Origin of the sequence: Olsenella sp. Marseille-P4559, assembly GCF_900605015.1 — a bacterium.
Classification (GTDB): domain Bacteria; phylum Actinomycetota; class Coriobacteriia; order Coriobacteriales; family Atopobiaceae; genus Tractidigestivibacter.
The window spans coordinates 718858-775645 of the sequence record NZ_LR027573.1 but is presented as its reverse complement, the minus strand read 5'-3'; the positions used below and the strand labels follow the sequence as shown (position 1 = coordinate 775645).

Annotated in this window: 49 protein-coding genes and 3 pseudogenes (1 of these 52 cut by a window edge); 28 read left to right on the top strand and 24 right to left on the bottom strand. The window is 61.4% G+C overall.

Going from position 1 to position 56788, the window contains the following annotated elements; translation table 11 throughout:
* Positions 1-1187: the 3' portion of an ATP-binding protein gene (locus E0E00_RS03535; protein WP_130811200.1), read on the top strand. Its footprint begins 346 nt before the window's first position; the window shows 1187 of its 1533 coding nt (coding positions 347-1533); the start codon falls outside the window, past its left edge; its stop codon occupies positions 1185-1187.
* Positions 1188-1401: 214 nt separating this feature from the next.
* Here E0E00_RS03535 and E0E00_RS03530 read toward each other — a convergent pair whose 3' ends face one another.
* The 4 genes and pseudogenes from E0E00_RS03530 to E0E00_RS03515 all read right to left on the bottom strand — a co-directional run bounded on the left by E0E00_RS03530 (position 1402) and on the right by E0E00_RS03515 (position 10319).
* Positions 1402-2259 (bottom strand): DNA adenine methylase, encoded by an 858-nt coding sequence (locus E0E00_RS03530; protein WP_165443535.1) that lies wholly within the window; start codon positions 2257-2259, stop codon positions 1402-1404.
* Between the two features lie 10 nt (positions 2260-2269).
* On the bottom strand, positions 2270-3967 hold the full coding sequence (locus E0E00_RS03525; protein ID WP_130811198.1) for an ATP-dependent endonuclease: 1698 nt from the start codon (positions 3965-3967) through the stop codon (positions 2270-2272).
* Between the two features lie 65 nt (positions 3968-4032).
* Positions 4033-5355: a hypothetical protein gene (locus tag E0E00_RS03520; protein ID WP_130811197.1), complete on the bottom strand. Its 1323-nt coding sequence runs from the start codon at positions 5353-5355 to the stop codon at positions 4033-4035.
* A gap of 20 nt (positions 5356-5375) precedes the next feature.
* Positions 5376-10319: pseudogene (locus E0E00_RS03515) on the bottom strand (type ISP restriction/modification enzyme).
* A 250-nt stretch (positions 10320-10569) separates the two neighbouring features.
* Between E0E00_RS03515 and E0E00_RS03510 the strand changes: the two are divergent.
* Positions 10570-11187, top strand: a complete 618-nt coding sequence (locus E0E00_RS03510; protein ID WP_130811196.1) for a DUF3267 domain-containing protein — start codon at positions 10570-10572, stop codon at positions 11185-11187.
* Positions 11188-11300: 113 nt separating this feature from the next.
* Here E0E00_RS03510 and E0E00_RS03505 read toward each other — a convergent pair whose 3' ends face one another.
* Complete coding sequence (locus tag E0E00_RS03505; protein ID WP_130811195.1) at positions 11301-11813, bottom strand: nitroreductase family protein; 513 nt, start codon at positions 11811-11813, stop codon at positions 11301-11303.
* 27 nt (positions 11814-11840) lie between these two features.
* Entirely contained in the window at positions 11841-12386 is a 546-nt protein-coding gene (locus E0E00_RS03500) for a flavin reductase family protein (protein ID WP_130811194.1), read from the bottom strand.
* A gap of 561 nt (positions 12387-12947) precedes the next feature.
* On the opposite strand from E0E00_RS03500, the gene E0E00_RS03495 reads away from it, so the two are divergent.
* The 11 genes from E0E00_RS03495 to E0E00_RS03455 all read left to right on the top strand — a co-directional run bounded on the left by E0E00_RS03495 (position 12948) and on the right by E0E00_RS03455 (position 21943).
* Positions 12948-14441 carry an ATP-binding cassette domain-containing protein gene (locus E0E00_RS03495; protein ID WP_130811193.1) on the top strand — a complete coding sequence of 498 codons (1494 nt, stop codon included), beginning with the start codon at positions 12948-12950 and terminating at the stop codon, positions 14439-14441.
* Between the two features lie 160 nt (positions 14442-14601).
* Entirely contained in the window at positions 14602-15336 is a 735-nt protein-coding gene (locus tag E0E00_RS03490; protein ID WP_165443534.1) for a PrsW family intramembrane metalloprotease, read from the top strand.
* Positions 15337-15408: 72 nt separating this feature from the next.
* Positions 15409-15879: a hypothetical protein gene (locus tag E0E00_RS03485; RefSeq protein ID WP_207302638.1), complete on the top strand. Its 471-nt coding sequence runs from the start codon at positions 15409-15411 to the stop codon at positions 15877-15879.
* Positions 15880-15972: 93 nt separating this feature from the next.
* The gene (locus tag E0E00_RS15145; protein WP_207302637.1) at positions 15973-16326 is read left to right on the top strand and encodes an AAA family ATPase; all 354 of its coding nucleotides are present in this window, start codon (positions 15973-15975) and stop codon (positions 16324-16326) included.
* Positions 16302-16862 (top strand): ATP-binding protein, encoded by a 561-nt coding sequence (locus tag E0E00_RS14625; protein ID WP_207302636.1) that lies wholly within the window; start codon positions 16302-16304, stop codon positions 16860-16862. Before E0E00_RS15145 ends, E0E00_RS14625 begins: the two co-directional genes overlap by 25 nt.
* A gap of 29 nt (positions 16863-16891) precedes the next feature.
* Positions 16892-17236, top strand: a complete 345-nt coding sequence (locus E0E00_RS14620) for an ATP-binding protein (protein ID WP_207302635.1) — start codon at positions 16892-16894, stop codon at positions 17234-17236.
* Positions 17237-17315: 79 nt separating this feature from the next.
* Entirely contained in the window at positions 17316-18071 is a 756-nt protein-coding gene (locus E0E00_RS03475; protein WP_130811191.1) for an ABC transporter ATP-binding protein, read from the top strand.
* Positions 18064-19680, top strand: a complete 1617-nt coding sequence (locus tag E0E00_RS03470; protein ID WP_130811190.1) for a hypothetical protein — start codon at positions 18064-18066, stop codon at positions 19678-19680. Before E0E00_RS03475 ends, E0E00_RS03470 begins: the two co-directional genes overlap by 8 nt.
* 69 nt (positions 19681-19749) lie before the next feature.
* Entirely contained in the window at positions 19750-20172 is a 423-nt protein-coding gene (locus tag E0E00_RS03465) for a GntR family transcriptional regulator (RefSeq protein ID WP_130811189.1), read from the top strand.
* Entirely contained in the window at positions 20169-21299 is a 1131-nt protein-coding gene (locus E0E00_RS03460) for a DUF1648 domain-containing protein (RefSeq protein WP_165443533.1), read from the top strand. The genes E0E00_RS03465 and E0E00_RS03460 overlap by 4 nt, the downstream gene beginning before the upstream one ends.
* 47 nt (positions 21300-21346) lie before the next feature.
* Positions 21347-21943, top strand: coding sequence for a hypothetical protein (locus E0E00_RS03455; protein ID WP_130811188.1), 597 nt, complete (start codon positions 21347-21349; stop codon positions 21941-21943).
* Positions 21944-22066: 123 nt separating this feature from the next.
* Here E0E00_RS03455 and E0E00_RS03450 read toward each other — a convergent pair whose 3' ends face one another.
* Positions 22067-23185: a glycosyltransferase gene (locus E0E00_RS03450; RefSeq protein WP_130811187.1), complete on the bottom strand. Its 1119-nt coding sequence runs from the start codon at positions 23183-23185 to the stop codon at positions 22067-22069.
* 788 nt (positions 23186-23973) lie between these two features.
* Between E0E00_RS03450 and E0E00_RS03445 the strand changes: the two genes are divergently transcribed.
* Together E0E00_RS03445 and E0E00_RS03440 are read left to right on the top strand one after the other, a co-directional pair.
* Complete coding sequence (locus E0E00_RS03445; RefSeq protein WP_242622114.1) at positions 23974-24234, top strand: RpiB/LacA/LacB family sugar-phosphate isomerase; 261 nt, start codon at positions 23974-23976, stop codon at positions 24232-24234.
* Between the two features lie 10 nt (positions 24235-24244).
* On the top strand, positions 24245-25072 hold the full coding sequence (locus tag E0E00_RS03440) for a fructosamine kinase family protein (RefSeq protein WP_130811186.1): 828 nt from the start codon (positions 24245-24247) through the stop codon (positions 25070-25072).
* A 7-nt stretch (positions 25073-25079) separates the two neighbouring features.
* On the opposite strand, the gene E0E00_RS03435 is transcribed toward E0E00_RS03440, so the two are convergent.
* On the bottom strand, positions 25080-25379 hold the full coding sequence (locus tag E0E00_RS03435; protein WP_130811185.1) for a YhbY family RNA-binding protein: 300 nt from the start codon (positions 25377-25379) through the stop codon (positions 25080-25082).
* 261 nt (positions 25380-25640) lie between these two features.
* On the opposite strand from E0E00_RS03435, the gene map reads away from it, so the two are divergent.
* On the top strand, positions 25641-26525 hold the full coding sequence (gene map, locus E0E00_RS03430; RefSeq protein ID WP_130811184.1) for a type I methionyl aminopeptidase: 885 nt from the start codon (positions 25641-25643) through the stop codon (positions 26523-26525).
* 30 nt (positions 26526-26555) lie between these two features.
* Here map and E0E00_RS03425 read toward each other — a convergent pair whose 3' ends face one another.
* Together E0E00_RS03425 and E0E00_RS03420 are read right to left on the bottom strand one after the other, a co-directional pair.
* Positions 26556-27551 carry an SGNH/GDSL hydrolase family protein gene (locus E0E00_RS03425; RefSeq protein WP_207302634.1) on the bottom strand — a complete coding sequence of 332 codons (996 nt, stop codon included), beginning with the start codon at positions 27549-27551 and terminating at the stop codon, positions 26556-26558.
* Positions 27552-27655: 104 nt separating this feature from the next.
* Positions 27656-29794, bottom strand: coding sequence for a Cna B-type domain-containing protein (locus E0E00_RS03420; protein WP_130811182.1), 2139 nt, complete (start codon positions 29792-29794; stop codon positions 27656-27658).
* A 1456-nt stretch (positions 29795-31250) separates the two neighbouring features.
* Here E0E00_RS03420 and E0E00_RS03410 point away from each other — a divergent pair.
* Complete coding sequence (locus E0E00_RS03410) at positions 31251-32075, top strand: methylated-DNA--[protein]-cysteine S-methyltransferase (RefSeq protein WP_130811181.1); 825 nt, start codon at positions 31251-31253, stop codon at positions 32073-32075.
* Entirely contained in the window at positions 32072-32746 is a 675-nt protein-coding gene (locus E0E00_RS03405; RefSeq protein ID WP_130811180.1) for a DNA-3-methyladenine glycosylase, read from the top strand. Before E0E00_RS03410 ends, E0E00_RS03405 begins: the two co-directional genes overlap by 4 nt.
* A gap of 174 nt (positions 32747-32920) precedes the next feature.
* Here E0E00_RS03405 and E0E00_RS03400 read toward each other — a convergent pair whose 3' ends face one another.
* The 3 genes from E0E00_RS03400 to E0E00_RS03390 all read right to left on the bottom strand — a co-directional run bounded on the left by E0E00_RS03400 (position 32921) and on the right by E0E00_RS03390 (position 34887).
* Positions 32921-33589, bottom strand: a complete 669-nt coding sequence (locus E0E00_RS03400) for a cyclase family protein (RefSeq protein ID WP_207302633.1) — start codon at positions 33587-33589, stop codon at positions 32921-32923.
* Position 33590: 1 nt separating this feature from the next.
* The gene (locus tag E0E00_RS03395; RefSeq protein ID WP_130811179.1) at positions 33591-34040 is read right to left on the bottom strand and encodes a MarR family transcriptional regulator; all 450 of its coding nucleotides are present in this window, start codon (positions 34038-34040) and stop codon (positions 33591-33593) included.
* A gap of 94 nt (positions 34041-34134) precedes the next feature.
* Positions 34135-34887, bottom strand: a complete 753-nt coding sequence (locus tag E0E00_RS03390; RefSeq protein WP_130811178.1) for a DAPG hydrolase family protein — start codon at positions 34885-34887, stop codon at positions 34135-34137.
* Between the two features lie 123 nt (positions 34888-35010).
* Between E0E00_RS03390 and E0E00_RS03385 the strand changes: the two genes are divergently transcribed.
* The gene (locus E0E00_RS03385) at positions 35011-35562 is read left to right on the top strand and encodes a TetR/AcrR family transcriptional regulator (protein ID WP_130811177.1); all 552 of its coding nucleotides are present in this window, start codon (positions 35011-35013) and stop codon (positions 35560-35562) included.
* A gap of 12 nt (positions 35563-35574) precedes the next feature.
* Here the strand turns inward: E0E00_RS03385 and E0E00_RS03380 are convergent, their stop codons facing one another.
* The 4 genes and pseudogenes from E0E00_RS03380 to E0E00_RS15135 form a co-directional block, all read right to left on the bottom strand.
* Positions 35575-36087 carry a DUF188 domain-containing protein gene (locus tag E0E00_RS03380; RefSeq protein WP_130811176.1) on the bottom strand — a complete coding sequence of 171 codons (513 nt, stop codon included), beginning with the start codon at positions 36085-36087 and terminating at the stop codon, positions 35575-35577.
* A 43-nt stretch (positions 36088-36130) separates the two neighbouring features.
* The gene (locus E0E00_RS03375; RefSeq protein ID WP_130811175.1) at positions 36131-37561 is read right to left on the bottom strand and encodes an ATP-binding protein; all 1431 of its coding nucleotides are present in this window, start codon (positions 37559-37561) and stop codon (positions 36131-36133) included.
* 175 nt (positions 37562-37736) lie between these two features.
* A complete protein-coding gene (locus E0E00_RS15140) occupies positions 37737-38012 on the bottom strand; it encodes an aldo/keto reductase (RefSeq protein WP_256386397.1) in 276 nt (91 codons plus the stop codon).
* 110 nt (positions 38013-38122) lie between these two features.
* Positions 38123-38692: pseudogene (locus tag E0E00_RS15135) on the bottom strand (aldo/keto reductase); the annotation flags it as partial.
* A 1137-nt stretch (positions 38693-39829) separates the two neighbouring features.
* On the opposite strand from E0E00_RS15135, the gene E0E00_RS03365 reads away from it, so the two are divergent.
* Entirely contained in the window at positions 39830-40564 is a 735-nt protein-coding gene (locus E0E00_RS03365; protein WP_130811174.1) for an acyl-CoA thioester hydrolase/BAAT C-terminal domain-containing protein, read from the top strand.
* A 485-nt stretch (positions 40565-41049) separates the two neighbouring features.
* Here E0E00_RS03365 and E0E00_RS14915 read toward each other — a convergent pair whose 3' ends face one another.
* From E0E00_RS14915 to E0E00_RS03345, 4 genes are all read right to left on the bottom strand, one after another.
* A complete protein-coding gene (locus E0E00_RS14915) occupies positions 41050-41232 on the bottom strand; it encodes a DUF188 domain-containing protein (RefSeq protein ID WP_242622113.1) in 183 nt (60 codons plus the stop codon).
* Between the two features lie 429 nt (positions 41233-41661).
* The gene (locus E0E00_RS03355) at positions 41662-42765 is read right to left on the bottom strand and encodes an AAA family ATPase (RefSeq protein WP_130811173.1); all 1104 of its coding nucleotides are present in this window, start codon (positions 42763-42765) and stop codon (positions 41662-41664) included.
* A 163-nt stretch (positions 42766-42928) separates the two neighbouring features.
* Positions 42929-43195 carry a hypothetical protein gene (locus tag E0E00_RS03350; RefSeq protein ID WP_130811172.1) on the bottom strand — a complete coding sequence of 89 codons (267 nt, stop codon included), beginning with the start codon at positions 43193-43195 and terminating at the stop codon, positions 42929-42931.
* 95 nt (positions 43196-43290) lie between these two features.
* Positions 43291-43965, bottom strand: coding sequence for a hypothetical protein (locus E0E00_RS03345; RefSeq protein WP_130811171.1), 675 nt, complete (start codon positions 43963-43965; stop codon positions 43291-43293).
* A 1199-nt stretch (positions 43966-45164) separates the two neighbouring features.
* Here E0E00_RS03345 and E0E00_RS03340 point away from each other — a divergent pair.
* From E0E00_RS03340 to trpA, 7 genes are all read left to right on the top strand, one after another.
* On the top strand, positions 45165-46670 hold the full coding sequence (locus E0E00_RS03340) for an anthranilate synthase component I family protein (RefSeq protein ID WP_130811170.1): 1506 nt from the start codon (positions 45165-45167) through the stop codon (positions 46668-46670).
* Positions 46670-47263 (top strand): aminodeoxychorismate/anthranilate synthase component II, encoded by a 594-nt coding sequence (locus E0E00_RS03335; RefSeq protein ID WP_130811169.1) that lies wholly within the window; start codon positions 46670-46672, stop codon positions 47261-47263. Before E0E00_RS03340 ends, E0E00_RS03335 begins: the two co-directional genes overlap by 1 nt.
* A 69-nt stretch (positions 47264-47332) precedes the next feature.
* On the top strand, positions 47333-48355 hold the full coding sequence (gene trpD / locus E0E00_RS03330; protein WP_130811168.1) for an anthranilate phosphoribosyltransferase: 1023 nt from the start codon (positions 47333-47335) through the stop codon (positions 48353-48355).
* Positions 48355-49257, top strand: a complete 903-nt coding sequence (gene trpC, locus E0E00_RS03325) for an indole-3-glycerol phosphate synthase TrpC (protein WP_130811167.1) — start codon at positions 48355-48357, stop codon at positions 49255-49257. Before trpD ends, trpC begins: the two co-directional genes overlap by 1 nt.
* Complete coding sequence (locus E0E00_RS03320; protein ID WP_207302632.1) at positions 49206-49814, top strand: phosphoribosylanthranilate isomerase; 609 nt, start codon at positions 49206-49208, stop codon at positions 49812-49814. The genes trpC and E0E00_RS03320 overlap by 52 nt, the downstream gene beginning before the upstream one ends.
* A gap of 31 nt (positions 49815-49845) precedes the next feature.
* Positions 49846-51045, top strand: a complete 1200-nt coding sequence (gene trpB, locus E0E00_RS03315; RefSeq protein ID WP_130811166.1) for a tryptophan synthase subunit beta — start codon at positions 49846-49848, stop codon at positions 51043-51045.
* Positions 51038-51832 (top strand): tryptophan synthase subunit alpha, encoded by a 795-nt coding sequence (gene trpA, locus E0E00_RS03310; RefSeq protein WP_130811165.1) that lies wholly within the window; start codon positions 51038-51040, stop codon positions 51830-51832. Before trpB ends, trpA begins: the two co-directional genes overlap by 8 nt.
* 654 nt (positions 51833-52486) lie before the next feature.
* On the opposite strand, the gene E0E00_RS03305 is transcribed toward trpA, so the two are convergent.
* Positions 52487-52678 (bottom strand): hypothetical protein, encoded by a 192-nt coding sequence (locus E0E00_RS03305; RefSeq protein ID WP_130811164.1) that lies wholly within the window; start codon positions 52676-52678, stop codon positions 52487-52489.
* 944 nt (positions 52679-53622) lie between these two features.
* Between E0E00_RS03305 and E0E00_RS14910 the strand changes: the two genes are divergently transcribed.
* Complete coding sequence (locus E0E00_RS14910; RefSeq protein WP_242622112.1) at positions 53623-54909, top strand: hypothetical protein; 1287 nt, start codon at positions 53623-53625, stop codon at positions 54907-54909.
* Between the two features lie 488 nt (positions 54910-55397).
* Here E0E00_RS14910 and E0E00_RS15310 read toward each other — a convergent pair.
* Positions 55398-55706 (bottom strand): annotated as a pseudogene (locus E0E00_RS15310) (WG repeat-containing protein); the annotation flags it as partial.
* A complete protein-coding gene (locus tag E0E00_RS03290; RefSeq protein ID WP_130811162.1) occupies positions 55703-56587 on the bottom strand; it encodes a WG repeat-containing protein in 885 nt (294 codons plus the stop codon). The pseudogene E0E00_RS15310 and the gene E0E00_RS03290, both read right to left, overlap by 4 nt.
* Positions 56588-56788: the final 201 nt, after the last annotated feature.

Genomic DNA, 56788 nt, shown 5'->3' with positions numbered 1-56788 from the left:
CTAGGCAGAAGCCCTGTTATGTGAGGAAGCAAGGACAGCGCAACGGCTCTTACATTCGCACGGGCGACGGTGACCACAAGATGACGCCCTACGAGATTGACCGCTTCATCGAGAATCAGCTTCGGAGCGCGAGAAACGACACCGTCGTCGTGCCGGACGCCACCATGGACGACCTCGACAAGGACTTGCTGGCGGCCTGGATTGCCGCGGAGCGCAACTCCTCCTTCGGTAGGGCTGACGCCGTGGACGACGAGACGCTGCTGGCCAACCGCAGGGTGATAGTCGACGACGGTGACGGGATGATGCGCCCCACGCTCGCGGGTATCCTCGCCCTCGGCAAGTATCCTCAGAAGTTCTTTCCGCGGCTCAACGTCGTGTTCTCAAGCTACCCCGCAAGCGAAAAGGGGACGCTCTCACCGCAGGGGAAGCGCTTCGAGGACATCGCCAACCTCGACGGGTCAATTCCGCAGATGATAGTTGACACGCTGCGCGCCGTGTCCCGCAACATCAAGCACGGGGCGATAGTGAAGGGCGCACTCAGGGAGGACGTGCCGGACTATCCCCTCGATGCCGTGCGCGAGGCGGTGGCCAACGCGCTCATGCACCGTGATTACTCTCCCGAGGGACAGGGCGAGCCCGTGATGGTTGACCTGTATCCCGACAGGCTTGAGATCAGCAATCCTGGCGGACTCTATGGATCGCTCACAGTTGATCAGCTCGGCCAGCGAGGAGGAACCACGTCGCGAAACCAGGCCCTCTCGCGTATCTTGGAGCAGGTACCATACACCGACATAGACGGCAAGCAGGGCAAGGTGGTCGAGAACCGCGGCACCGGGTACCGTATAATCCGCAACGCGCTCGCTGAGGCCCTCATGGAGAAGCCAATCATTGACAACGACCTCGACGGCTTCCGCATCATCTTCAGGCATCGCAGCATGACGGAGCAGGAGGGCATGGAATACTCGCGCAGAAATGTGCTCGAAGCGGTGCTCGACTTCGCCTCCATGCGGGAGAGCGTCTCGGCGACAGAGATCGCTGACGCAGCGGGCGTGTCCAAGAAGACGGCACGCGGGTACATCAACGTCCTCATCGACGAAGGCATCCTTGAGGGGATCGGGTCGCTCAACAGCCCGAGGAGGCGCTACCGCTTGACGGGGAAAAGGTTCGACGACAGCAGCAATAGCTGACTCTGGAACTGAGTACTGGGGAAATCTGGCTTCCACAGTAACTTCCACAGTAGCGAGCTGTTGAACTATCCGGCAGTCAGGTACCCAGCCGTCCTCTCGACGTCGATGCGCCCGGCTACAACCACTGCGGCTACCAGTGCGCCCGTCCCGACGAGTACGCTGAACTGCTGGACGAGAGGATCCGGGGGAGCCGCTGACGCGCGGGGTGGGATTGTTATGCAGCTTCCCTTATGGGAAGTAGTCCACTTGGTACCGTTACACTTGGCCCTGCGACAAGAATCTCGTTCCCAACCCTTGTCCGGGCTGCACTGTAGCCGATGGAGAGATCGTATCGTTCAAAGTTTGCGTATGCATGGTCGATTAGCGGCACCGCGTCATACGTAACAATCCATGGGAAGTTGCAGGAGGCTATCTTCTTGGCCAGGGAAAGATGATCTTCCACCAAGAACGAGTTGGTATAGAGTTCCGGGCCCTTTTCGACGTAGGGCGGATCGAAGTTGACGAGGAGTGGGCTCTTCTCCAACGTGAGCACACTCTCTATAAAGTCAGTCACATCCTCGTTGTACAGGAGAATGTCATCAGCTCTGGCCGCAATTGCCTGTACCTTGCGGCAAAGCCCCACTCTATTGAAGCGAGCGCCGATGTTGTACTTTCCGGTCTGCTCTAGGCCTCCGATGGGCCTTGCTCCCAGGATGCCCGATCGGTTTGTGCGGTTGAGGTAGAGAGCCGCTTTGCCGAGCGCCAATGATGGAGCGTCGGCAGTAAGAAGCCTCTCGCGCTGTCTTGACCACTCGTCAACGGAGAGTTTGACCTCCATGAGGAACCGACAAAGTTCGCTAGAATGGTGGATGATGGCGTCCCACATGCTATAGACAGCAGGGTCGAGGTCGTTGAGGAGAATGTGGGAGACACGGTTCTTCAGTAGGAGCTTGACGGCCAACCCTGCACCACCGCAGAAGGCCTCGGCGTACGTGCAGCTGCTAAGATCATTCGCCTCGATGATGGCATCAACGATGGGGTAGATTTTGGACTTACCACCGGGATAGCGAATAGGCGTGTACGTGATCGGCATGGGCACCTCCTCAACTAACATCAAGTATTTTTAACACAGCCACTGATATCTCTCGGGCCGATGTCCTCTTTGCTACTGTGTTATATGCTCTAGTAAAGCTAGCAATGAACTCATCCGTCTCTTTAGGATTGTCCTCTACCCAATAGTGAACGATATCAATTCCATCAAATACAGCCTTGTTAGCCCTAAACCACTCTTTGTATTTATTGCGAGGGGAATTTTCATTGTCATATTTAGATGACAGAGGACCATTGTCTTTAACAATATTTCGTAACGTCAAATCATACTGTCTCTCAAGGATGCTTATTACTGGACTGTCAGATTTAATAAGCGACTCGAGATAGTCACAAATCACGCTTTCAGGACGCTCGCCTTTGCCAACCTCACTATCGGTACCTTTCCCGGGAAGGAGCACAATATTCGCCCCACGTTGAATGTCATCTAGAGGTATATACTCCTCCAACTTACTTTTGGAAACATCACCATCAAAGACCACTATTCTGTCTCTTAGGTAGGGATAGTCCTGACTATAAAGCTGCATCAACTGCCCGCAACCAATAGATGCATCAATGAAGTTGACATTGTCAAGAATATCCGGACGCTTCTCCTTAAGAAGCCTTGATGCCAGCCATCTTGCCTCTGCATCCTCTGTAAAGACGCCAACCTTCGGTATGTGCTGATTGGCAGAGCGAATGAGTAGATCATTATTGATGAAGCTCCAGCTTGGGTTGCGCTTCACCTCAAGTCTGCCGTTGCCGTTTGTCAAATAGGCAACCTCAATATCCCCCGGGCCATCATTTGGATTTCTTTGATTCATATCGCTTAGCTGCTTTAGAAGAACAGTGCTGTGTGTGGTAAAGATAACTTGAAACCCATTAGACTTGCATTCTTTCAAAAGGAGCTTGATCAGTCGTTCCTGTGCCGCCGGATGAAGAGTGGCATCGAGTTCATCGATAATTAGTTGTCCGCCATCCCAATCATCTCCTAGCTCTCGTTTAAGGCTTTTAAACGACAGAATTGCCATGAGAATCTGGCCAAGGTTATCTTGTCCCGAGGAATTCGTAGTTGGCCCATACAAATCAGTTCCTACGCCCATTCCTCGTTTGCGTGCAAGCCCTTTTATGCCAAGACTACTTACTGAATCGATAGAATCATTCATGCTCAAAATACTTGTGTAATTATTTTTAAACCAGTTTTCGTCTGCAGAATCTTTCCACTTCTGCGTGCGTGACGATACGGCTTTGTCGTCAGCTTCGCCAAGCGGGTAAAGACGCGACAGTCCGAGGTAAATGATGGGCGAAGGCATCTTTGACGATACCATTCTTCCTTGTTCATTTTTCCTACGTGGTATAATCCGAAAACGCGTTTTCTTGCCTTGCCATGCTGTTCTAAACGACACTTCCTCTGTAGTAATGCTATTTTTTGATTCTCCAGATCCATGCCTTTCAAAGGTAATGCGCGCTCTGTCACTCCCGGACAGATCATACTTGGGCGATGCGGCAAACAGCTCTGAGAACTCACTTCTATAGCGCTTCCCTAGGTATGTTTTGTAAACAGCGGGCAGCTCTGATGAATTCGCAAGTAAACCAAGTATTGTTGACTTGCCAGTACCATTGTTTCCAGCAATAGCAGTAATCCGCCTGCCAAGCTTAATCTCAACATTGGAGAATTGTCTGAAGTCATTAATATGAATGCTGCGTATTATCATCGACTTTAGCTCCACTTCCAATGCAATGGTACGTCCTGCTAACAGTATAAATAACCTCACACTAGCTATCTTGACCAAACCTGACGTATGACATACCCAGCAATCTTTGAGCAATTAATGATGTTCATCTCGGCGGCATCCATAGTTCCATGTGCCCATTTACCTACTATTGCTTCTAAGTTCATGTCCCCATCAACCCAAGACTGATCCAGACTGAAGTCGTTCAGAAGCTTAGAATCGCCTGCCTTTCTTAGCAAAGGCTTCACGACTTCCTTCGCAAAGTCCTTCCAAGCATTATCCCCGTGATTCGAAGGTGGATTTTGAGCTGCATAGTACTCTTGGGCTATGGTTTCCAGGAGCAGGCGCATAGAGAACCCGATGAATGGGAGCAGGTGCGAGTTCTTTATCGTATCCCTTAAGTACATCGCATAGACCTGCTCTATGGCGCGGTACATTTCATTCGAGCGGTTGCCCTTTGGGCGAAGTGACCCACCGAATATCTTCTCGTGTCTATGTGCTTGCACGGGAAGGCGTCTTGTTTTTGCGCGGGAGTTGGCATTGCCGGTATCGTGTGGCGCTGCTTCGGTCGGTGGTGTCACCTGATGCGATGACTCGGGATTGTATGAGATGGCATTGATATATCGGTCATGGTCTAACTCGACGAGGGCGCCCTTGAGGTCTCCTGGGTTCTTGCGAGCCTTGCTTAGGCCTTCCTCCATGACTCTGGCTATGTCCTCGATGATGTGACGGCTCTCTTCTTCGCTGAGACTCGAAAATAATTTACCATTCTTGATAGATAGGCCGACCGGATTAAGACTTGACTCTGAGAGTAGCCTTTGCTGAACGTACTCCCCGTTTAGTTTTGGTGTCCTTGATACGATGCCACCCCCTGCTTCATCTAGGGCCATGAGCCTTCCCTTTGGAGCATTCCTATGTACGTGGAGAAATTGCTCGTATTGGAGTTTCCCCCATCTGCCTGAACTCGCATGGGTTCTCTCCACGATGGTGAGGGCGGTTTCGAGGTCGCACACATTGCATGGGAGGGAGTCGAGCGATGCGAGCGCGAGAGGGGCGTTGAATATAGGTAGACGGTTTGTGGCGATGGAGTACAGCTCCGAATTCTTGAGACACTTGATTACCGCAAGGCGCCTGTTTCCGTCGTACACAATATAGCGATTGTTTATCTCAACGACTGTGGGAATCTCGTTGTAGTAGTACTCATCGCCAATTTCCGAGAGCATCTTGTCGAGTTCCCAGTTTCCACTCTCGTTGTCTATGGCCCGCAGAATGATGTCCCTATCGGTTGCGGACGCATCGACAGGATCCCTGGGGTTCTCCGTCCACATGTGCAGCTGATCTATCGGTATGTTACGAACTTCTTGGCTCATCAACGTGTCCCTTTGCTTTTCTAATCTAACTCATGCTGTGTCTGTCCCCACGCCGTTGGCCAACAGGCCGGATGCTCAACTTCATTGATATCCGGAAGCCCAGCTACGACCTCCTGTGTGCGCATCGACACCGTGACCAGACGCCCGATGAGGTCGAGGATATAGCGCGGATCATCACTGTAGTTGTTGGGATCGTTGGTGATGCCCGTCGCCTTGTCGGTCTTCACTTGGTAGCGGTCAACCATCCACTCCAGCGGACTACGGCCATTCACCTTGTAGTCATTGGCGGCCTCTGGGATGTTCGAGACGGTGACGTTCTTGTTGTAGACGAGCCGCGTGTAGTCGTTGACCTTCTTGCCAGTCTCGGGATCGCGCCTCTTGCCCCATGCGAGCTTCACCACGCGCCCTGGATCCATGCCAGGGAGCACGCCTTCCACAACAAGATTGGGCCACGGATCAATGCTCTCATAGTTCAGGTGCAGTTTGGCCAGGGCACGCCCCGCGCGCGAGAACGCTTCAAGCTCACGGGCAAGTGGAATCCTCGGTAGCTCCTTCGCAAGGTTCGCAGCAAAACGTCTACGATAATCGGGTGAGTGGAGCACGCCATAGATGTAGTAGAAAATATCCTCCTTGGAGATCTGCGTACCACCATCCTTCTTCGTACGCGTCGCGAACGCTAAGGGATATGCATGGCGGAACACGTCGAGCGTCTGGTCGGTAATGCCGTCATGGCGCACGTAGCGCCCACCCCATGCATCGCGTACGACCTTCTCGCCTTCAGCGGCGAAGAGCTTGTTATCCTCGTCCCTCTCGTACCAGAAAAGTGGGAAGCATTGTCCATGATGGTTCAGCTCGAGGTCGGGCAGGATATTACTTATGAACGTGCCACGTTCACCCGTATCAATAACCACATTCGGCGCAGTCTCGTGCGGTGCTATGAGCGGGAAGAGTTTCGGTTGGAGATAAGGGCGGTGTACGAGCGGGTAGTCGGCAACATATATTTGTTCTTTGACGAATGGACGATACTGTATTGCTCTTGTCTCTGATGAAGAGGTCAACTCGTTCCCTTTTTGCAGCATAGACTCAAGGCCATCTGTCTATGAAATTCTGTCCTTAGACCTATCGATTTCAAATGAAGGGCCGTTGAGAATATACTGTCGGACTTGGTGATTATAATTAGCAATCATTTTGTTCATGTTATCGATGACAGTTTGATTAGAAAAACCAATCATCCATGAGTCACGACTTGTGGTCAGTCCCCTCGACCAAATTGAGAAAAGCCCTTTATCAGTCTTCTTTGAACAATCCCAAACTCCCATCGGGGCCATTTCATAGAAACTGTCATCGCGCTTGTCTAACCAGTCGCCATGCTTGTCCATCGTGAGTGTCTGCCATACAGGTTCCTTGTCGATATAGCTCGCAACAACCTGGAGCTTCTCCGCCTGGGTTTTGTACTCGCCCACGGAGACGTAGTGGATGGCTCCTTGCTCGCTCGACTTTGGGTTCTTCACGAGCATGGTGATGGCGATGGGCGCACGTGAGCCCGAACCGAATACCTTGCCACCCTGGCGTCTCGATTCCTCGCCCTGTGTTCTCTGGTTTCCCAGCAGGTCGAATACGTAGATGGAGTTGAACTCTTCCACAAAACAACGACGTACGCCCGCTCCTGCGTCGGAGCGCAGCCATCCCGCATTCGAGACATAGCAGACGATGCCCTCCTCACCGATGCGGTCGGATGCCCAACGGAACGCCTCGATGTAGGAGTCATAGAGGGAATTCTTTAAGTTTGCCTCACTCTGCGAAGCATAGGTCTTCCTGATCCGCTGCTCCAGCATCGGGTAGTGCTCGTTGGCGTTGTCGTCGTTGGCGTTGCTCTGGCCTGCGGAGTAGGGCGGGTTGCCGATTGCCAGGAAGATGTCCTGCTCCTGCTGAGCGAGTACGCGCTCCGAGTTCTCGACGAACAGGCCCAGGTCGAGCTCGTCGTCACTTTCGTACATCTGGAAGGTGTCAGTGAGTACCGCTCCCGGGAAGGGTTCGTAGCTTCCTCCCATGCGCTCGTGATAGGCGTACTCGATGTTTACGACCATGATGTAGTAGGCCAGAAGGAGAATCTCGTTGGAGTGCAGTTCGCGTGTGTACTTGTCTTTGAGCCGGTCTACCGGAATAAGCTTGGGGTCGCTGATGAGCTCGGCCATGTAGGAGCCCGTCCCTGCGAACGGGTCGAGTATGTGCACGCCTGCATCGGCGATGCCTCGTCCAAATTCCCTCCTCATCGTACGGTCGGCTATGTGGAGCATGTAGTCCACTATCTCGACAGGCGTGTAGACGATGCCGAGCTTCTCGGAGGTCGCCTTGAATGCCTTCGAGAAGAAGTCGTTGTAGAGATCCTTGATGAGCTCCTGACGGTTGGCGTCGGTGCGTGCCACGCGGGTGCGGCGACGCACGGAGTCGTAGAGGTCATCGAGCTCGCGACGGTCATCGCGGCCCATCTCACCCACGCCCTCGCCTTCGAGCGTGGCGAGGAAGTCGGTGATTGCCACCGAGACGGGGTTCGAGCCTGCGAACTTGTAGTCGCCGAAGAGGGCATCAAAGACGGGTAGCGTGATCATGTGCTGGGCGACCATTTGCACGGCATCATCCGACTTGATGCCGGGATTGAGCGATGCGCGCAGGCTACGCAAGAACTTGTCGAAGCCCGCACGGGCACCGGCACTCTTCTTGAGCGCTGTCCCAATCTGCGCTACATAGTGTTCCGCGATGTGCGCCACGTCGTCTGCCCAGGCATCCCAGTAGACCTTGGTGCCACACCTGTCCACCATCTTGGCGTAGACGGCACGCTCGAGGTCGGTGGAGCCGAAGTCGAGGTCGAGAGTGCCCTGGCCCGGTTGCATGCCTTCCTGCGCAGGCCTTCCAATGGCATTGCGACCGTTTGCCCCGGTACCGCTGCCCTTCTTGGCAGTTCTGAACGGGATGGAATTCACATAAGCGTCCATGCGCTCATCGTGTGAGCGCAGGGCCTGGAGTACCTTCCACACAACGTCGAAGGTCCGCGAGTTGTTGAGAGCCTGTTCGGGTGTCATATGCGCAGGAATCACCACGGGAAGGATGATGTAGCCCAGCTCCTTTTCCGCACCCGTGGCGTTGTCTTTGAAGGTGCGCATGACACGGCCAACCGCTTGGACGACGTCCACCTCGCTCTTGCGTGGGGCGAAGAAGATGACGGCATCAAGCGAGGGCACATCCACGCCTTCGGCAAGGCAGCGCGCGTTAGTGAGGATGCGACACTCGTCTGCGGCGTCACCAGATGCAAGCCACTCGAGCTTGGAGGCCCGCTCTCTCGAGTCCATGCTGCCGTCCACGTGGTCGAGCATGCACGTGAGCCCCTGGTCGTCACCGGTTTCGTTGACGTAGTGCTCGACAACCTGCTTGAATGCCCTGTCGATGCGCTTGGAGTCGGAGATGCGTCCGCAGAACCCCACGGCGCGATGGAGCGGCTTGACGCCTTCAGTGAGGCTGTCATCAGGCTCATCGATGTCAAGCAGATCATCGATGAGGAGGAAGTCCGGGGTGATATCCGCCTCGTCGCCCTCAGCAAGATTCAGGCGCTCCTGTGCCGCGACACCATGGTTGGCGAGACCCTTGTACGTACCGATGATCTTAGCCGCGTCATCCACCCTCAGTTCCGACCCATCGGAAATGAGGCGCTGGATGTTCTCTGGGACATCCTCCTCGCTCACGGCGAGCACGACAACGCGATAGTCGCAGAGCAGACGCTTTTCCACCGCCTCGGCAAACGGCAGGTTGTAGGCAACAGGACCGTAGGTCTCCTCGTCATCCATAGAGCAGAGCGTAGAGGCGGTCTCCTTGGCCTTTTGCTTGACTTTGTCTCCGTAAATGCGCGGGGTCGCCGTCATGTAGACGCGTTTGGCTGCTCGGATGCGGGCGCCGTCGTTCACGATCTGGAAGGCTGATACTTCGTCATCCGTCATATCGGGCGTGCGCACGCCCGTCGTCCTGTGTGCCTCGTCGCAGATGGCGAGGTCGAACGCCGGCAGACCTATGCCTTGCGCATCTTGGATGACCTGCATGGACTGGTAGGTACAAAAGACAGCGACCATAGCCCTGGGGTCGTCCGCGTGTATCTGCCGGTAGCGCGCGACGAGCGACGACGGGTCGGTGTTGGCGGGATAGGAAAGGTCGGCGACGCTGTCTAGGATGGTGTCTTCCCTCACCTTGGATGCCTTGGCGTCGGAGCACACCACGAGCGTGCGCAGGCTCTCGCGCGACTGGTTCGTCCATTCGCGCATCGCCTGCGATACGAGCGCGATGGAGGGCGCACCGAAGAGCACGAGGCCGTGCGGACAACGATCCTCGGCAAGCCTGAGCGACATGAGCGTCTTGCCCGTGCCGCAGGCCATGATGGCCTTGCAGCGGTCGTGCATCTCGAGCGAGACGTTGATTTGGCGGATGGCACGAGCCTGGTGCGGCCTAGGGTCGAAAGTCACGCGATCGAACGTGGAGTTCGTGAGGCAGTGCGACCAGTCGACGTTGGACTTGGCCATCTCGGTTGGAGTGAGTAGCTCGGTCGTGATGCCCGTGTTCTGCTGCAGCTGCAGGATGTGACTTTCGACATTGGAAGAGAGTGCGTCAGAGGCGCTTGCCACGACGTAGCCACTGTATTTTGGGTTGGCCTCCACCTTTGCGAAGAAGGTGGAGAGCTCCTTGTAGGTGAGCTCGTGTGTGGGGTCGTAGTTCTTGCACTGGACGGCCCAAAAGCGGCCTTTGCTGTCCCTGTCCTCGCAGACGATGTCGATGCCTGTATCCTGTCCGTTATGGAGTGGGTTGGCCGGGTCGGACCACAGCCACACGCGTCCCATCGTCTGTTGGGACTGCGGATCGTTGCGTAGGTACCATGCGGTGACGCGTTCCCACAGGTCGCCTCTCTCCTTGGTAGACTTTGACATACGTTCTATGTAGCTAAGTACATCGAAGATTCCGGTTATCTTTTGTTGCTCTGCTGTGGACATGCGAACTCCCTCACCTATGTGTGCCTCACCCGTTGGCGCACCCTTTCAATTGTAGGTGAGGGAGGGGACATGAGAGAGCACATAAAGGATAGTAGCGAGGGTGCCACCGTCGCGGCTTGGATGATGGTAAGCATGTAAAGTATGAGACAGGGCAATCACTCTGAGCACATGATAAGCGAGCAAGGAAATGATTCGATTTGATTGGAGTATAGAAGACGTCTCATCACTGCAGAGGGAAAGTGTGCCTGAGGGGGCAGTTAGGATCGAAAGCCCCTCTTCCGACGACACAATGATGAGGGCCGCGGCCCCAATTGCCGTTGCGCTCTGCCTCCTGATGACTGGAATCGTTTTTGCGAAGACACGTGCGTGCCATGAGGCGGTCGTATCGCCTTGGGGGATTTTTGCTGGCTGTGCTACGGGATGTCTCCTGCTGGTTGTCCACGAGCTGCTCCACGCGATTGTCTATCCCAAAGAGGCGAGCGTTACGGTGGGAAAGATGAGGGGGAAGCTCGTATTCGTGGCACTTGCGTCATACCCGATGAAGAGACGTCGTTTCATACAGATGTGCCTGCTGCCTTATATGCTTGGGCTTGTCCCCCTGGCGGCATTTCTCTTTTCGCCGCCTGCGAACCATCTTCTCAACGGAATGATGTTTGGGATGGCCTGTATGGGTATGATCTCGCCTTATCCAGACGTATATAACGTCCTGCTTGTGCTTAAAGGCAGCAGCAAAAAGGACTGCATCATGTTCTATGAGGACGACCTCTATAGGATAAGCGCCCTTGCTGGAGGTGGCCTCACATAAGCTCGAACGAGCTGTGTCGCGTCCGTCATTCGTGACGGGCCATCCTTGTAGCACGAGCAGTCCCTATAGCTTCTGCGCCGCGATGGAGTAACGCGGCTGGGGCTATCTGCGGCCTACCTGTGGATGACGGTCTCGGAAAGCGGCTTCCTGCTGGCGTGATTGGGTAGGGGCCCTGTCCCTTCGGCGGCATGGCCCAGGTCGAGGGCCATCAGGACGACCTCGTTGCTCGGAAGCCCCAACGCCTCGGCCATCCTCTGGGGGTCAAAACGATTGATCCAGCAACTGTCCACACCCAGGCTCTGCGCGGCAAGCAGCATGTGCGTGGCCACGATGCTCGCGTCCTCTATGCCGGAATCGCGCACGCCGCCCGGATAGGTGAAGACGTTGGTGCTGTCGAACGCCACGAGCAGGACGGTGGGGGCACCGTAGCGGCAGGGGCAGACCTCGTCGAACCGCGCCAACGCCCCGTCGGACTCGAGCACGTAGACCCTCTGCTCCTGGAGGTTCTTGGCGGTCGGCGCGAGGCGTCCGGCCTCCAGGATCGCGTCCAGCTCCTCTTCGCTAATCGCCTTGTCGCCAAACTTCTTGCAGGAATAGCGATCTCTGATGACTTCCGCAAACTCCATGAGGGCCTCCTCGTCTTGGTGCCTTTCCTACCGCACGATGTAGCTGTCCACGATCTCGCCGTAATAGATGACGTGGTAGTAGCAGTTGCCGCCCTTATCGATGTCGGTGACGTCGGCGGGGTAGAAGCGCTCCTGTATGTCCTCGGGGACGGAGCCCTTGTCCATCAGCTGCTGGTACATGACCCTGCACTCCAGCGTCAGCGGCACCTCGGCGATCGCGGGGACGTCCACCGTGCTGCCGTCCACCAGGGTCAGGCCCAGCTCGTCCACCTTGTCCACGCTGCGACCGCTCTTGGTGCCGGCGACGGCGAGGACATCTCTGTCCAGACGCTCCCCCTCAAGGGGAACGTTGACGGTGAACTCCGGGTTCTCCTCGAGCAGCGCATGCGTGTGGCGGCTCGTGCGGACGAAGGCGGTGAAGGTGGGCTTGCCCCAGAGCGTGCCGATGAGACCCCACCCGATCACCATGGTGTCAACCTCGCCGCCTGCCTTGGTGGTGAGCAGGATGCCCCCGGGGTTCGCCCGCGTGATCGTGCCTGCGTGCTCGAACGGATCGATGTGCTGACGCTCCATGGTGGTTCCCCTCGGTCGCGACTCCCTACGCGACCAGCCTACCCCGTTGCGCGCTGTGTGGAGCTGGGGTGTCCACCCTTCCACCTGGTCACCATGTCGAAGGCTGGCTGAAATCGCAGCATGTCCCTCTGGCCGAGCGAGCCCGTGGTGGCTCGGAACGTATGGGGCAGGTTCAAGGACGGGATGGTCTGCCTCAGAGTTCCCATCGGTCTGTAAGGCGGCAGTTGTTCGGAGCCTTGCGTACTGACGGAGTCTAAAAGGAAGAATACTTTGTGTACTGCACAGGTTCCATCCCTCTGTGCCCCACGTGCCCCAACGGTCTACAATGGGTACATCGAGAGCAAGCCGGGGCCTTTGGCAAGCGCCGGTGCGAGAAGGGCCCAGGTGCATGAGGAACTAGCGATGCCCACAAGACACCCACGACCAGACCCACGCGCTGGCGGCCATGCCCACGGGTGCAGCATCGCGATTGCATGCCCATTTCGAGCCGGGCGCCCCCGATAGGTTCCATCAAGACGCCTTGCCACGCTCGCATGGCCTCCCGCCGAGACCGGAGGCCCCATGCAGCTCAACCTGTCGAACGTCACATACACATACCCCGCGTCGCCCGAGCCGGCCCTGTGTGGGGTGACGGCCACGTTCCCGCAGGGATGGACCGGCATCGTCGGCGACAACGGGTGTGGCAAGACCACGCTCGCGCTCGTGGCCTGTAACGTCATGCGCCCGGATGCCGGAAGTGTTGCCCCTGCGCTCGTGGCCCGCTACTGCGCCCAGGACGCCACCCGCCCGCCGGACGACCTTGAGGACTTCGCGCTGGCCTACGATGGGACCGCCGTGCGGCTCCGGGACGAGCTGCGCATAGACGACGGATGGGCGTGGCGCTACGACACGCTCTCCGGCGGCCAGCAGAAGCGCCTGCAGGTGGCCTGCGCCCTGTGGGCGCGGCCCGACGTCCTGGCCGTGGACGAGCCGACCAACCACGTTGACGCGACGACCCGTCATGCCATATCCGAGGCCCTCTCGCGCTTTGGGGGAATCGGCCTTCTCGTCTCGCATGACAGGGAGCTGCTGGACGCGCTCTGCACGCAGTGCCTGTTCGTCTCGAGGGGGTCGGCCACCATGCGGCCGGGTGGCTACACGCAGGGGTCGGGCCAGGCCGAGCTCGAGCGCGACAGCGCGACGCGCGCCCGCGAGTCGGCGCGTAGGGAGAGGGAGCGTCTCGAGCGCGAGGCCCAGCGCCGGCGCGAGGAGGCGTCGCGGGTCGTGTCGCGCAGGAGCGGGAAGCATGCTGCCAAGAACGACAGCGATGCCCGCGAGAAGCGGCGGCGCTTCATCGTCTCTGGGCAGGACGGGAAGGCCGGAAGGCTCTCATCGCGCATGGAGGCCCGGCTCTCCGACGCGGCGGGCAGGCTCGATGCCGTGCGGGTCGAGAGGCGCTACGAGTCCGACGTCTGGCTCGACACAACTCCGAGTGAGCGCAAGGTGCTGCTGCGCATGGAGGAGGCCGTCATCCCCCTCGGCGGTGGGGCAGCGCTGGCGGTGCCCACCCTCTACATCGGCAGCACCGACCACATCGGGCTGGTCGGCGACAACGGCAGCGGAAAGACGACGCTCGTCAGGCGCATCGTGGAGAGCCTGCCCGATGCGATGAGGGTCCTCTACGTCCCCCAGGAGCCCACGCGGCCCCAGCGGCGGTCGGCGATGGACGCCCTGGCCGACCTGGGCAGCACCGACCGTGGTCGCGTGCTCTCCGTTGTGGCGCGGCTCAACTCAGAGCCGGAGCGCATCCTGGAGGGCGGCGACGTCAGCCCCGGCGAGATGCGCAAGCTCATGCTCGCCCTTGGGATCCTGGGTGCACCGGAGCTCGTCGTGATGGACGAGCCTACGAACCACCTCGACCTCGGGTCCATCGAGGCCCTGGAGCGCCTGCTCGCGGCCTTCCCCGGGGCGCTGCTGCTCGTCTCCCACGACGCCGCGCTCATCCGGGCCGCAACACGCATCGCATGGACGATATCGGAGGGCCCCATGGGCTACGCGCTTACGGTAGTAGGCTAGGCTCCCGACCCGCAAGGCGCATCTCCGGCCTGCGCGCCTTCTCGACGTCATCGGACACCACGGAACCATCGGGATGACTCTGGTGCAATGGGGTAGTAAGAGATAAATGCCCTGCGGACGTCTGCTGCACGGGGTTCTGGAGAAAACCGGAGGCAAGCCGATGCTCTTCCTCATGTCTGGCCTGAGTGCATACGTCTACCTGTTCATGCTGCTTGCGCTGGGTCCTGCCATTGTGCTGATGGTCTATGTGTATCGGCTTGATACCCTTGACCGGGAGCCGATTGGGCTGCTGTGGTCGCTCGTCATGAGGGGTGTCGCTGCGGCACTCGCTGCAAGCCTCCTTGAGGCCATCGGCATGCGGGCCTTCGGGCTCCTCTCGGGTCTTGACCCCTCTGGCATGCAGTTTGAGGTTATGGGCGACCTCATGGTGGTCGGCGTGATCGAGGAGGGCGCCAAGTATGCGCTCATGGCTCGAAGGACCTGGAACAGCCCTGCATTCAACTGTCGCTTCGACGGGGTCGTCTACGCCGTGTTCACGTCGCTGGGCTTTGCGGGCATGGAGAACATCACGTATGGCCTGGCATATGGGCCAGGCGTGCTGTTCTCGCGCGCTATCATGGCCATCCCGGCCCACATGGGGTTTGCCGTGCTCTTTGGCCTGTTCTACGGGCAGGCCAAGCTCTGCGGCGTACGCGGGTACAGGCTTGCGTCTGCCCTCTGCGCCGTGGGCGGCTATGTGCTTTCGGTTGTGGCGCATGGCCTGTACGACTCGGCTGCCGCCATGGCGACGGATGCGTCGGGCGGACTCTTCCTGCTTGTCGTGGTGGCCGTGTACCTGATCGTCTTCAAGGTCGCACGCTCGGCGGCGCGCCACGACCGCCGCTTTGCCTCATAGCCGGCGCCTGGGGCCCATGTCAACCCTACCTGTGCCATGTAATGTCGAGGAGGCCTCTTGCGGCGGTTTGGGGTGAAGATGCAACTCGGCTTCTCGGCGGTGGGTATGGCGTTCCTCGCGTTGCTGTTCATCCCCAACGTCCTCTGGACAAGAAGCCGACCCTCGGGCTACGACGAGGTGTCAAGGCACGAGAGCCGCGTGTTGCTTGCGTTTGAGAGGGTCGTCCAGGCCGCCACCACCTGCGCCGCCATCGTGTTCGTCTGTCCGCAGGGTCTCTCCCTGCCTTGGTTGCTCTGGCTCGTTGCCGCTACCGCCCTCATGCTCCTGTACGGGCTTGCCTGGGTCCGCTACTTCAGGGGAGGGGAGGAGCTCGCCGGTATGTACGCGCCTCTCGGCCCCATCCCCGTGCCCCTGGCGTCTCTGCCTGTGGCCGCGTTTGGCCTCCTGGGTGTCTGGTGCCAATCACCGGCAGTGGTCATCTCTGCCGTCGTCCTTGGCATCGGCCACATCGGCATCCACCTCGGGCACCTGCTGGCACACTAGTCCGTGCCTACGTGCGCCGTGGACATGCAGGGAGTCTTCGTCTTCAATCTGAAATTTCCGCAACAGTGCCCATGAATTTCAGATGGAGTTGCCATGATCATACATCGTCCCAGCTACATGCAGGGGCTCATCTCTGGAATGGGGTCGGATCAGGTCAAGGCCGTTACGGGCCTCAGGCGCTGCGGCAAGTCGTTCCTAGTGTTCAACCTGTTCAAGGATTACCTGGTCAAGCTGGGTATCCCCAAGACCAACATCATCGAGATGGCATTCGATCGGTTCAGCAACAGAAGATATCGAAACCCCGAGATCTTCTATTCCTATGTGATGGAGGAACTCGGCAAGACAAGCGGGAGACGCTACGTGCTTCTGGATGAGGTGCAGCTGCTTGACAGCTTCCCTGAGGTTCTTATAGACCTCATTGCATGCCCGACGTCGACATGTGCGTGACGGGTAGCAACGCGCGGCTGCTGTCCAAGGACGTGGTGACCGAGCTTAGGGGACGCGGCCAGGAGATGGCGATGGCACCATTGGCACCATTGAGCTTCTCGGAATTCATGAGTGCATACGGTGGCGACAAACGCGACGGCTACGCCGAATACGCCACGTATGGCGAGCTTCCTGCGGTGCTTTCCAAGAAGATGACCCAAGAGAAGGCCGATTATCTGTCCTCTCTCTATGATGAGCTCTACATCCGCGATATTGTCGAGCGCAATGGCATTCGCGACACGGGAAACCTTGAGGAGCTTATAGACGTACTGTCCTCGGCAATCGGATCGCTCGTGAATCCCTCCAAGATTTCGGCGACTTTCAGGAGCGAAAAGGACACGACGATTGCCCCCGAGACCGTTGATCGCTACCTATCGCATTTAGAGGACGCGTTTCTTGTGAGTCGTGCGAAGCGCTACGATCTGAAGGGCCGGAGGTATATCGGCACCCCATTCAAACTCTACTTCTCGGACCTGGGGTGCGCAACGCGCGCATGAACTTCCGACGGATGGAGGGCTCCCATATCATGGAGAACGTCATCTACGACGAGTTGAGGGGTCGAGGCCTTGGTGTTGATGTCGGAGTTGTGCCCACGGGCGTCAGGGGCAAGGATGGCAAGGTGTGCCGTACCCAGCTTGAGGTTGACTTCGTATGCGACAAGGGGAGCAAGCGCTACTACGTTCAGTCCGTCCTTGCCATGCCCACTCCCGAGAAGCGCGAGCAGGAGGAGCGGTCTCTCCTCAGGATCGATGATGGGTTCAAAAAGGCCATCATCACCAAGGAGGGGTTTGAGCCTCACTATGACGAGCATGGGGTGCTGACGATGAACGTCTACGACTTCCTGCTCGATGCGAATAGCCTTGACTTCTAGGTTTTTGTTCTATCTATACTAGTATAGATATGATAGAATCAGGCCGTCCGGCGGGGACAACTCCAGAGGAGGCCATGCAATGGTCGCAGGCAGCATGCGCCAGCCGATCAGCCCGATTCTCGCCGTCGAGGGCTACTCCAAGAGTTACGGGAAAAAGAGGGTCGTGGAAGATGTAGCGCTCTCGGTCCTCCCGGGAAGCATCTTCGGCTTTGTGGGGCACAACGGCGCGGGCAAGACGACGCTCATCCGCTCCATCGTGGGTGCCCTCTCCTTCGATGAGGGCGACATCCGGATCTGCGGGAAATCGGTCCGCACGGATCCCGTCGCCTGCAAGCGGGTGTGCGCCTACGTGCCCGACAACCCGGACGTCTATGGCTTTCTCACCGGCATGCAATACCTCGACTACGTGGCGGACCTGTTTTGCGTTGGTTCCGATGAGCGGGTACGGCGCATAGACGGCTTCGCCAAGCGCTTGGGGATGGAAGACAGGCTTGGCGAGATGGTCTCCGCGTATTCGCACGGCATGAGGCAGAAGCTCGTTTTGATCGGAGCCTTCCTTCACGAGCCACGGCTGCTCGTGCTCGACGAGCCCTTCGTCGGGCTCGACCCCGAGGCGGCATACGAGCTGCGCGCCATGATGCACGAGCTCACGTCGCGCGGCAGCGCCATCTTCCTCTCGAGCCACGTGCTCGACACCGTGGAGAGGCTCTGCGACAGGGTCGCGATCATCCGCCGGGGCGGCATCGTCCGCGCGGGGACGACCGAGGAGGTCCGAGGGGACGAGAGCCTCGAGCAGGTGTTCCTCGAACTCGCGAGGGAGGCGCGCAATGGCTAGCCTCGCGCCCCTGCTCAGGGTCCAGGCGCTCGGCGCGTTCAGTGTGGGCCGTCTGATGAACGAGCGCGATCCCAAGGCACGGAGGAGGGTCGTGCTCGCCGCCGTGGGCATTAGCCTGCTCGTCGCGTATGCCGTAGGGTATATGTGGATGGTCGGGCAGATGCTTGTTGCGCTCGGTGCTGTGGAGGCGCTGCCCTGCCTCGCCGTTACGACGGCGGGCGTGGGCTGCGTGTTCTCCACGTTCATCAAGGCGAACGGGCTTCTGTTCAGGTTCAGGGACTTCGACCTCGTCGTCTCGATGCCCACGCCCCTGTGGGCCGTGGTCGTCTCGCGTGTCGCCCCGCTCTATGGCATGGGACTTGTGTGCTCCCTGGTCCTCGGTGCACCGCTCATGGCTTCCTACCTGCTCGCGATCGGTGTTACGCCCGCAGGCGTCATCGTCTCCGTTTTGGTTCTGCTGCTGGCTCCGGCAATCCCTTTGGCGCTCGCCCTTGTCGTCTCGTTCTGCGTGGCCTGGGCGGCGTCACGCACGCCCTTCGCCGACCGCGCACTCGGCATCGTCGGCGTGCTTGCCACGGTCGCGCTCGTGGTGGGGGTCATGCTCGCAACGGGAGGCACGGGCACGTCTGGCCAAGGGGGCCTCGATGCCCTTGCCGTGATGGGCGAGCAGATGAGAGGGGCCGTGTCGGCGCTGTGGCCACCCTCCGCATGGGCGGCGGACGCGATAGGGGGGAGCACGTCCGCGCTTGCGTTGTACGCGGGCGTCTCGACGGCGTCTGGCGTTGCCGCAGTCGCGGTGCTTTCGCGCTTTCTGGTACCCATGAACTCCCTGCTCTGTGCCGGGGGCCTGCGTAGGGCGGGGAGTGAGCCCACGAGGGCGGGCGCCCCTCGAAGCCCTCTGGTCGCGCTGGTCCGCAAGGAGTTCAGGCTGTGGCTTGGGACTCCGATATACCTCATGAACACCGCACCCGGTCCCATTCTCGCCCTTGTCATCGCTATCGCGACAGCCGCGGTCGGGCCCGATGCCATCGCGTCTGCGATGAACATTCCGGGGGCAGGCCGAGACGCGATCGCCACCCTTATGGCGGAGGTGCTTCCCTGGGCCCTGGGGCTCTGCATGGCGATGACGTCGCCTGCCGCCTCGTCGACCTCGCTCGAGGGGAGTGCGCGTTGGATCGCGCAGACCGCGCCGGTGCCCTCCTCCACGATAGTCGGTGCCAAGCTGGCACTGAGCCTGCTCGTCACGGGACCTGCTTCCGTGATTTCCGGGACGATCGTCGCCGTGGGGGTCGCGAGGACACCGCTCGACGCCATCCTGTGCGTCATCGCCCCGCTGGCGATGGGGGCCCTGTCCTCGTGCCTGGGCGCCCTCCTGGACGCGCGGCGTCCCAACTACGACTGGACGAGCGAATACGAGCCGGTCAAGCGCTCGGTGAACGTTGGCATCTGCGTCGGCGTGGGCTTCCTCGCGACGATGGCTGGGGCTGTGGCGTCACTGCTTGCGAGTGGCTTGGGCTCCGTGGCGGGCCTAGCCGTCGCCCTGGCAGTCCTTGTGGCGTCCGCGCTTCTTGGAAAGTCTGCCCTGCACACCTCGCTCCAGGAACGGTGAAGGGCGGGTGCGAGGCCCGATGGTATATTCAGCCTATGGCAGAGAGACATGCGCGGAGAAGGGGATGACATGATCCTCCATATTGACCAGATGGATCAGACACCCGTCTACCAGCAGATTCGCGACCAGATCGTGGCGGCCATCGCACGGGAGGAGCTCCTTCCCGCAGACCGGCTCCCCAGCGTGCGCACGCTCGCAGGCGACCTCGGCGTGAACCTCCATACCGTGAACAAGGCGTACGCCGTGCTGCGGGACGAGGGGTACCTCCTCATGCGCGGCCGCTCGGGGGCGATAGTGGCAGATTTTGGGCAGGTTGCGACACCCGAGCGCGTGGCGGCAAATGCGGAGCGGCTTGCGACAGGCCTCCGCCAGCTTGCCCTGGAGCACTGCGCCCAGGGTGGGACCGAGGAGACGTTCCTGGAGGCCGCGCGCACCCAGGCCAGGCGCGTGTTTGCGGATTCGGCCGCAGGCTCTTCGTCTGAGGGGGCATGACTGTGATCGCTGCCACCACGATTGGCATGCTGGCATCGTTGACGCTTACCGTTGGCTTGCTGCTTGCCTTTACTCCGTACCTCATGCGCCGCAGCGAGTGCTTTGCCGTGACGGTGCCCGCCTCCGTTCAGCACGACCCGCGTCTTGTCGCCCTCAAGAGGCGCTATGCCATGGTGATGCTCGTCCTGACGGCGGTGGCGACCGTCGCCTCTCTGGCGGCTGGCATGCTGATGGTCTCTGGCCAGGAAGGGATTGGTACGGCGCTTATGTGTGCCGCCCTGCTCGTCCCTGTGGTCATGTCGTTCGTGCTCATGCTGCGCAATCGCCGCAGGGTGAGCGCGCTCAAGCGCTCCGAGGGTTGGGGGGTGAGGGGCCGTCAGGCGGTCGCCAGCGTTGCCGAGGAGGATTTGCCGGGTGCGATTCCTCTCGCATGGGATCTCGTCTACGCCCCCGTCGTCCTGGGGACGGTCTGCCTGGGACTCGTGCTCTATCCCGGCATGCCCGAGCAGTTGCCGATGCATGCCGACTTCATGGGGAACGTCAACAGCTACGTACCGAAGACGCTTGGTAGCGCCATCGGGTTTCCCGTTGCCATCGAGACGTTCACGGTGGCGTGCTTCGTCTTTGCCCATTGGACGATCCTACGCTCGAAGCATCCGGTAGACCCCGGTGCGCCTGCCACGTCCGCGCTCGCATACGGGCTCTTTGCCCATGCGCAAAGCGTGCTCCTCCTTGTCATGGGCGTGCTCGTGAGCGGGGGGACCGGCCTTCTGTTCCTGCTTTCATCAGCGGGATTCATCGGGCTTGGCCAGGCGGGGCTCGGCATCATGATGCTCTGCGTCCCCCTTGCCATAGGTGGCGTGGTACTCTCGGTCACCTACGGTCAGGCGGGCTCGCGTGTGTTCAGGAGGATGCGGGACGGCGGCAAGCTCCTGTCGGATGACGATGAGCACTGGAAGCTCGGTGTGCTTTACGTCAACCAGGAGGACGCGAGCGTCTTTTTGCCCAAGCGCTTCGGCTTTGGCTGGACTCTGAACTTCGCACGACCGGCCGCCTGGGCGATTGTCGTTGGCTTCGTCGTCCTCACCACGGCGTTCGTCGTGGCCGTGTTTATCCTGGTGGGGTAGGCGGTATCTTACGAGGGCATCGCTCCCGAGACGGTGGAGGTGGCAAGATGGGATTTTCCGATGACGTCACGCGCTGGCTGAACAAGCCGACGGTAGAGCCGAGGCTCGTTGTCTCGCCAGACACGCCTGAGCGCTTCGCGGGCAACGCGCGAGTGGTCTGTGACCAGTTGCTTCCCCTCCTCAGGCAGATTGCACGCGAGGAGAACAAGAGCTACCTTTCCTTTGGCAGGCGCTACGAGGAGTGGCTTGGGGAGAGGCATCGGCGTGGCGAGCGCATGCCGGATACGGACGACCTCTTCTCCGCCTACCTCGAGCGTCACTGTACCCTCGTGGGTCCGCACGTGACGCCCAGGCAGATGAGCCGTCAGCGCAGCTGCGCTTGGCAGTACCCATCGATCTACTCGTTTCTCGACTGGGGTTGTACGCTCACGTTCTCGCAGAGGAGTGCTAAGCTTGTGCACCTCGAGATGTCGTTCCCCTTTGCCAACGACACCGGATGGGCACGCCACATGGACCTTCCCGAGGGACCTCACACCGAGCGTCTGCGGTTCACCCTGCGTGATCCCGACCTCTCAGGAACGTGGCTCGTGGACGCTGTGGAGTGTTGCCACGACGGTCGGCATGCGTGGTTGACAAGCCTGTAGGGAACGGCGATGCGCGGTGCCGCCCAGGAGCCGGGCTGTCGGTCGCGAGTCTGACGTTCTCGCCAAGCTGTCGCTCTCGTGTACGGGCGGCTATTCGCATGCGCTCGCCCTGCGGGAGGAACCCTAAGTCGAGATCTTGTCTCTCGCTGTGATATAGCAGTGACGCATGGTGAGCACGGCAGTCCTGCCGATGCCGAAGGAGTGTACCGTATACATGGCGCTGCCAAGCAGGTACGCCCCCCTGTTGAGTTGCGTATGGCGCGGCATTGGCCTACCCATAAGCTCGCAATAGCGGCGAATGCGCCCGATTGGTACCTCGCACATGCGCTCGACGATGGTGGGGTCCATCATGCTGAAGATGCGCTTCTCGTTCTCAATGACCAGCGGGTTGTCCTTGCCATCGTCGATCTCGGCGCCAAAGGCGTACGAGAATCCCTTCTGATAGTGGGCCGCGAGAATGCGCTCGTCGGTAATCCCAAGCCGCTTAATGACTTCGAGCATCGTGACCCAGCGGTCAAAGGGTCGTGTCACCAGCTCCGGCGTCTTGTGGTTGTGGGTGCTGCCAGGCAGGTCAACGCGATAGTTGTAGTAGCAGTTGTTGAGGTACAGGATTGACGAAGCTTGGCACATCGTTTCGACGAGGAATGGGTTGTCCGCCCAGCCAGCCCCTGGGTACTCGATGAAGCGGATTCCCTTTTCGTTTAGGAAGTCTCGACGATACAGCGCAGACCAGATTGAGGGGTGCATGGTGATGAGCATTGGCTCATCGGAGAGGGTAAAGGGCTTGTTGCGGGACGCGAGCCTTGAGGCAAGCAGGCAGGGACGCGTCTCGGTCTTTGTGGGATCGTCCCAGTTGCACACTTCCGTCCAGGGGCACTTGATGATGTCAATCTGGCTTGAGGATTTGGATGCAAAGTCGAGCATGTCCTGATACATCTCGGCGTCAATGTAGTCATCTGGCTCGATAATCGATATCCATTTGCCGGTAGCGATGTCGATGCCTCGGTTGCAGCCTGCTCCATAGCCGCCGTTTTCCTTGTGAATCGCCTTCACACGAGGATCACGTGCTGCATATTCATCAATTATGGCGGGCGAGTTATCCGTGCAGCCATCGTCTATGAGGATGATCTCGAGCTCCTTGTGCGTTTGCCCGCAGATGCTGTCCAGGCATTGGCGCAGGAACTTGCCGGCGTTGTAGATGGGAACTATAACAGAAACCAGGGAGCTTGCATCGTCTTGCATTCGCTTCTCCAAACACGCTAGCAGCTTGATTCGCTTAGGACGAGACAATACATAAAACAAGAACTTTAGGCTACCACCAGTATGGCAGCCGCCAACCTGTAGCCAAATGAAATGAGGGTCCGCAACAAATCATGCGCACTTTGCATTGCTCGAAGTCGTGGGTTCCGGGCTAGGGAGCTGGCTTAAGGCACAACCCCGGTGCTTGGGTTACCATGCGGCCGGAGTTGCTTTGCAGTGCAGGTGTTGGCGCAACCACATGTGCGACTGCGGCTATCGAGCCCAAGTCCCGGATTCGGCGATTGGGGGCATCCGTGCAACAAGATAAGGCAAAACTACACACAGAATTGAGGATAAGTAGGTTATGTTTTGACCTTGGAACCCGTTGGGCTACGCTCGACGGGATTTGATGGAGCGTGGCCCCATTGCCATCTGGGGTTTTCTTGTCGACTCGCTGCGAAAGATTGCTTCTCGTCGTATCGAAGGGCCCCAAAGATAGAACATAACCTACTTATCCTCAATTCTGTGTGCAATTTCAGCTCGCGTTGTTGCGCAGGCCTGTCTTGGTCGGATTGTTAGACCATCTCAGCGAGGGGTTGGTTCCAACTCGGCGTCCGTCTCTGCGACTCATCGCCCAGCCCAGGCTTGTGGGCACCGCCAGAGACGTCGTAGGCGTTACCGTGATGTCGCACTTTTCGGCCGGCACCGCGTGTCTCCCAGTCGTACCATGAGTGTTGCCTGCGCCGGCATCTTGTGCCCAGCGGGCCTCAATACCGAGGGAAGGATAAGAAATGATTGCTTTGGGCTGTGACCATGGTGGGATCGCTGCCAACAAGTTCAGGGGCATCCGCGCAGCGCTGTGCGGTGATTGCTTCTCGGCCGAGGCCACCCACCAGCACAACGACGCCAACATCCTCACGATGGGCGCACGCGTGACCGGCCCTGGTCTTGCGCTCAAGATCGTGGACACGTTCCTCGACATGCCGTTCAGCGGAGACGAGCGCCACGTGCGCCGCATAGCGAAGATCTCTGCCATCGAGAGCGAGCGGTAAGCAGGCTTCGATGCCCGGCACTTTTGAGAAGAGAGACAACAATCCGCAGGTAGACCTTACCGGTGAGGCAGCTGGGCTGCGCTGGCTTGGCGAGGCCGAGAGGGACGGCGGCCTTGTGTGCTCGCATGTTGTGCACGCCGACGCCCATCGCCTGATTGAGGAGCGTATTGAGGAGGGCGTGCCCACGCGGGAGAAGGCGTGCCTTGCTGGTGCAGCGCTCGCTCGCACGCATGCGGCAGGTGCTGCCTGGTACGGCTGCCCTCCGCCTGCCTGGAACGGAAGAGGCTACGCTATTGGCCGCTCGCGCACGCCCGTGGTTCCCTCTGGGACGGTCGGCGATATGGGTTGGGGAGCCGCTTGCGCCGAGTGGCGCGTAATGCCCCATGTGCGTACGATTTGCAATGATGGGCTGGTAGATGCATCGGAGGTACGGCTTCTCACCCATGTGGCGGACCGCATGGCGGCTGGCGACTTTGACTCGCCGGAGCCGGAGCTCGTCCGCAGTGAGGGACACGCGTGCTCGCGCATCCACGGCGACCTTTGGGCCGGAAACCTGCTCTGGGCGGCTGACGACTCGCGCGCTGCGGTCACGGGTGCCGCACTCATCGACCCCATGGCGTCAGGCGGCCACGCCGAGACCGACCTCGCCATGCTCCAACTCTTTGGCTGTGCCTACCTGGACGACCTTCTCGCCGCATATAACGAGGTGTCACCGTTGGCCGATGGCTGGCGCGAGCGCATTGGCATCCACCAGCTGGTGCCGGCGCTTCTGCACTGCGTGCTTTTTGGCGAGAGCTACATGGGGCTTGCGCTTTCCATCGCTCGCCGCTACGCGTGAGGCTGCCTTACACCAGCTGGATATGTTCGATGTCCTCGCGCTGAGAGGTGCGGTAAAGCACGAACTTGTGGCCAATCACCTGGACGACCTCGGCATGGGTGGGGCGCGCGAGCGCGATGGCGGCCTCGCGGGTGTCCATGCCAGAGGTGCCCTGAACCGAGCACTTGATAAGCTCGTTTGCCTCGAGCGCGGAGTTGGCCTGGTGCACGACGGCATCCGTGATGCCGGCCTTGCCAACGCCGATGGTCGCATCGAGTCGGTTGGCCATACTGCGGAGCTGGCGAATCTGACGACCGGTGAGTTCCATGGTTCCTCCTGTGTGGAAGCGCAGAGCTTCTCGCTGGTATTAACGCTATGGGAGGTTACCACGTAGGGAGGCCGACGTGCCGTTGCGGGGCGTTTCCCCTTGAAGCATGCACGTTGGCGCAAGCGGGGCGCCACACGCCCACCTCTATTAGATTAGTCTAACTTGTCAGCGTGACGTCAAGCCTGCCCCCTGTGGGGGTATCGTGAAAGCGTTATCAGTCATGAAAGCGCTATCAGAGTTCGATCCGATGGGAGAATCGCCATGTTTGACAACCTGCCCGTTCCCGGACGCAACGACCCCTGTTGGTGCGGGAGCGGCAAGAAGTACAAGAAGTGCCACGGCCCGTCCGACGAGCGCATGGAAAGCCTGTACCTGGAAGGCGAGGAGGTCTTGCCCCGCTCGCTGCTCAAGACTGCCGCAGACATCGAAGGCATCAAGGCTTCGGCAGCCGTGAACATGGGTGTTCTCGACTACGTGGGTGAACGCATCTGCGCAGGTACGTCGACCATGGATATCAATCGCTGGGTCGAGGAGTACCTCGGCGCCCACGATGCCGTCTCGGCGGACCTCAACTTTGAGGGCTACCCCTACAGCGTGTGCACGTCCGTCAACGACGTCGTCTGCCACGGCTTTCCCAACGAGAAAGACATCCTTAAGGATGGCGACATCATCAATGTCGACATGTCCACAATCAAGGGCGGGTACTTCTCGGACTCCAGTCGCATGTACTGCATCGGCGAGGTGAGCGAGCAGCGCAAGCGCCTGGTCGAGGTGTGCCACAACGCTGTGAACGCGGGTCTTGATGCGGTCAGGCCCTGGGGTCACCTTGGCGACGTGGGTGCGGCCGTGAACAAGGTGTGTCGCGATGCCGGCTTCAGCGTGGTGGAGGAGTACGGCGGCCATGGCATTGGCCGCGAGTTCCACGAGGATCCCTTCGTGAGCTTTGTCTCCGAGGAAGACACTGGCCCCGTCCTTGTTCCAGGCATGTGCTTCACCATCGAGCCTATGGTCAACGCGAGCAAGCCGGGCATCAGGACGGACAGGGGCAACGGCTGGATTGTGCGTACGGCCGACGGCTCCGACTCTGCTCAGTGGGAGGTTCAGCTCGTGGTTACCGAGGGTGGCTACGAGCTTCTGTCCTGGTAGAACGTGCCGGGAATGGTGCTGGGGGCTTTCTCAGGGAGCGCTTTGTTCCGTGCTTGCAGGGCACTCACGCTGAACCTCCGGCACCTCTATGCTGCCCTCGCCTTCGTTCCAGTAGCCCAGGCGAATGCCCCGCATGTAGACCGCGACCGCCTCGGCAAAGTATCCGCGCGCGTTAAGGTGGGTCCAGTCGGAGCGCAGCTGCTGCGATATGCAGCCGCGCTGTGCGTCCTCGAAGTCCTGCTCGGTTGGCTCGAGGCCCGAGATCTGCAGGCCATGCTTGATGAGAAAAACGCGCATGTTGATGAAGTGGTCGCCAAAGGACTCACGCAGGGCAGACTCCCAGTCGGTCTCCTTGGGGGCGTAGTCCTCGGTGAAGGGTTCCTGGTTGGTATCGCCCACGGAGGTGCCGGGGTCATCGGTGTCTCCCAGGATGAGATAGTCCTCGCAGCCCGAATAGTCGATCATTGCTTTGTACTGGTCAATGAGGGTCTGGTAGTCCTCATCCCAGCCGCCATTGCTGCCAATCTCGAGGATGAGGATGTCACCTGCGTGCTCTTGGCCCTGCTCGATGACCATGGAATCAATGTGACTTATGGTCTCCCTGTCATCGTCGTTGGCCGTCTCACCCTCGCTATCCTCTGCGGCGCCTGGCTCCTCGGCACCTTTGGGCGAAAGGGCGCCTTGCATGATGGCAATCTCCTCAGACGTTGCCCCTGCGACGCCAAAGTTGTAGGTGTCCAGCCCCGTGAGCTGAGAAAGGACCTGCGGGTAGGACTGGTAGCTCGTGTCGTACGGCTCCCCGTCTGCAAGCGAGACAAGCGCATCGTCTGCGCCCACACCCTGGGTCAGGCTATCTCCCCAACAGACAATCACGCGGTCGTCATTCTCGCTGGGGCCTGGGTAGAAGCGCCAGCCCTCATTTCCGCCATCTGGCGAGGAAGACGAGCCGCCCAGGCCTGACGCACATCCGGCAAGTGCCAAGACAAGTGCTGCAACTGTCAGAATGACGGTAGCTCTTCGCCCCATGCGGCCTCCTCTCCAGAATGCATCGATGATAGTCATTTGGATGGGCGGCACGCGTGAGCTGGGGGCAAACGCTACGGTTTGTCCCCAGCCCCAAAATCCTAGTCCTACTTTCTACTGTTCCTTCGGCGCACGATGGCTGCCACACAGAGTAGGGCACAGCCTATGGCAGCTATGACCAGCAACCCCGTCACATCCATAGAGGCGTCACTGGTGTCCGGGATTTTTGGAGAGGCGGGCGTTTCGTCCTTGGGAGCCTGTGGCGTAGTTGGCACCTCCGGCGTGGTCGGGCCCTCGCTGGGCGGCTCTTGAGGCACTGTTTCCCTCGTGTTGGTGATGGTGAAGCCTGTTGTGGCATCGCCTGCGATCTTGGACGTGTAGCCGTCGACTGCACGCTCCTCGACCGTGTAGGAGTACTCGTGGCCCTCGGCATCGTCCTTGGGGAGGTTCGCGAACGTTGCCGTCCACACGCCGTTGCTGTCGGGGGTCACGGTCTGGTAGCCCACATACTCCCCGTCACGATAGAGGTTTACCCCGATGGACTTGGGGCGTAGGCCGTCCTTGTCGTTCTCGTCTTCCCAGGCCTTGGTGACGGGAATTTCCGTCGTGTCGACATGCTTGCCGATAAACACGCTGCCGTTGGACCCAATGCCGCCGCCGCGCGTGACGGACGTGTTGCCGGTGATGTGCACCCTCGACAGGGTGAGCGCCTTCTGCACATTGGGGCTGCCGGTGCCCAAGTCGTTGCTGAGGGACAGGCTCTGGTTGTCTATGGCGCTCAGGATGCCCTTGAGCTGGTCGAGCGGGACCTCGGTGCCGTCGTCGTACACCCATTTGTACGTGCCTCCGCCGAGCATGGAGGGCGAGATCTCATAGGGAGGGTTGCCACTGTGCGTGCCCAGGTAGGTCGCCGCCAGGATGTAGATCTCGCGCGCGTTGCCCTCGTCGGTGGTGTTGCCGTAGAACGCCGCGCCGTTGGTCAGGCTGATCTCGGTCACGGACACGGGGCAGGCCGCGTATCCGCCGCCTGCAGTGCTCGCCGAGTTGCCGGAGACCTCTACGTTGGAAAGGTAGAGCTCGCCGTTGTGGAAGGCGCTGTAGGCGCTGGAGTAGCCGTTGACATAGATGCCTCCGCCGCCGAACATCGCGCTGCCGTTGCCGGTGGCCGTCACGGAGTTGCCGGTGATGTCGCCGGCCGTGATGTGGGCGATGCTGTAGGTGGGCGTTCCGTCGTTGCCCTCCGCACTGTAGCCCGCCTGTACGAAGATGCCGCCACCGCCGCCGCCCGCGGTGTTGTTCGAGATGGTGCCGCCCGTCATGGTGAGCACGGGGCTGTCCTTCTCCGAAGCGTAGTAGGTGCCCATCGAGATTCCGCCGCCGCGCTCGAAGGCGGAGTTGTCCGTGATGGTCCCGCCGGAGAAGTTGACGTCGGAACCGTTGGCCGCGCAGATGCCGCCGCCACTTCCGCCGTATTCATCTCCCAGGGTGGCGCTGTTGCCCTCGATCGCGCGGTTGCCTTCGATGGTGCCGCTCGACATATTGATGGTCGAATCGTAGATGCCATAAATGCCGCCGCCCTGCACGGCTGAGTTGTTGCGTATGGTGCCACCTTCGATGTTCACGATGCTTCCGTTGGCGAAGACGGCCCCGCCGCCCTCGGGATACCAGTGGCCATTGCTCTGGATGCTATTGTTCTGCAGGATGGCGCCATTCCCCACAGTCACCGTGCTGCCATTGAAGGCGCCGACAAGCGAGCCGCCACTCCCATCGATTGCCGTGGCCTTCCCCGTGGAACCGCTTCCACTGCTGCCGTCAATGACGATGTTTTCGAGCGTCAGCGTGGCCCCGCGATCCACGTGGACGAGTTCCCCTGTGTAGGTGGCCTCGCGCTCGAGGGTCTTGCCGCCGAGGTCCCACGTCTCGGAGGTGCCGGAGAGTGCGATGGCACCCGTCACATAGATGGTGTCTGCGTCGTTGGCCTCCATGAGCGCCTTGGCCTTGGCAAAGGTCTTGACCGGCAACTCCGCGGTGCCTGGGTTTGCGTCATCACCCGTTGAGCCGTTGACGTACACGGGGCTTCCGTTGGCCGGGCTTGGGGAGGTCACCTCGTTCGCACTTGGTTCCGTGAAAGAAGTGCTGCCATTCTCTTCTTGCTCTGCGAAGGCAGTCGTACTGCTCACCTGGATGCCCATACAGGCAGCAAGGAGTGCCGTGATTGCGATGCAGAGGAGTCCCCGCAACTTCATGTGTTCCTCATTTCCCCTGGATAGTGACACCATACTGTACTGCATATCCATTATGTCGTGCACTGGCAATCTTGTGGTCAGGGCGAGTCGGTGAAAGACAGAACTGACCTTATTATGTGACACGACATCAGCCATCGCCTGCGCGTGCCGATGGCAGTTGGGCTTTCGAACTGGCTTGTCGTCGCGCTGGCGTGGCATAATCTCCGGAGAAGCAAGACTCGAGAGGCGGGGCAACATATGGGACAGAGCATTGACGTGCTGGCGCGTGCCGACGGGGTTCTGCCAGCGGTGAACAGGGGTGCGCTTCTCGCTATGGCTGCGGGCGGCCGTGTGAACGCCACGACCATCTCGTGGGGCATGCTGGGTGTCGAATGGGCCAAGCCCGTGTTCATTACGTTTGTGTGCAAGGGTCGCTTCTCTCGCACGCCTGCTGGACAGGATGGGCGAGTCTGCCATTGGCATCCCCGAAGAGGGCTTCGGCCGCACGATTCTGGGGCGTGCGGGCAGCGTGTCTGGGAGAGACGCCGACAAGATCAGGGAGCTGGGGCTGCATGCGGTGGCTCTACAGATTGTTTCGGTGCCCGCCATATCCGAGGCATCAATTACGCTGGAATGCTGCGTTGCGCATCGTCAACTGCAGGATCGTGATGCTCTGCCTGCGGGCCTTTTGAAGCGCTTCCATCCCGAGGACCTCTATGGTACGGATTTCGGCTCCAACCGTGACATGCACATCGCCTACTACGGCGAGATAGTCGCGGCTTACGAGATGTGGCAATCTGCTGCTTGCCACGACCGAGCGGGCCACCTAGCTTGGAGCCTGGCCTGCAAATGCCCCTCTCACAAGCTCGGTTCAGGCCCGGACGTTGCGGTTTGCATAGCCAGCCCTTGGCCATACGAGCACGAAGGCGCCCGTGCTCTTCGGGTGAAACGGAATCGTGACCAGGGAGCCATCGTTACCCTTCTCAAGGGCAGCAGTGACTCTGTCGGGCGAGGCCGTCATCTGATCTGGAGTATGAGAGGGACGTCGCGCAGGTCCCCGACGGTTACGTACGTTCTCCTTCGGAGAGTAGCTTTTGGAAAAGCACGGTCGAACGGATGGGAGGCACGCCCACATGTACACGGTAGCTGCTTTCGGGCCTTTGGGAAAAGTCCGCGTAGATCTGGTCGCAGCTCTGAAGGGCCCCCCGCGCCATGCGATAGAGCCCCATTCCATCTCGCGTGGGCGTCACGCGGATGCCCGAACGGGCTAATAGCTGCATGAAGCCGTCGCTGAACGACTTTGGTATCGAAGGGTGCATCGTGCCCGAGTATGACGCCGAGCAGTGCAACAACTGCCAAGCCTGTCAGATCGAGAGGCGCCACCCGTCGAAAGCGATAGCTTTCGTGAACGGAAGGGTGCCCAAACACCGATTGCTTGGAGGGCAATATACGATTCGGAAAAAACGATAGGAGAGTCATGTACTTCTGCGAGTATCACACCCCCGTCGTAGGAACGCTCACCGTTACGAGTGACGGCGAGGGAATAACCGGTTGCTGGTTTGATAACGACCGCCACTTCGGCCATGGGCTTACTGACAAGACCTTGGAGCGTCACGAGGATCTTCCCGTGCTCCGACAGGCGGAGTCGTGGCTTGACCGCTACTTCGCTGGCGAGAAGCCCAACTCCCGTGATCTTCCGCTGGCAGCGCGCGGTACGGAGTTCCAGCTGCTTGTGCGCGAGGCCCTCCTCGATATTCCCTATGGGGAGACCATGGCGTACGGTGCCATTGCCAAGCGACTGGAAGCCAAGACGGGTCGGCATCAGTCCCCGCGTGCAGTGGGCAGTGCCGTCGGTCACAATCCGCTGTGCGTGATGGTGCCCTGCCACCGTGTGGTTGCAGCGAACGGCAGCCTGACGGGCTTTGCCGGTGGGATTGCGCGGAAGGTTGCCCTGCTTGAGCACGAGAATGCACTCAAACCCGAATTCAAGGTTCCCCGCAAGGGCACGGCACTCGAGGGCGTCCCGAACGCTGCCCTTGTGGGTCGGGGGCAGCAGTACAGGTTCGAAGACCTGACTCCCGACCAGATGCGCTTGGTGCAGGAGGCGCGTGACAGCTCTTTTGCAGGCGTCTTCTTCGTGGGCGTGACATCCACGGGGGTCTACTGCCGTCCCGACTGCCGGGCAAAGGTCCCCATGCAGAAGAACTGTCGCTACTTCCCCACGGCCGAGGACGCCGAATCAGCGGGGTTCCGCTCCTGCAAGTTGTGTCACCCAGAGCGACTGAAGGGAAGCGGCTCATGACGCGCTACTTCGAGTACGGGGACGCGGAGGTCGACTGCCTCAGGTCGCGCGACAAGAAGCTCGCCGCTGCCATGGATGCGGTGGGGCACGTGTACCGCCAGATGGACGAGGGAAGCCTGTTCTCGGGCATCGTTCATCACATCATCGGACAACAGGTTTCCAGTGCCGCACAGGCTACCGTGTGGGCGAGGTTGCAGCAGCGGCTCGGAGAGGTCACGCCCGAGGCCGTGAATGCCGCGACTGTGGAGGAGCTGCAGTCGTGCGGCACCACATTCAAGAAGGTCGAGTACATGAAGGGCGTCGCCAGTCGCGTGTCGTCCGGCGAGTTCGACTTGGATGCAGTGGAGCACATGCCTGACGAGGAAGCCATCGAGGCCCTGAGCTCGCTTCCAGGCATAGGCGAGTGGACGGCGGAGATGCTTCTGCTGTTCAACCTCGGCCGTTCCGACATCCTCTCGTATGGTGACCTTGCCATCCAGCGTGGTATGCGCATGGTGTACCACCACCGCAAGGTGACAAGACAGATGTTCGAGCGCTACCGCAGGCGCTACTCTCCCTATGGGAGCGTGGCCAGCCTGTACCTATGGGCCGTCTCACACATGGATGTCCCTGGCTACGATCACGACTACGCGCCAAAGGCAAAGGCCAAACGCAAGAAGAATCGAGGTTGATACGCCTACTCCTTACCTGCCGGTAGGGCAGGCTCGTCAAGCGTGGGCCGAGTGCGGTAATGCATGTGGATGCCGATGGCTTTGAGGCAACATTTTATGAGCCGCACGAGTGCATTCGCTACCGGTATGCCAGCCACCTCCTGGTGCCCCTGCGGCTGCGCTCGAAGCGGCTGTTCAGGATGGAGCGAAGGCATCCCGACGAGTGCTGGGCCTCGGGCCGGAAGTCGCTCGCGGACGCGCTGCGGTTTGTGGGGGAGTGCTGGTAGCTGGCGCTAGACGTCTGCCACCACGCGGCAGGGGAGCCCCGTCATTCCCTCGTAGTTCATGGGGAACGTGTAGACGGCCGCCGGACTCTCGGTACGCACCAGTTCCTGTAGATTCCTGTAGATTGTAGAGGTTCTCCACTACGAAGATTCCCTGGTCGACCAGGCGCTGGTCCATGGGGGTGTGCTCGCGGCCACGGCGCACGCCGGCAAAGTCGACGCCCACCATGCTCACGTGCAGGTCCATCAGCCGCTCGAGCAGCTCGACGGAAAGCTGCGGGTGCTCGGTGAAGTAGCGACGCGAACCGTAGCCCTCCTCCTCGATGAAGCCGGTGCGGAACGCCACGAACATGCCCTTCTCCAACCGCGAGAGGTCGACGTCGTCCACGCCGATCTCGCGGTCGGCGACGGTGCTCACGTCGAAAGCGACGCCGGGGCGGACGCAGTACTCGAGTGGGAATTCCTTGTCCATCACGTCGAAGTGCGTGCCCAGGTGCCCAACCAGGGCCTTCTTCTCGTTTCCCTGCGCGTCGCGCACCATCTTTGGGGTTATCCGCAGCGTTAGGTCATGCAGGCTCATGTCATCCTCCAAGCTCTTCGATCTTCCGTTTGAGGTAGTCGTTGTAGTCGGCCAGGAACCGCTGGACGGCGGACACTTCGGCAGCGTTGCGACCGCCCACGAACCTGCGGTCACGCTCCAGCCACAGGGCGTGCCTGCGCTCGTGCTCGTCGTACAGCACGCGCCCTGCGTCTGTCAGTCGGTACAGCACCTTCTGGCGGTTACCCTCCAACCGGTAGGACTCCGCGAGACCGTCCGCCTGCAGGCGCTTGGCAATCTTGCTGATCGCCCCACGCGTCATGCCCATGCGCTCCGCAATGGAGCTCACGTTGGGTTCCGGCAGGTCGCCAATGGCCCTAATAGTGTGGATCTCCGAGTAGCTGTAGCCGTGCAGCCCCTCGGACTCGGTCAGGCGCGACAGCACCTCCTGCCGCTCCATGTACTCGGCCAGCTGGTTGAGCACGTCCTCCATGCGACACCTCGTTTACTTGATTCCTAGGAAACAAGATGAGCATAGCACAGACTTGTATCCATGGAAACAAGAAAAGAGAAGAGCCTACGGCCGTCTAGTGAAACTCCCGGTATATCCATGGCAGGATCCGAGCCAGGTTGCGGTACTCCACGCAGCAGTGCTCTGCCATGCCGCGCGCCAGCTCGTCGGTGATGACGGCCCTGCGCAGCGACTTACAGCGGATGTCCTGCCCCATCCAGAAGCGGCTGACGAGCATGAGCCCGTCCTCCTCCCGCAGGAAGACGTGGGCCATCTCGGTGTGGGTGAACAGGTGGCGCAGGTCGACGCGCCCGCACACGACGGTTCCCACGCCGGCCCGGCGCATGGCCTCGGGCGAGAAGCCCATCTCCTTGGGCGAACGGAAGTGTATGACCAGGTTCGCCGTCCGACCGCCGATGGTCTCCACCGGGTACTGGTCGTTGTCGCGAAACGGTGGCTGCTCCGGTGCGGCAAAGTAGCCCGCATCGCATCGCGCGTACCCGATGGACTTGTGAGCCCCCGGGTACCAGGCCTGGTAGCGTGCGTTCGCCTGCGGGTGCCACCAGAACCACCAGTCCACCATCTCGCGCGTGACGCCCGGCATGGGGCAGTACATGGACACCAGCGTCACACCGTCGTCAAAGAAGCGGTAGCCGGCCTCGCCTTGCAGGCGCGGGTCCAGCAGAATGTCGTTCCGTTGTGAGAAGGGCGTCAGGGTGATGCTCTGCTCGTCCAGCGCGGCGGCGATGTCCGCGGGGATTTCCGGCAGGGCGTCCTCGTGGTGCGCCGCATTGTCGGATGTGGGTCTTGTAATGGGTGGCTCCTGCATGATATCTCCAAGGAATAGGTGGTAGAACGCACGACGCCGTGTCTTATGATGCAAGCCTAGGGCATTCGCGAGGTGCCGGACAAGCGACACATCCAACCCATCTGTCCAGAGTAGGGGGTTGTCATGAACAGGAGACCGGAGGTGGTTGCCAGAACCAGACGCAATCTGGCGGATGCGTTCTGGCAGCTGTATGCGGAGCGTCCCATCGGCCAGATCGGGGTGAAGGAGATTGCCTCGCTTGCCGGGTGCAGCAGATCGACGTTCTACCTGCACTTCGACGACGTGTATGCGCTGCGGGCCGAGCTGGCGAACGAGCTCGTCGCTCGGGTCGCTGCGGAGCTTGTGGCGCTGCCCCGCAAGAGCATGCCGGAGGGGGCGACCATCGAGAGCTTCGCGCGTCTGTACGTGGAGTGTGGCGAGCACATTTACCTGCTGGTCCGTACCGACCCGGGATTCGTGGAGAGCCTGCGGGACGTTGTCATGTCCTACCTCGGGCCTTGGGTTACCGACCGCGAGGGCTGGGAGAGGGGCATTGCTCTGGAGATGGCATTCCAAGCTCTTGTCGGCGGGTGCTCGTTTTGGTACGAGCACCGTGACGCCATGCCAGCGGAGGATCTGTCCCCGCAACTGCACCGCGCGCTGCACGGGATGCTGCGGGGCTGCCTTCCCGCCTGATCGCGGGGGACGTCAGCCATGACTGGCGTCCCGTGCCTCCCGTACCAGCTGGCGCAGGTTGTGCGAGAAGCGCGAGCGGTCCTCGCTGGTGAACGCCGCCGGCCCCTTGGTGCGGCCGCCGGCGCGGCGGACATTCTTCTCCTCGTGACGGATAAACATCATGGAGTCGATGGTCAGCGGGTTGTACACGCGCCCGCGCACACCGATGGCCCGCGCCCCGCGCCCCAGTACGATGTCCGCCAGGCCGATGTCCTGCGTCACCACCACGTTGTCTGGTGCCAGGCGCTGGACGATGGCGAAGTCGGCGGAGTCCGCATCCACTCCTACCTGCAGCGTGCTGACCCAGAAGCCGCGGTCCGGGTGCTCGGGGTCGCGCGGCTCGCGCCGGTCCGTCGCGCGGATGGAGCGTTCTAGGTTCTGCGTGGAGTTGCCCGCGATCACGCAGGGGATGCCCTCGCCGCGAGCCACGGCCAGCGCCTCGCGAGTTACGGGGCAGGCGTCCGCATCGATGTAGAGTACGGTCATCGGGCCTCCAAGATCCGTTCTTCTCCCCTGGGCTTGCTCGGTGCTAGTTGGATTCGAGTTCGGCGTACAGGTCGCTTGCGCTTACGAGACGGAGGTCATCTCGCTCAGATGCCTTTTGCTGCGTTGCTGGACTGACGCTTCGCTTCGAGAAGAGCACGAGGTGCGTCCGGTTGAATCCCCGCAGCAGCGTTGAGCGGTGATCGAGGGTCTTGATGGCGTCGCTCTCGTTGAACGAGTTCCGCCACTTGCATTCGCCCACCAGGAGCTCGTGCTCGATGGCGTTGGTTGCCACCACGTCGATGTCTGCCTGTTCGTGCGCCGTGGGGTCCGTGCCCCACCACTGTCCAAACTCCAGGGCAGCAAAGGGTAGCTCGCCAGCCGCGTTTTGGCGCATCGTCCACTGGAGGCAGACCTTCTCGAACTGCTTTCCCACATAGGTGTCGAAGGCTTGGCCTTGGATTGCGTACCTTGAGACGATCTCTCCAGCGCCCTCCTCGATGCTGCCGAGGTACCTGCTGACAAAGCGGTACCAGTATGCGAAGAAGGGATCCCTGATGTGCCAGCGAGCGTCCCTTGAGGACGTTCCGCCACCCAGCGGAACGGCCTTCTCGATGATGCCGAGGTCACTCAGGATTCTGAGGTACCTGCCGATGGAGTTCTGGTTTATGCCGGCTTGCTGCGCTATGCGCGAGGCGGTGGTGGCACCTGACCCGATTGCGTCGAGCGTGGAATTGTAGAGCGCGGGCTCCTGCAGCTCCTCGCGCAAGAGCATGAGGGGCTCCTCGTACAGCATGCCAAGCCGATCGAAGCACAGGTCGTGTACGTTGGCCGCATACCCCCTGCCTGGCTCGATCTGCGCAAGGTAGTAGGGGGTTCCACCAAAGGTGGCATAGTAGGCGACGAGTTCCTCGGAACTTGCGCCCGGTAGCATGCGCGCCGCGTCCAGGTAGTCAAATGGCTGCAGCCTGATCTGCATGGTCCTACGGCCGAAGAGGGGGCTCTTGCTGCCTAGCACCTCAGTCTCCATGAAGCCCTCGTTGCTCCCGCAGAGGACAATCTTTGTGTTTGTCTGCAGGAACCCATGGTCTATTGCGATTTGCAGGGCTGAGGGGAGTGAGGGGTCTGCCGTTGCGGCATAGGGAAACTCGTCGAAGACGAACACAAAGGGGTCCGACGCCTCCCAGCTGGCAGCCCTCTGCGCAACAAAGGAGATCGCGTCATGCCACGTTCCAAAGGCCGGAAGCGTCTCTGGCATGTGAAGGAACGCGTACGCGGCAGCGCTGAACAGCTCGAGGTTCTGCTGCGTGGTCTTCTGCTGCGCGGTAAAGAAGAGCGTGGGCTTGTCCTTGGCGAACTCGTCGATGAGCGACGTCTTGCCCACGCGGCGCCTGCCATAGATGACCGCCATCTGGAAGCTGTCCTTGTGGTACATGCGCTCGAGCGCGTCGAGTTCCCTCTCGCGTGCGACAAACATGGCGCCCCCGATCTACAAGATGATTTCCTACGTACTACATAGTACCGTACTATATCGTACCGTACTATGTAGTACGTAACTTGCATTTGATAGGAGTTCACCTGGCGAGAAGAACGGCCCCAGGCGGTTCAAGCTCCGCCTGGGACCGCATGGCCCCAACAATGTCGCGTGTCCGCTACCGCACGCGGTCGGTCCCCGCCAGGGGCTTCTCGCCGGGGCGCGCCTTGGGTCCCACGAGCTCGTGGGGCTGGTATAGCTCGTTCAGGTAGTCCACGTCCTCCGGCGTCAGCTTGACGTCAAGCGCGCGCACGGCGTCATCCACGCGGCTCGGCCTGCTGCAGCCCACGATGGGTGCGGCCACGCCCTTGGCCCAGTGCCAGGCCAGGGCGATGTCCGCCATGGGCACGCCCAGGCGCTCCGCCAGCTCATGCACGCGCTCGATGACCGGCATGTCAATCTGGCGTGGCGGTCGTGGTCGTACTTGTTTCTCATCGTGCCGTCGGTGGTGGAGCGCTTGGAGTCGGAGTCCCAGGTCGGGCGCGTCAGGTGGCCGGAGGCAAGCGGGCTGTACGGCGTGATGCTGACGCCGTACTGGCGGCAGACAGGAATCATCTCGCGCTCGTCCTCACGATAGAGCAGGTTGTAGTGGCACTGCATGCTGCTGAAGCGGGTCCAGCCGTTTTGGTCCGCGACGACCTGCATGTTGTGGAACCGGTACGCGTACATGGCGCTGGCGCCCAGCGCGCGGACCTTGCCGGCTTTCACCAGGCCGTCGAGCGCCTCCATGGTCTCCTCGATCGGCGTGTCGTAATCGAAGCGGTGGATGATGTAGAGGTCCAGGTAGTCGGCGCCAAGACGCTTGAGCGTACCCTTGATCTCGCGCTCGATTGCCGCGCGAGAAAGGCAACCCTCGTTGAAGTGGACCTTGCTGGCCAGCACGACGTCCTCGCGCCTGACGCCCAGGTTCTTGAGCGACTGGCCGATGAACTCCTCGCTGGTGCCGTGTGCGTATACGTTGGCGGTATCGAAGAAGTTGACGTCCCTCTCGATCGCCTCCTTTATGACCGCCTGCGTTGCGGGCTGGTCGATCACCCACTGGTGGAAGTCGGGAAACACCTTGCCAAAGCTCATGCCGCCGATGCAGATGCGGCTGATCCTGATGCCCGTCTGGCCGAGGTTCGTGTACTCCATGGGGCTCCTCTCACTTTGCCTGTGTCCAGTCTACGGTCGGGTGTCTGCTATGTGAAATGCCTCTTTCTATAACTTTGATATGCATAGGACGTATCTCAAAGTCTATTTGACTCTCCCTCACGCGTAATGGCAAGGCAGCCGTCGTGGTGATGAACGCCGAGGCATTTGACCGAGCCATGTCTCTCAGGGACGAGGTTCGTCAGAGGGAACTAGCCGTTTACGACGGCCTCATGCGTGGTTATCAGGATGTTCTTGATGGCAAGACGATTCCCGCTGCGGATGCCATTTCGCGCATACGCGCGGAGAGGGGTTGGAAGTGATGGCTTCCAAACGTTCACAGGGACTTGACCGCGAGCCTTCTAAAGTTCTCCTTACGGATTATGCGGAGACCTTTCTGGACGAGAACATTCTTTTAGAGCGTACGCTGGCCAGGATGGTCGAGGCGTTTCAGCTGCTAGGGGCTTATCCGTTTGTGGGGTCTGACTACAGTCCAGACTACCAGGCTGCTCGCCCTCCGTTTCCATGCCGTCACTTACACGTGTCGGATACTCCGTTCACGCTGCACTACATCGTTGATGAGGGTGTCCGCATGGTCACAGTCTTCGACGTTGAGTGGAGTGCCGGAGACCCGAAGCGCAGATTCCGGCACCCGCAGTTCGGGCTTTAACGTGTCAGGGGCTTTACGCGTTTCTCCCCAGCCGGGCCCCATTGAGCACCTTGAGCCATCCGCGAAGCCCGTCGATGGCATGCTCGGGGGGTCTCGGGTGCCGTCGCCTCTGCAGCTACGAGCAGGTAGACGTCGCGGAAGCGGCAGTCCGCCGTGTACAGGCGGTTCGTGCGGTCCAGAAAGGCCTTCATCTGGCCGCCCATCTCGTTTGTGTCGATGAACCGCACCTCCTGGCAGCCCATATGCCTGAGATGATCCAAGAAGGCATCCGTGTCGCCGCATCTTGCCTTCGAGAAGATGTCGTGTGTTGCGAGGGGCAGCCCCTTCTTTCCAGGCTGTCATTGCGGTCAATTAGTTAGAATAAGTTAACTATAAATGTCTTAGAGGGTTGGGGAGAGACGAATTCCACCATGAAGGCGCAGTGGGAGCCCAAGCGTGGGCCGAGTGCGGTAATGCATGTGAATGCCGATGGCTTTGAGGCAACATTTTATGAGCCGCACGAGAGCAGGCATCCCGGGAAGGCACTTATCTTCGTGGGCGGCAGTGACGGCTCCTACTACTTCGTGAAAGCGATGGCTGACAAGTTTGCAAGCGCGGGTCTCGCGAGTATGGCGCTTGCGTATTGGAACCTGCCCGAACTGCCCCGGGCAATCAGCCATGTGCCGCTGGAGTTTGTGGAGCGCGCGACCACGAGGCTCAACGCGCTTGGCTACCAAAAGGTGGGCGTATGGGGCATCTCAATGGGCAGCCTTCTCGCATTGCTTTCGGGGGTCTATCTTCCAGGGCTTGTCAGCTGCGTTATTGCCGTGAGCCCAGGTGATGCCTGCACCCAGGGCATGAGCCAGGGGAAGACGTACCCCGGTTCTGCGTTCTCATTTCGCGAGAAGGACATCCCCTGGATGCCCCTTGACCTACATATGGGACGTGTCGTGTGCGACAGTCTCCGCCTCGGCAGTATGAGCGTGCAGTCGTGCTATAGGCATAAGGACCAGGCGCCTGCGGAGGCCTTCATCCCGGTGGAGAAGATCCAGGGTCCCATCCTGCTGCAGACGCCGGAGGACGATTCCATGTGGCCCTCGGCAAAGTCGTGCGACGCCATGATGGCACGTCTGGACGCGGCGGGCTTTGCCTATCCGCACGAGTGAATTCGCTACCGGTATGCCAGCCACCTCCTGGTGCCCGTGCAACTGCGTTCGAAGCGATTGTTCAAGATGGAGCGAAGGCACCCCGACGAGTGCTGGGCATCGGCCCAGAAGTCGCTCGCGGATGCGCTGCGATTTGTGGGGGAGTGCTGGTAATCAACTCCCTGCTGCGCAAGGTGTGCTACGCATGCCACGATACGTCCTGGAAGGGAAGGACCGCCATCCCATTGGGCAGGTAGTTGAGGCTGCACAATTGCATCCAATGGTGTGGGCTGAATATCTCGAGCAGGGCGCAGATTGCCCTTCCCCTGATGCCAAGCACCACCTGGATGGGCTGCTCTGCTCGCCGTCGTCTGCGCGCCTGGCCTCTTGCACCAGCTGTCGCAGGTTGCGCGAGAAGCGCCCGCGGTCCTCGCCGGTGAATGCTGCCGGCCCTTTGGCCCTGCCCTCAGAACGTCTGACCCTCTTCTCCTTGTGGCGGATGAACATCATGAGTCTATGGTCAGGGGGTTGTACGCGTGTCCGCACACGCCGATGGCGCGGGCGCCTCGGCCTAACACGATGCCCGCTAGGCCGATGTCCTGAGTAATCGCCGCGTCGTTGGACGTGAGTGACGAGACAATCGGGAAGTCCGCCGAGTCTGTGCCGATGCCTGCCTGCGGCGTGCACACCCAGAAGCTGCGGTCTGGGTGCTCGGGGCCCCTCGTCTTTTCTTGTGTGCAAGAACAGCATTACTGCAAGGCGGTTTTCAGCTCAGGGCGCAGCATCACGTGACGATGGCGACACAGACCTGGAGTCAATCCGGCATCGGGGGAGTGTTCCTCTCCGCTCTGGCCTGCGGGGATAGGTGTTGCGGCGCTGAAGAGCTCAAGGCTCAGCTGTGTGTGGTCCGTGTTTGTTAGGGGATTCTTGCAGGGGAGCGCCCTTGGGCCAACGCGTTCGTGGGGCTGGCAGCGCTCATCTAGGAAGTTGACGTCCCTCGGTGTCAGTTTAACGGTGAGGGCACGCACCGCGTCACCCACACGACTCGGCTTGTCGTAGCCCACGATGGCGGCGGTGACACCCTTGGCCCAATGCTAAGCCAGGGTACGTCTGCGACCTTATGCGCCCAGCTCTTGCGTCGCGAACTCTCTGAAGCCAGGCAAGGCAAAGTGCACAACGCCACGTGATACCTGCTCTATCACGCCTGCCGCCAGGAGGCGGCTGCGGTACTTGGAGGCATAGCGGCTCTCGACGCCCATGCGTCCGGCGATGTCGGCGATGCGACTCTCCCTGCTGTCTGCAAGCATTGCCTCAACAAAGCGAAGGTCTATGTCAGAGAGCTCTCTATACGTTGGGGCTAGGATTCTCCGTGTGAAGTCCTCCCGCGCGTCGCGAATCCCCTGCCGGGCATCAGCAAGACTGATTTCATTGTGCAGCTCCGAGGCCTGCCAGCTTCTAAACCCAACTAGCTGCAGCATATAGGGGTATCCACCGATTGCTTGCACGCAAGCGTCAAGCGCACCCTTAGTAGCTTTGCGACCTCCGATGGCGGCGGTCTCGCTGAAGGCGTTTCGCACATCGGCATCCGCTATCGTGCCCAGCATGTGACGCTGAGCCCTGCGTAAGAATGAAACGCTCCTATCGTTGAGAAGCCCACTGATATTGTGGGGAAGGCCTGCCATCACCAGGGAGACCCGCTTCTGCTCGCGTACAAAGAGCTGGTAAATGGCGGCAAGGCTGACCATCTCGTCCAAAGATGCCACAGCCTCGTCGACTGTAATGAGAAGGCCAAGGTCAGCGTTCTGGAGCTTCTCTATGAGCTCCTCCATACGTGTCCGCCAGTTCTGTTCCTGGACAGGTGCCGCACTCCAGCTTGCACTCACAGGTCCTACGCCTATCCCCGTAAGCCGAGATATTCCTTTGGCCTTGTCGCCAAAGGCTCTTTCGCAGGCGAGACACGTCTGCTGGTAGATGTCTTCCAGCATTCCCGGCATTGCCACAGCGTTGACGCCCATCCAGCCTTGGCTGGATGCCTCATTGGCAAGGTAAGAGAGGAGGGCGGTCTTCCCGGATCCTCGGGGTCCGACGAGAATGCTGGACAGGTTGGGGTTGCCGCGTCCCTGTTCGAAGGCCTCGAGGAATTCTCTTCGGATGTTCTGGCGTCCTGCCATTACCAGAGGGACGCTGCCGAACTCCGGCGTGAAGGGATTCGGAGTAGCCATATGTGACCTTTCGCCTTGTTCGCCACTGCGGGCAAGGTGCCCAAGCGCGCTCACCAAGCGTACACACCTCATCAACTGCGAGATGTCCCTTCGCGGTGTCGTCTGACGCGGTGCCTCCTGCAAAGACAATGCCATTCAACCGGGCCTTATTGAACGCCTTGAGCTAGCCGCGCAGGTTGCCAATCGCATGCTCGGGTGCCTCGGACGCTGTTGCCTCGCAGTTGTGAGCAGACCATGCGTCGCGGAAGCGGCATTCCACCGCATACGGGCAGTTCGTACGGTCCAGAATGACTTTCGGATGGGCGTTGAGAGGCACGAGCTCCACCTCATGATCCACCTGACGGGCTTCATCGGCAAATGCCCTCGCAAGGATGTTGGGGCTGCCATGCAGCCGCGGACTCGTGCCCACCATCAGCGTCTTCTCTGACATTGCGCGCCCCCTTGCCGCTTCCATCGTCCCACCTGTCTCCAGCAGGGGTCTGCGAGCATTGCCCGGCCAGCGCCGATGAGGCCCGTCCCTGTCCTTCAGCAGTTGCTTTGCCTGGCTGGTCGTGCGAACGCCGCCAGCAAGCATGGCGGCGTGTGAATGGCTTGCCGCACCGCTGTGGACATGTCAGAGGACCAGCCGGGTTCGCGGTGGCCCCGACACATATAGACGTTCGTTCCGTCCGCGAGGTCTACCAGGTCAACGCCCTCGCGCTCCAAGAAATGTGCAGCTTGAGCCGCGCCTGCAATGGTGCTCCCGCCCAAGGCGCAGTTGCTGCCACCCAGTCGAACCGAGATGGGGAGGCCCTCCCCCACGGCAAGGCACGTCTTTTGCAGCATCTCTACCAGGAAACGTGTCCGGTTCTGGATGCTCCTCGACCCGCATTCGTCGGATTGAACGTTGGTGAGCAGCAAGGAGAGCTGGCCGAGCAGATATCCATGGCTGGAGTAGAGTTCCACGCCATCGTCGCCAGTGCGCCCCACGTGCTGTGCCGCGGCGGCAAACCCATCCTTTAACGAGATCTCATCTGTTATGTACGAGATCTCATCTGTTGAGAACTCGTGACTAGTGCTGCCCGCAGTATGTAGGCTGCCGGCCGAATCCATAAAACCGTGCTCGCTGATGATGAGTCCTACCAGTGGATCTCTGGCAAATGCCTCGTAGTGCGCAAATGTCAAATCGAAAGACCTTGGCACATCGAGAAAAGTAGGCATGTCTGTTCTCAGGCCAAATCGAGAAAGCACGAAATGCGGCGTTGAACGGGGATGAGCATCATAGAGTGGCACGGACCAATCGTCAGGCCTCAGGCGAATGCGGACAGCCTGTCTGTCGAGGTGATTGCCGGCTGCACGCACAACAGCCGCACCTTATATGCAACTTCGGGATCTTGGCAGGGGACCTTGGGTTGGGAATTTGGCGCATGGGGAGCATCTGCTCTGACCTCGCGAGCCCCATTGTCCCCGCACGCATGGATTCCGGGGATGATTGCTCGAGCATCTCGGAGGTCCTTCCGTTTGCGGCAGAGGACGTTGCCGACGATGCGTCCAAACGTAGGAGGACGGATGTACACCCTCGAAGAGCAGGTCCCCTTCGCGTAGGCGAGAGGGGCCGCCTTGGGCATCATCTCGGGGTCGTAGGCGGGGTACCCCCCGCCGGGATGGGGGCGGTGGGCATCTGCCTGTCAAGGGGTGGACGACCATGTCCATGACGCGCGGGGGCGAGTTCTCGGGGGCCAGGGCTCCGAGCGGGTGGGGGGCAGCGTCGGCTGGTCCCGCTGGAAGCGGTCGAACTTCGGGCCTGGCATGGGAAGGCCCCTTCATCCGGATGTCCCTATCCTATCAGATATTTATATATTGAATGGCAGATGCCCGTGGTTGGCTCAGCCCAGTGACTCATGTGGCTCGATGCCTAATCAAAAAAGGGGCGGAGCCGTCTCTGACTCCGCCTCATGCGGGGCGGTATCTTCTGATACAGCCCCATGAAGTCGCTAATCAACCGATTCCGCGAGATTGTTTCCTTGCGATGAACTGTTCGGTCGGCATGCGTGCATTCCAGGGTCCGGCGCGCTACAGTGTGCGCCAATCGAATAGCAACACCAAACCATCGAGGCGGAAGGTAGACGCCAGCGCACGCACAGAGAGTCCGGGATGCTGAGATCCGGGCCGGAATGCGGGACGTTGATTGGGCCGCCGAGGGCGCACCGAAAGGGGGCATCCGCTCCCCAGTAGTATGCGACGTCAGGCACGCGTCAGCTGCCAGGGGCGTGATGGCGCCCCCAAGCGCACAGGCGAGAGCCTGTGAATCAAGGTGGCACCGCGAGTCCATAGCCATGGACCCGTCCTTGACCGAGCTGCAGGGCAGTTAAAGTCGGGGACGGGTCCATTTTCCCGTCTCCGGGGAAGGGAGGCGGGACATGCACCCAACGCTTGCGGACGTGCGCGAGGTTGCAGAGACGGGCGGCTACCGCCGCGTGCCGGTCTGCCGCGAGATCCTCTCGGATGGCTTCACGACCATCCAGGCCGTGCGCCGGCTCAGGGGCGCAAGCCATCATGTCTTCCTGCTCGAGAGCGCAGAGCCCGACGAGCGGGGCGGCCGCTATTCGTTCCTGGGGCTCGACCCCACGATGGAGATCACCTGCCTTGACGGACAGCTTCGCGTGAGGCGCGGCACGGAGGAAGGGAAGGGCGGCGTCGCAGAAAAGACGGTCGACCATCCCGGTGCGTTCCTGCGCGAGGTGCTGGCCGCCCACAGGAGCCCGCAGCTCGAGGGCATGCCGCCCTTCGCGGGCGGCCTTGTCGGCTACTTCTCCTATGACTACCTGAAGTACGCGGAGCCGGTGCTCAGGGGTGGAGAAGCCGAGCATGCGGACTTCCCGGACATGGACCTCATGCTCTTCGATTCCGTCATCGCCTTCGACTCCTACAGGAGCCGCGTCGCCCTCATCTCCGGCGTCGAGGTTCCGGAGGACGGCTCGGAAGGGAAGCTGGAAGAGGCCTATGCGGCAGCAGGGCAGAAGATCGCGCGCATGGGGGAGGTCCTGCGCCACGGCAAGGAGGCCACGTTCGAGCCGCTGAAGCTCACAAGCCCTCTCGAGCCGCGCTTTGCCAAGGAGCGCTACTGCGAGATGGTGAAGAAGGCACAGCACTACATCCACGAGGGGGACGTCTTCCAGGTCGTGCTCTCGGACCCTGTCTGCGCCGAGGCGGAGGGCAGCCTCTTCGATACGTACAGGCTCCTGCGTGCCGAGAACCCGAGCCCCTACATGTTCTACCTCGCGAGCGACACGCTCGAGCTCGCGGGCGCGAGCCCCGAGACGCTCGCAAGGCTCACGGATGGCAGGCTCTTCACCTATCCCCTGGCAGGCACCCGTCCCAGGGGCAGGACGCCGGAGGAGGACAGGGCACTCGAGGAGGGGCTCCTGGCAGACGAGAAGGAGCTCGCAGAGCACGACATGCTCGTCGACCTCGGCAGGAACGACCTCGGAAAGATCGCTGAGCTGGGCAGCGTCCATGTGGACGAGTCCCACAGGGTCCTGCGCCTCTCCCACGTGATGCACATCGGCTCGACGGTGAGCGCACGGATCGCGGAGGGCCATGACGCGGTGGACGCCGTGGACGCGATCCTTCCTGCGGGCACGCTCTCGGGAGCGCCGAAGGTCCGTGCCTGCCAGGCCATCCGCGAGCTCGAGGGCAGGAAGCGCGGCGTCTACGGCGGCGCCATCGGATACCTCGACTTCGCCGGGAACCTCGATACCTGCATCGGCATCCGCCTTGCCTACAAGAAGGACGGCGAGGTCTGCGTCCAGTCCGGTGCCGGCATCGTCGCAGACAGCGTGCCCGAGCGCGAGTTCGAGGAATGCCGGGACAAGGCCCGTGCGGTCGTCGTCGCGCTCGAGGCATCCGAGGGAGGGGTCGCCTGATGCTTGCCCTCATCGATTCCTACGACTCGTTCTCCTACAACCTCTACCAGCTCTTCGGAGCGCTCGGCCCCGACATCAGGGTCTTCCGGAATGACGGGATAACGGCAGAGGAGCTGGGAAAGCTCGATCTTACGGCCCTCATCCTCTCGCCGGGACCAGGACGTCCCTGCGATGCCGGCATCCTCGAGGATGCGGTGCGTGCCTTCTCGGGCAAGGTCCCCATCCTGGGCGTCTGCCTGGGACATCAGGCAATCGTCGAGGCCTTCGGCGGCACCATCACCTATGCGCCCGAGCCCATGCACGGCAAGGCCTCTCCGGCCACGCTCGATCCAGCCTGCCCGCTCTTCTCCGGCATCGCATCCCCTGCGCAGGTGGCGCGCTACCACTCGCTCGCGGCAGACGAGAAGGCATTGCCTGCCTGCCTCAAGGTCACGGCCCGCGCAGACGATGGCCAGGTCATGGCCGTCCAGCACACGGAGCATCCGACCTTCGGCGTCCAGTTCCATCCCGAGTCCGTCATGACCCCCGCAGGTCCTGCCATGGCAAAGAGCTTCCTCGAGGTGGCCAGGCGATGGCGGGAGGGGAGGGCCTGAGACGTACTGAGAGCCTGTGCATGAAACGGACATGAGCTGCTCCGCAGCAGACAGAAAGGATTGAGAATCATGATCAGGGAAGCCATCGAGAGGATCGTCAGCAAGGAGGACCTCACCTACGACGAGGCCTATACGACCATGCGCGAGATCATGGGCGGAGAGACGACGCCGACGCAGAATGCGGCATTCCTCGCTGCGCTCTCGACGAAGTCCACGAAGGCAGAGACGATCGACGAGATCTCAGGCTGCGCAGCTGCGATGCGCGAGCTTGCGACACCGGTCGAGCATGAAGGCACGGAGACGCTCGAGATCGTGGGCACGGGCGGCGACCGCTCGAACACGTTCAACATCTCCACGACGGCAGCCCTCATCTGCGCAGGCGCCGGTGCCAAGGTCACGAAGCATGGCAACCGTGCCGCAAGCTCGAAGTGCGGCACGGCTGACTGCCTCGAGGCGCTCGGTGTGAACCTCGACCAGGATCCGGACAGGGTGAGATCAGAGCTCGCCTCCTGCGGCATGAGCTTCCTCTTCGCGCAGCGCTATCACGCAGCGATGCGCCATGTCGGCCCCATCAGGAAGGAGCTCGGCATCAGGACCGTCTTCAACATCCTGGGGCCGCTCACGAACCCGGCAAAGCCTGCGTTCTTCCTGCTCGGCGTCTATGATGGCTACCTTGTCGAGCCTATCGCGAAGGTGCTCTCGAACCTCGGCGTGAGGCGTGCCCTTGTCGTCTACGGCGAGGACCGCATGGACGAGGTCTCGCTCTCCGCTCCGACTATGGTCTGCGAGCTCAAGGACGGCCACTATCGCACGTTCGAGATCAAGCCGGAAGACTATGGCTTCACCCGCTGCCAGAAGGAAGACCTCCTCGGCGGCACGCCGGAGGAGAATGCAGCAACGGTCCGCTCCATCCTTGCGGGAGAAGACCGCGGGCCCAAGCGCGACGCCGCTGTCCTCAATGCCGGTGCTGCCCTCTACGTGGCAGAGCTCGCAGACAGCATCGCCGACGGCGTGAGGCTTGCGGAGAACTCGATCGATTCGGGTGCGGCCCTGCGTACCCTCGACGCCTTCATCGAGGAGAGCAACCGCTGATGGAGCGTGAGGTCCCCACGCCGCTGCCCCGGCCCGAAGGCAATGTGCTCGAGGCGATAGCCGCCCGCACGAGGCAGCGTGTCGCCGAGGAGAAGGAGGCACGTCCGCTCGAAGATGCTGAGGCAGGTGCCCGTGTACGTGCAGCGGCAGAGCTGGCTCGTGATGGCAAGTTCACCTTCCCCTTCGAGCAGGCGCTCAGGCGCCCGGGCACGTCCCTCGTCTGCGAGGTCAAGCGTGCCTCTCCCTCGAAGGGCCTCATTGCGGCAGACTTCGACCCTGTCGCAATCGCTGGCCAGTACGAGGAGGCAGGCGCAGCTGCGATCAGCTGCCTCACGGAGCCCTGCTGGTTCCTGGGCAAGGACGAGTACCTCGCAGCCATCGCGGATGCCGTGAGCATCCCGGTGCTCAGGAAGGATTTCGTCGTCGACGAGTACATGATCTTCCGGGCAAAGGAGCTGGGTGCCTCTGCCGTGCTTCTGATCTGCTCGATCCTCTCGGACGAGGAGCTGGCCTCGTTCGTGGCGCTCGCGCACCAGCTTGGCATGTCGGCGCTCGTCGAGGCCTATGAGCCTGAGGAGGTGCCGCGTGCGCTCGCGGCGGGAGCCCGTGCCGTCGGCGCCAACAACCGCGACCTCAGGACCTTTGCGGTCGACTTCGGACGGAGCCTCGCGCTTCGCCCCTTGGTCGGACCCGAGCGCATCTTCGTCTCGGAGAGCGGCGTCAGGACGGCGGAAGATATCGAGCGCCTTCGTCAGGGCGGCGTTGACGCCGTGCTTGTCGGCGAGGCGCTCATGCGGAAGGACGATAGGGGAGCAGCGCTTCATGAGCTGGACGGAAGGGGGAGGCAAGCTTGGGCGCTACCAAGATCAAGCTCTGCGGGATGTTCAGACCAGAGGACATAGCTGCCGTGAATGCCGCACGTCCCGACTTCTGCGGCTTCGTCGTCGACTGCCCCCGCTCGAAGAGGAACGTGAGCCCCGAGAGGGCGGCAGGGCTCGCCTCCGGGCTCGATCGTGGCATCCAGGCCGTCGGGGTCTTCGTGGACGAGCCAGTCGATGTTGTGGCCCGTCTCGCAAAGAGCTCCCTTTCCGTGATTCAGCTCCATGGGCATGAGGATGAAGAGTATATCCGGAAGCTGAGATCGCTCGTGGATGTCCCCATCTGGAAGGCCTTCAAGGTAGGGGGCGCAGAGGACCTGGCGGCTGCCAAGAAGAGCGCGGCAGACAGGGTCCTGCTCGATTCCGGAGCGGGGAGCGGGAAGACGTTCGACTGGACGCTTCTCGCAGATGCCGGCAGGCCCTATGTGCTTGCAGGGGGTCTGGGACCTGAGAACGTGGCTTCAGCCGTGGAGCGGCTCCATCCCTGGGCCGTGGACATGAGCTCCGGCATCGAGACAGACGGTGTGAAGGACTCGGCAAAGATGCGTGCGGCAGTTGCTGCCGTACGCAGCGCAGCGTAGATACGAACTACAGGAATCGAGGAAAGAGCGCATGCCTAATTCTCAGCAATCGCGTGGGCGCTTCGGCGAGCATGGGGGGCAGTACATCCCTGAGACCCTCATGAACGCCGTGATCGAGCTCGAGGATGCCTATACGCGCTACAAGGACGATCCGAAATTCAATGCCGAAATGAAGGACCTGCTCGACAGCTATGCGAACAGGCCGTCTTTGCTCTACTTCGCGAAGAACATGACAGAGGACCTCGGCGGTGCCAAGGTCTACCTCAAGCGCGAGGACCTGAACCACACGGGTGCCCACAAGATCAACAATGCGCTCGGCCAGGCACTCCTTGCCAAGCACATGGGCAAGGCCCGTCTCATCGCCGAGACCGGCGCCGGCCAGCACGGCGTTGCCACGGCGACCGTCGCCGCCCTTCTCGGCATGGGGTGCGTCGTCTACATGGGCGTGCATGACATGGAGCGCCAGGCGCTCAATGTCTACAGGATGCGCTTGCTTGGTGCCGAGGTCAGGGGCGTCTCCTCTGGCACCGGCACCCTCAAGGACGCCGTCTCCGAGGCCATGCGCGAATGGACGAGCAGGATCGACGACACGCACTACCTCATCGGCTCCACGATGGGTCCGCATCCGTTCCCGACAATCGTCCGCGACTTCCAGGCCGTTATCAGCCGCGAGGCACGTGCCCAGATCCTCGAGAAGGAGGGCAAGCTCCCCTCTGCGGTCATTGCCTGCGTCGGTGGCGGATCGAACGCTATGGGCAGCTTCTATCATTTCATCAACGACAAGGGCGTGCGCCTCATCGGCTGCGAGGCGGCAGGACGCGGCATCCACACGAGGGAGACGGCAGCCACGATCGAGACGGGACGCGTCGGCATCTTCCACGGCATGAAGTCCTACTTCTGCCAGGACGAGTACGGCCAGATCGCTCCTGTCTACTCGATCAGCGCCGGACTTGACTATCCCGGTGTCGGCCCCGAGCATGCCTGGCTCCACGATACGGGACGTGCCGAGTACGTGGGCATCACGGACGACGAGGCAGTGGATGCCTTTGAGTGCCTGTCGCGCACGGAGGGCATCATCCCTGCCATCGAGAGCGCCCACGCGGTCGCCTACGCGATGGGGCTCGTGCCGACGATGGGAAAGGACGAGTCCGTCATCGTCACCTTGTCAGGACGCGGCGACAAGGATGTCGCTGCCATCGCACGCTATAGGGGGGAGGACCTCCATGACTAGGATCAGAGACGCCTTCACGGCCCAGGACGGCTCGCGCAGGAAGGCCTTCATCCCCTTCATCACCTGCGGGGACCCGACGCTTTCCTTCACCGGGGGCGCCCTCCTCGCGATGCAGGAGGCAGGAGCGGACCTGATCGAGCTCGGCATCCCGTTCTCAGACCCCACGGCAGAGGGCCCCGTCATCCAGGAGGCGAACATCAGGGCGCTTGCGGGCGGCGTCACGGCGGACAGGGCCTTCGGGATGGTGAAGGAGGTACGAGGCCGTGGGCTCACGGTGCCTCTGGTGTTCATGACCTACGCGAACGTCGTCTTCGGCTATGGGACCGAGCGCTTCGCCGCCAAGGCGGCTGAGGCAGGCGTCCAGGGCGCCATCCTGCTTGATGTGCCGTTCGAGGAGAAGGAGGAGTTCTCAGAACCCTTGGCAAAGGAGGGGCTCGAGCTCGTGAGCCTCATCGCCCCCACCTCCCATGACAGGATCCGCACGATCGCCCGGGAGGCGAGGGGCTTCGTCTACTGCGTGAGCTCGCTCGGCGTCACGGGCGTGCGCTCGAAGATCACGACCGGCATCGGGGCCATGGTGGAGCTCGTGAGGGAGGGGACCGACGTGCCGGTGGCGGTGGGATTCGGCATCTCCACGCCCGGGCAGGCTGCCAAGATGGCAGGGCTCTCGGACGGCGCGATCGTCGGCTCCGCCATCGTGCGCCTCGTGGCAGAGCACGGGGAGGGTGCCGTGCCCTTCGTGGCTGAGTACGTGAAGTCCATGGCAGACGCCGTGCACAGCGCCTGAATGAGCCAACGACAAGCCATGCAATAGGCGGACGCCCTGGAGAGTGCATCTCCAGGGCGCCTCTGATGAATAATGCGCTGTCCACTCGCTGCTGGATGGCACCCTTCTCCAAGGCGGCATTCGCGTTCGCGGCCATCTGCTCTGCCGGGCCGCTTTCTATTCGCTTGGCTCCTTGCTTGATTCCCCCCTGGACGCCTCCTTCATGCCTGCGCTCGATTCTGTCGTTCAGGAGCTCGAGGACCTCTCCCCCCACGGCTGGCCTCGCTTTCCTGTTGAGCGGCTCGTTGGCTGCAAGCAGATGGTCTGACACCCTGATCATAAGCTCGATGAGCTGCTGGTGGAGGAGCGTGTCCCCCCGCAGGAGCGTGAGGTCGGCAAGATGCATGCGCATCCCGTCACACTTTTCTATGAGGGCTGTTGCAGTCTCTGAATCGGTATCCATGGTGGGGAGCCCCCTCTCATGGCGCATGAGATAGAAGGGGAGAAGGATGAGGAGGCGCCTGCAGAATATTTCGTCCTCGCTCACGAGCTGTGCCTTGAAGATTCTTGCCCGACAGTGGAAGGAAACTTTATCTGGCAGCTCTGCCTCCATGTCCAGATAGCCAGGCATCTTGACAGTGTGGCGGAGGAGCAGCACGCAGGGTGAGGGAAACTTCATGCGCTGCGGCGTGCCTTTTCCGGAGCGTCCTGCAGGGCGGTGCTGAGATCGTATTCGATCATCCTCACGACCATGCTAGCGTCGTGCGTGCTCTGGCACTCCAGGTGATAGGTCACGTCCTCGATGCGGAAGACGGAATCGGATATGTTGGTGCCGAGCGGTCCTTCGTGCCCCTCGTTGAACTGCACGATGGGGGCATCTGTCTCGTGGCGTCGGCCGAATGCCTCGTTTATGAGGGGAATCAGGAGCTTCGGTGCGCCCGTGCATCATGGCCTTGGAGACAGAGTCGCAGATGCTGCTGCCCACAGTATGCCCCTTCCTTCTTGTGGCTCGTCGATGCTTTGCCAGGCCTCGGTCCTGCGTGTGGAGAAGAGCGTAGAAAAATAGCGAGCCAATGTTCCAATAGTTCCCTGCAAAATATCTCGCAGGATGCCCGCTGCATTCTTCCAAGACGGTTGATTTCACCTGTCATCCGCACACCCTAGGGGCAAGGCCGGATTCCTGCAGCCAGCCGAACGGCTGCGGACGGCCGCACATGGCCTCCTTCCTGCCGGAACGGTGTGCAGATTCCGTGGCGCGGCGTGCGGACGGGTTCCGGGGGCGCATGACTCAAGGGCCCTCCGGGATGCTTCCGGCACTCATCCGAACGGCTCCGGATGGCGGTCCATGCTGTTCTCCGGAGGGCTGCCTCAGCGCTGGCCTCCCCTCCTTCCCGTGCAGGCCCTCGAGGCACTCAGGCTCGAGGACGATGCTGTCGGGGCCGATGGGCCCTATATGGGATGCGTCGAGGAGCGCCCGAGCACCGGGCCCGAAGGCCCCGAGCAGCATGGGCGACGGGCATGGCCGGTTGCCCTTGCCCCGGGCTCCCTCCCCCTCTTCCTGGATCTTCCGGACATGCAATGTCAGCCTCTTCCTGCGGCATGCAGGCAGGCCGGCCTCTCCGGCCCCCGCACCACAGGCCCTGCCACCCATCCGAACGTGTACGGCTGTCTTCCGGAACCGTTCGTATGAAGTCTGTAATTGAGCCATGAAACTTGCATGCCGTCGCTTGTCGCAGGAATGCAGGTTTCATGGGCGGGAGGGTGTATAGTGAATATGCGTTGCCACTGTTCCATCAATCTAGGAGTGCTCTATGATGAAAAGCGACATTCAGGCACATACGCATGCGCGCAGGGTCGTTGCGACGGGCCTCGCGGCCGCGCTCTCGCTCGGCGCCGCGCTCCCGGCCTCGGCCTACGCCGCGACGTCGGTGAGCGTGCAGGACACCGAGTACACCACAGCCGCCAGCGGATCCGGCTCGAGGGGCGGCACCTGGTCGTGGGACGGCAAGGACGGCATGTCCCTCGTCGACTACGACGGGGGAAAGATCGGCGCCCTCGGCGACCTCACCATCACGACGACCGGGAAGAACACCGTCGCCGCGGCCTCCAAGGACGGCAACCCGAACAACGACACCCCCGCCATCGCGGTCGCCGACGGCGACCTCACCGTCACGGGGCCCGGCTCGCTGGACGCAACGGCGGACAACGACCACGCGGTCGGGGCGATCAAGACCGTGAATGGGGACCTGAGCATCAAGGACACCACCGTCAGCGCCACCCAGAACGCGACGGACAACTACGCCCAGTCCGGAGCCATCGAGGCAGCCGACGGCTCCGTCGCCATCGAGGGCTCGACGGTCGACGCCAAGACCGTCATCGCGCCCGCGTCCGGCGAGGAGGGCAAGAAGGCGGGGACGTACGGCATATACTCCGACACCGTGGACGGGACGGAGGCAAGCGTCACCATCGACAACTCCACCGTCACGGCGTCCTCCGAGGGAGCGGCGCCAGGGTGGAACCGCGGCATCGGCGCCTACGGGAACAGCTACGTCACCAGCAGCCCGAGCGTCACCATCACTAACTCGGACGTGGTCGCCGACGGGGACCCCGCAATCACCGCGTACTCCCGAAACCAATCCCTCCCCGGGGTCGTGAAGGTCGGCATGCCGGCGACGGTCACGCCCGCCGGCGTCCGGGGAAGGAAGATCGACAACGGCGAGTTCTACGGGATGACCATAGCTATGGCACCCGTGGACTCCCTCTCCTCCAGCACCAAGAACTCGGGTGGCTCCCACGTGGAGATCAAGGCCGCGGGAAACCCGCAGACGGTCGACGAGAACACGTTCGGCGGCACGACCACGGTGCCCGCCGAGGCCTCGGTGCAGGAGGCCGAGTCGTCCAGCCCCGCAAAGACCGGGCCGGCTGCGGCAAGGGCAGCCAAGGCCGAGCCCGCCAAGGCAGAGCCGGCTGCGGCAGAGGCGCTCTCCCTCCCGCAGACCGGGGACCGGTCGACGCCAGTGGCGGCCGTCCTCGCAACTGCGGCGGCAGGAGCCGTCGCCCTCGCCGCGGGCCTGCGCCTCCGTCTCCTTCGGAGGTAGGGAGTAGGGACGCGACTTGCGCGAGGGACGTTGGGGCATGCGGTCCTAGCCGTCGCGGCTCCCAGAAGGAGCGGACGGCCCACGTGAACTGCCTCCCATTTCTCGTTGTCCAAGAAACGGGAGGCAGTATAGCCCCAGAGTCCCGTGTCGGCGTCCTCGGCTGCCAGGACGCCCGCGTCGAAGGCGACCACCAGGTCGGCGAAGGCGGGCTTGATGACCCACCCGCCGCCCGCGTCGACGACGCCGCAGAGCCCCGAGCCCTGCGGCCGGGCGAGGAGGTAGTCGGAGTAGCGGTCGGTCTGCAGGTAGGAGAAGGCAGGCTCGCACAGCCAGGCCCCGTCGGCCGCCGCGATGCCGTGCAACCCTGTCCCGTCGTCCCTCTTGGCCCACCGGCGCACGGCGGTGGTGTCTTCGACAACGCTGCCCTCCCCGTCCAGCCAGACGATGTCGTGGCCCGACTCGTCCAGAACCTGCGTCGTGCCGTTGTCGTAGTACGACCAGGCGTCCGCGTATCGGGGCTCTATGGCCCAGGATCCTGACTCGTCGACGAACCCCCACAGGCCCGTCCCCTCGTCCTCGACGGCCGCGAGCCCGTTGTCCGCGAAGCCGTACCCGTCGGCGTCGGAGAATCGGGCCGTGCCCACCCATTCGCCGTTGGAGCCTATGACGCGCCATGCGTCGCCGGGGTCCCCCGCCGGGCTCGCGCCGCATCCCCCGAGCGGGAGGAGGAGGGAGGCGAGCGCGCCCGCCGCGAGGGATGCGAGCCCCCTCCTCGTGATGCCGCCTAGCCCCCTCATGCAATCCTCCCGTCGTGGCCCGAGCTAGGCCGCCCTGGCCAGCGCGCGCCCGTCGTCGCCCATCCGCTTGCCTCGGCGAAGGCCGGCTGCACCACCCAGCCGCCGTCCCAGCCGACGTAGCCCCAGAGTCCCGTGTCGGCGTCCTTGGCGGCCAGGACGCCCGCGTCGAAGGCGACGACCAGGTCTGCGTAGGCGGGCTCGACGACCCACTCGCCGCCCGCGTCGACGACGCCGTAAAGTCCCGTCTCCTGGCTCTCAGCAAGAAAATAGCTCGTATGGTAGTCCGCCTCAAGGTACGGGAATGTCGGAGTAAGCTCCCACTCAGACCTATCGTCTCCCCTAATCCCATAGAGGCCCGACTCCTCGTCTTTTACTGCCGTTGCCTCCTGAGTTGGGGTGGGTACTTCGTTTCCGGATGTGTCTATCCAGAGCACCTCGCTTCCCATGACTACGGGGGCGGCGCCATCGTCTCTAAACTGCGAGGCGTTGTCGTACTTCGGGTCAATAGCCCATGCCCCGGATTCATTCACATACCCCCACTTATCTGTGACTGAATCCCAGACGGGCGCGAGACCGTTTGATGAGAAGCCCTTGGCACGAACATACTTCGCGGCAATAATGAAGTTGCCGTCAGCATCCACAAAGCCCCAGAGCCCGGCTTTCTCGTCCATGGCTGCTGCAAGCCCGTTGGAGGCAAATCCGTAGGATGAGGCACCCCCAAAGGAAGCCGTGCCCGCGGGTTCGCCCCGGCCGTCGATGATGTACCACTCCCCGCTATGGTCTTCCGTTGAGCCCGCTTCGCAGCCGCAGAGGCAGGCGGCGAGCGCGCCCGCCGCGAGGGAGGCGAGCCCCCTCCTCGTGATGCCGCCTGTCCCCCTCATGCGATCCCCCCTCGTCTCGTCCCAGGCTAGGCCGCCCTGGCCAGCGCGCGCCCGTCGTCGCCCATCCGCGTCGCCTCGGCGAAGGCCGGCTGCACCACCCAGCCGCCGTCCCAGCCGACGTAGCCCCAGAGTCCCGTGTCGGCGTCCTTGGCGGCCAGGACGCCCGCGTCGAAGGCGACGACCAGGTCTGCGTAGGCGGGC

What these genes read in the sequence shown, in the direction of transcription:
- E0E00_RS03530 (WP_165443535.1), bottom strand. Translation starts at nt 2,259, where the DNA reads ATGCCGATCACGTACACGCCTATTCGCTATCCCGGTGGTAAGTCCAAA.
- E0E00_RS03525 (WP_130811198.1), bottom strand. Translation starts at nt 3,967, where the DNA reads ATGATAATACGCAGCATTCATATTAATGACTTCAGACAATTCTCCAAT.
- E0E00_RS03520 (WP_130811197.1), bottom strand. Translation starts at nt 5,355, where the DNA reads ATGAGCCAAGAAGTTCGTAACATACCGATAGATCAGCTGCACATGTGG.
- E0E00_RS03510 (WP_130811196.1), top strand. Translation starts at nt 10,570, where the DNA reads ATGATTCGATTTGATTGGAGTATAGAAGACGTCTCATCACTGCAGAGG.
- E0E00_RS03505 (WP_130811195.1), bottom strand. Translation starts at nt 11,813, where the DNA reads ATGGAGTTTGCGGAAGTCATCAGAGATCGCTATTCCTGCAAGAAGTTT.
- E0E00_RS03500 (WP_130811194.1), bottom strand. Translation starts at nt 12,386, where the DNA reads ATGGAGCGTCAGCACATCGATCCGTTCGAGCACGCAGGCACGATCACG.
- E0E00_RS03495 (WP_130811193.1), top strand. Translation starts at nt 12,948, where the DNA reads ATGCAGCTCAACCTGTCGAACGTCACATACACATACCCCGCGTCGCCC.
- E0E00_RS03490 (WP_165443534.1), top strand. Translation starts at nt 14,602, where the DNA reads ATGCTCTTCCTCATGTCTGGCCTGAGTGCATACGTCTACCTGTTCATG.
- E0E00_RS15145 (WP_207302637.1), top strand. Translation starts at nt 15,973, where the DNA reads ATGATCATACATCGTCCCAGCTACATGCAGGGGCTCATCTCTGGAATG.
- E0E00_RS14625 (WP_207302636.1), top strand. Translation starts at nt 16,302, where the DNA reads ATGCCCGACGTCGACATGTGCGTGACGGGTAGCAACGCGCGGCTGCTG.
- E0E00_RS14620 (WP_207302635.1), top strand. Translation starts at nt 16,892, where the DNA reads ATGGAGAACGTCATCTACGACGAGTTGAGGGGTCGAGGCCTTGGTGTT.
- E0E00_RS03475 (WP_130811191.1), top strand. Translation starts at nt 17,316, where the DNA reads ATGGTCGCAGGCAGCATGCGCCAGCCGATCAGCCCGATTCTCGCCGTC.
- E0E00_RS03470 (WP_130811190.1), top strand. Translation starts at nt 18,064, where the DNA reads ATGGCTAGCCTCGCGCCCCTGCTCAGGGTCCAGGCGCTCGGCGCGTTC.
- E0E00_RS03465 (WP_130811189.1), top strand. Translation starts at nt 19,750, where the DNA reads ATGATCCTCCATATTGACCAGATGGATCAGACACCCGTCTACCAGCAG.
- E0E00_RS03460 (WP_165443533.1), top strand. Translation starts at nt 20,169, where the DNA reads ATGACTGTGATCGCTGCCACCACGATTGGCATGCTGGCATCGTTGACG.
- E0E00_RS03455 (WP_130811188.1), top strand. Translation starts at nt 21,347, where the DNA reads ATGGGATTTTCCGATGACGTCACGCGCTGGCTGAACAAGCCGACGGTA.
- E0E00_RS03450 (WP_130811187.1), bottom strand. Translation starts at nt 23,185, where the DNA reads ATGCAAGACGATGCAAGCTCCCTGGTTTCTGTTATAGTTCCCATCTAC.
- E0E00_RS03445 (WP_242622114.1), top strand. Translation starts at nt 23,974, where the DNA reads ATGATTGCTTTGGGCTGTGACCATGGTGGGATCGCTGCCAACAAGTTC.
- E0E00_RS03440 (WP_130811186.1), top strand. Translation starts at nt 24,245, where the DNA reads ATGCCCGGCACTTTTGAGAAGAGAGACAACAATCCGCAGGTAGACCTT.
- E0E00_RS03435 (WP_130811185.1), bottom strand. Translation starts at nt 25,379, where the DNA reads ATGGAACTCACCGGTCGTCAGATTCGCCAGCTCCGCAGTATGGCCAAC.
- map (WP_130811184.1), top strand. Translation starts at nt 25,641, where the DNA reads ATGTTTGACAACCTGCCCGTTCCCGGACGCAACGACCCCTGTTGGTGC.
- E0E00_RS03425 (WP_207302634.1), bottom strand. Translation starts at nt 27,551, where the DNA reads ATGGGGCGAAGAGCTACCGTCATTCTGACAGTTGCAGCACTTGTCTTG.
- E0E00_RS03420 (WP_130811182.1), bottom strand. Translation starts at nt 29,794, where the DNA reads ATGAAGTTGCGGGGACTCCTCTGCATCGCAATCACGGCACTCCTTGCT.
- E0E00_RS03410 (WP_130811181.1), top strand. Translation starts at nt 31,251, where the DNA reads ATGTACTTCTGCGAGTATCACACCCCCGTCGTAGGAACGCTCACCGTT.
- E0E00_RS03405 (WP_130811180.1), top strand. Translation starts at nt 32,072, where the DNA reads ATGACGCGCTACTTCGAGTACGGGGACGCGGAGGTCGACTGCCTCAGG.
- E0E00_RS03400 (WP_207302633.1), bottom strand. Translation starts at nt 33,589, where the DNA reads ATGAGCCTGCATGACCTAACGCTGCGGATAACCCCAAAGATGGTGCGC.
- E0E00_RS03395 (WP_130811179.1), bottom strand. Translation starts at nt 34,040, where the DNA reads ATGGAGGACGTGCTCAACCAGCTGGCCGAGTACATGGAGCGGCAGGAG.
- E0E00_RS03390 (WP_130811178.1), bottom strand. Translation starts at nt 34,887, where the DNA reads ATGCAGGAGCCACCCATTACAAGACCCACATCCGACAATGCGGCGCAC.
- E0E00_RS03385 (WP_130811177.1), top strand. Translation starts at nt 35,011, where the DNA reads ATGAACAGGAGACCGGAGGTGGTTGCCAGAACCAGACGCAATCTGGCG.
- E0E00_RS03380 (WP_130811176.1), bottom strand. Translation starts at nt 36,087, where the DNA reads ATGACCGTACTCTACATCGATGCGGACGCCTGCCCCGTAACTCGCGAG.
- E0E00_RS03375 (WP_130811175.1), bottom strand. Translation starts at nt 37,561, where the DNA reads ATGTTTGTCGCACGCGAGAGGGAACTCGACGCGCTCGAGCGCATGTAC.
- E0E00_RS15140 (WP_256386397.1), bottom strand. Translation starts at nt 38,012, where the DNA reads ATGCCGGTCATCGAGCGCGTGCATGAGCTGGCGGAGCGCCTGGGCGTG.
- E0E00_RS03365 (WP_130811174.1), top strand. Translation starts at nt 39,830, where the DNA reads ATGAAGGCGCAGTGGGAGCCCAAGCGTGGGCCGAGTGCGGTAATGCAT.
- E0E00_RS03355 (WP_130811173.1), bottom strand. Translation starts at nt 42,765, where the DNA reads ATGGCTACTCCGAATCCCTTCACGCCGGAGTTCGGCAGCGTCCCTCTG.
- E0E00_RS03350 (WP_130811172.1), bottom strand. Translation starts at nt 43,195, where the DNA reads ATGTCAGAGAAGACGCTGATGGTGGGCACGAGTCCGCGGCTGCATGGC.
- E0E00_RS03345 (WP_130811171.1), bottom strand. Translation starts at nt 43,965, where the DNA reads ATGCCTACTTTTCTCGATGTGCCAAGGTCTTTCGATTTGACATTTGCG.
- E0E00_RS03340 (WP_130811170.1), top strand. Translation starts at nt 45,165, where the DNA reads ATGCACCCAACGCTTGCGGACGTGCGCGAGGTTGCAGAGACGGGCGGC.
- E0E00_RS03335 (WP_130811169.1), top strand. Translation starts at nt 46,670, where the DNA reads ATGCTTGCCCTCATCGATTCCTACGACTCGTTCTCCTACAACCTCTAC.
- trpD (WP_130811168.1), top strand. Translation starts at nt 47,333, where the DNA reads ATGATCAGGGAAGCCATCGAGAGGATCGTCAGCAAGGAGGACCTCACC.
- trpC (WP_130811167.1), top strand. Translation starts at nt 48,355, where the DNA reads ATGGAGCGTGAGGTCCCCACGCCGCTGCCCCGGCCCGAAGGCAATGTG.
- trpB (WP_130811166.1), top strand. Translation starts at nt 49,846, where the DNA reads ATGCCTAATTCTCAGCAATCGCGTGGGCGCTTCGGCGAGCATGGGGGG.
- trpA (WP_130811165.1), top strand. Translation starts at nt 51,038, where the DNA reads ATGACTAGGATCAGAGACGCCTTCACGGCCCAGGACGGCTCGCGCAGG.
- E0E00_RS14910 (WP_242622112.1), top strand. Translation starts at nt 53,623, where the DNA reads ATGATGAAAAGCGACATTCAGGCACATACGCATGCGCGCAGGGTCGTT.
- E0E00_RS03290 (WP_130811162.1), bottom strand. Translation starts at nt 56,587, where the DNA reads ATGAGGGGGACAGGCGGCATCACGAGGAGGGGGCTCGCCTCCCTCGCG.